At 70.7% G+C, this 42199-nt stretch carries 37 protein-coding genes and 1 pseudogene; 25 read left to right on the top strand and 13 right to left on the bottom strand.

The window, feature by feature from the left end; all coding sequences use genetic code 11:
- Window positions 1–125: 125 nt before the first annotated feature.
- Both ABZ321_RS54865 and ABZ321_RS54870 read left to right on the top strand, forming a co-directional pair.
- Window positions 126–1823 (top strand): ThuA domain-containing protein, encoded by a 1698-nt coding sequence (locus ABZ321_RS54865; protein ID WP_354904484.1) that lies wholly within the window; start codon window positions 126–128, stop codon window positions 1821–1823.
- A gap of 72 nt (window positions 1824–1895) precedes the next feature.
- Complete coding sequence (locus ABZ321_RS54870) at window positions 1896–4289, top strand: RICIN domain-containing protein (RefSeq protein WP_354904487.1); 2394 nt, start codon at window positions 1896–1898, stop codon at window positions 4287–4289.
- A 24-nt stretch (window positions 4290–4313) separates the two neighbouring features.
- Here the strand turns inward: ABZ321_RS54870 and ABZ321_RS54875 are convergent, their stop codons facing one another.
- Window positions 4314–5096 carry an FCD domain-containing protein gene (locus ABZ321_RS54875; protein WP_354904490.1) on the bottom strand — a complete coding sequence of 261 codons (783 nt, stop codon included), beginning with the start codon at window positions 5094–5096 and terminating at the stop codon, window positions 4314–4316.
- A 231-nt stretch (window positions 5097–5327) separates the two neighbouring features.
- Between ABZ321_RS54875 and ABZ321_RS54880 the strand changes: the two genes are divergently transcribed.
- The 5 genes from ABZ321_RS54880 to ABZ321_RS54900 all read left to right on the top strand — a co-directional run bounded on the left by ABZ321_RS54880 (window position 5328) and on the right by ABZ321_RS54900 (window position 10609).
- Window positions 5328–6629 carry an extracellular solute-binding protein gene (locus tag ABZ321_RS54880; RefSeq protein ID WP_354904492.1) on the top strand — a complete coding sequence of 434 codons (1302 nt, stop codon included), beginning with the start codon at window positions 5328–5330 and terminating at the stop codon, window positions 6627–6629.
- Window positions 6626–7540 (top strand): sugar ABC transporter permease, encoded by a 915-nt coding sequence (locus ABZ321_RS54885; RefSeq protein ID WP_344515520.1) that lies wholly within the window; start codon window positions 6626–6628, stop codon window positions 7538–7540. Before ABZ321_RS54880 ends, ABZ321_RS54885 begins: the two co-directional genes overlap by 4 nt.
- Window positions 7541–7544: 4 nt before the next feature.
- The gene (locus ABZ321_RS54890; protein ID WP_354904495.1) at window positions 7545–8480 is read left to right on the top strand and encodes a carbohydrate ABC transporter permease; all 936 of its coding nucleotides are present in this window, start codon (window positions 7545–7547) and stop codon (window positions 8478–8480) included.
- Window positions 8481–8508: 28 nt separating this feature from the next.
- Window positions 8509–9675, top strand: coding sequence for a mandelate racemase/muconate lactonizing enzyme family protein (locus tag ABZ321_RS54895; protein ID WP_354904498.1), 1167 nt, complete (start codon window positions 8509–8511; stop codon window positions 9673–9675).
- 163 nt (window positions 9676–9838) lie between these two features.
- A complete protein-coding gene (locus ABZ321_RS54900) occupies window positions 9839–10609 on the top strand; it encodes an FCD domain-containing protein (protein WP_354904500.1) in 771 nt (256 codons plus the stop codon).
- Window positions 10610–11078: 469 nt separating this feature from the next.
- Here the strand turns inward: ABZ321_RS54900 and ABZ321_RS54905 are convergent, their stop codons facing one another.
- Window positions 11079–12317, bottom strand: a complete 1239-nt coding sequence (locus tag ABZ321_RS54905; RefSeq protein WP_354904502.1) for an MFS transporter — start codon at window positions 12315–12317, stop codon at window positions 11079–11081.
- Window positions 12318–12437: 120 nt separating this feature from the next.
- On the opposite strand from ABZ321_RS54905, the gene ABZ321_RS54910 reads away from it, so the two are divergent.
- Window positions 12438–12584 carry a hypothetical protein gene (locus tag ABZ321_RS54910; RefSeq protein WP_354904504.1) on the top strand — a complete coding sequence of 49 codons (147 nt, stop codon included), beginning with the start codon at window positions 12438–12440 and terminating at the stop codon, window positions 12582–12584.
- A gap of 125 nt (window positions 12585–12709) precedes the next feature.
- Window positions 12710–13627, top strand: a complete 918-nt coding sequence (locus ABZ321_RS54915; RefSeq protein WP_354904507.1) for a carboxypeptidase-like regulatory domain-containing protein — start codon at window positions 12710–12712, stop codon at window positions 13625–13627.
- A 247-nt stretch (window positions 13628–13874) separates the two neighbouring features.
- Here ABZ321_RS54915 and ABZ321_RS54920 read toward each other — a convergent pair whose 3' ends face one another.
- Window positions 13875–14114 carry a hypothetical protein gene (locus ABZ321_RS54920; RefSeq protein ID WP_354904509.1) on the bottom strand — a complete coding sequence of 80 codons (240 nt, stop codon included), beginning with the start codon at window positions 14112–14114 and terminating at the stop codon, window positions 13875–13877.
- A gap of 5 nt (window positions 14115–14119) precedes the next feature.
- Between ABZ321_RS54920 and ABZ321_RS54925 the strand changes: the two genes are divergently transcribed.
- Both ABZ321_RS54925 and ABZ321_RS54930 read left to right on the top strand, forming a co-directional pair.
- On the top strand, window positions 14120–14461 hold the full coding sequence (locus tag ABZ321_RS54925) for a hypothetical protein (RefSeq protein WP_354904511.1): 342 nt from the start codon (window positions 14120–14122) through the stop codon (window positions 14459–14461).
- A gap of 161 nt (window positions 14462–14622) precedes the next feature.
- Window positions 14623–15243, top strand: coding sequence for a hypothetical protein (locus tag ABZ321_RS54930; protein WP_354904513.1), 621 nt, complete (start codon window positions 14623–14625; stop codon window positions 15241–15243).
- Between the two features lie 2 nt (window positions 15244–15245).
- Here ABZ321_RS54930 and ABZ321_RS54935 read toward each other — a convergent pair whose 3' ends face one another.
- Window positions 15246–16946 carry a helix-turn-helix domain-containing protein gene (locus ABZ321_RS54935; RefSeq protein WP_344515502.1) on the bottom strand — a complete coding sequence of 567 codons (1701 nt, stop codon included), beginning with the start codon at window positions 16944–16946 and terminating at the stop codon, window positions 15246–15248.
- Between the two features lie 346 nt (window positions 16947–17292).
- On the opposite strand from ABZ321_RS54935, the gene ABZ321_RS54940 reads away from it, so the two are divergent.
- The 4 genes from ABZ321_RS54940 (at window position 17293) to ABZ321_RS54955 (ending at window position 19837) form a co-directional block, all read left to right on the top strand.
- Window positions 17293–17742, top strand: a complete 450-nt coding sequence (locus ABZ321_RS54940; protein ID WP_344515500.1) for a hypothetical protein — start codon at window positions 17293–17295, stop codon at window positions 17740–17742.
- Window positions 17739–18326: a hypothetical protein gene (locus tag ABZ321_RS54945; protein WP_354904515.1), complete on the top strand. Its 588-nt coding sequence runs from the start codon at window positions 17739–17741 to the stop codon at window positions 18324–18326. Before ABZ321_RS54940 ends, ABZ321_RS54945 begins: the two co-directional genes overlap by 4 nt.
- The gene (locus ABZ321_RS54950) at window positions 18281–18886 is read left to right on the top strand and encodes a hypothetical protein (protein WP_354904517.1); all 606 of its coding nucleotides are present in this window, start codon (window positions 18281–18283) and stop codon (window positions 18884–18886) included. The genes ABZ321_RS54945 and ABZ321_RS54950 overlap by 46 nt, the downstream gene beginning before the upstream one ends.
- A 309-nt stretch (window positions 18887–19195) precedes the next feature.
- The gene (locus ABZ321_RS54955; RefSeq protein WP_327010634.1) at window positions 19196–19837 is read left to right on the top strand and encodes an NADPH-dependent F420 reductase; all 642 of its coding nucleotides are present in this window, start codon (window positions 19196–19198) and stop codon (window positions 19835–19837) included.
- Between the two features lie 60 nt (window positions 19838–19897).
- Here the strand turns inward: ABZ321_RS54955 and ABZ321_RS54960 are convergent, their stop codons facing one another.
- The 6 genes and pseudogenes from ABZ321_RS54960 to ABZ321_RS54985 all read right to left on the bottom strand — a co-directional run bounded on the left by ABZ321_RS54960 (window position 19898) and on the right by ABZ321_RS54985 (window position 25802).
- Window positions 19898–21859 carry a DUF4153 domain-containing protein gene (locus tag ABZ321_RS54960; RefSeq protein WP_354904519.1) on the bottom strand — a complete coding sequence of 654 codons (1962 nt, stop codon included), beginning with the start codon at window positions 21857–21859 and terminating at the stop codon, window positions 19898–19900.
- A gap of 250 nt (window positions 21860–22109) precedes the next feature.
- A complete protein-coding gene (locus tag ABZ321_RS54965; RefSeq protein ID WP_354904521.1) occupies window positions 22110–22799 on the bottom strand; it encodes a hypothetical protein in 690 nt (229 codons plus the stop codon).
- Between the two features lie 190 nt (window positions 22800–22989).
- Window positions 22990–23202, bottom strand: coding sequence for a hypothetical protein (locus tag ABZ321_RS54970; protein ID WP_354904523.1), 213 nt, complete (start codon window positions 23200–23202; stop codon window positions 22990–22992).
- A pseudogene (locus tag ABZ321_RS54975) lies at window positions 23123–23428 on the bottom strand (PhzF family phenazine biosynthesis protein); the annotation flags it as partial. The pseudogene ABZ321_RS54975 and the gene ABZ321_RS54970, both read right to left, overlap by 80 nt.
- A gap of 110 nt (window positions 23429–23538) precedes the next feature.
- Window positions 23539–24786 (bottom strand): guanitoxin biosynthesis pre-guanitoxin forming N-methyltransferase GntF, encoded by a 1248-nt coding sequence (gene gntF / locus ABZ321_RS54980; RefSeq protein ID WP_354904526.1) that lies wholly within the window; start codon window positions 24784–24786, stop codon window positions 23539–23541.
- On the bottom strand, window positions 24783–25802 hold the full coding sequence (locus tag ABZ321_RS54985) for an NAD-dependent epimerase/dehydratase family protein (protein ID WP_354904528.1): 1020 nt from the start codon (window positions 25800–25802) through the stop codon (window positions 24783–24785). Before ABZ321_RS54985 ends, gntF begins: the two co-directional genes overlap by 4 nt.
- A 144-nt stretch (window positions 25803–25946) precedes the next feature.
- On the opposite strand from ABZ321_RS54985, the gene ABZ321_RS54990 reads away from it, so the two are divergent.
- A complete protein-coding gene (locus ABZ321_RS54990) occupies window positions 25947–27929 on the top strand; it encodes an ATP-binding protein (RefSeq protein WP_354904553.1) in 1983 nt (660 codons plus the stop codon).
- A 307-nt stretch (window positions 27930–28236) separates the two neighbouring features.
- Here ABZ321_RS54990 and ABZ321_RS54995 read toward each other — a convergent pair whose 3' ends face one another.
- Window positions 28237–29490: an ROK family transcriptional regulator gene (locus ABZ321_RS54995; RefSeq protein ID WP_354904530.1), complete on the bottom strand. Its 1254-nt coding sequence runs from the start codon at window positions 29488–29490 to the stop codon at window positions 28237–28239.
- Window positions 29491–30186: 696 nt separating this feature from the next.
- Between ABZ321_RS54995 and ABZ321_RS55000 the strand changes: the two genes are divergently transcribed.
- From ABZ321_RS55000 to ABZ321_RS55010, 3 genes are all read left to right on the top strand, one after another.
- Window positions 30187–30612 (top strand): hypothetical protein, encoded by a 426-nt coding sequence (locus tag ABZ321_RS55000; RefSeq protein ID WP_344515482.1) that lies wholly within the window; start codon window positions 30187–30189, stop codon window positions 30610–30612.
- An 82-nt stretch (window positions 30613–30694) separates the two neighbouring features.
- The gene (locus ABZ321_RS55005; RefSeq protein WP_354904534.1) at window positions 30695–30967 is read left to right on the top strand and encodes a hypothetical protein; all 273 of its coding nucleotides are present in this window, start codon (window positions 30695–30697) and stop codon (window positions 30965–30967) included.
- A 245-nt stretch (window positions 30968–31212) separates the two neighbouring features.
- Window positions 31213–32046 (top strand): polysaccharide deacetylase family protein, encoded by an 834-nt coding sequence (locus ABZ321_RS55010; RefSeq protein ID WP_354904536.1) that lies wholly within the window; start codon window positions 31213–31215, stop codon window positions 32044–32046.
- A 56-nt stretch (window positions 32047–32102) separates the two neighbouring features.
- Here the strand turns inward: ABZ321_RS55010 and ABZ321_RS55015 are convergent, their stop codons facing one another.
- Window positions 32103–32363, bottom strand: coding sequence for a hypothetical protein (locus ABZ321_RS55015; protein WP_344515476.1), 261 nt, complete (start codon window positions 32361–32363; stop codon window positions 32103–32105).
- A 195-nt stretch (window positions 32364–32558) separates the two neighbouring features.
- Between ABZ321_RS55015 and ABZ321_RS55020 the strand changes: the two genes are divergently transcribed.
- The 6 genes from ABZ321_RS55020 to ABZ321_RS55045 all read left to right on the top strand — a co-directional run bounded on the left by ABZ321_RS55020 (window position 32559) and on the right by ABZ321_RS55045 (window position 41611).
- Entirely contained in the window at window positions 32559–33326 is a 768-nt protein-coding gene (locus ABZ321_RS55020; protein ID WP_344515474.1) for an IclR family transcriptional regulator, read from the top strand.
- Between the two features lie 610 nt (window positions 33327–33936).
- Window positions 33937–35256 (top strand): extracellular solute-binding protein, encoded by a 1320-nt coding sequence (locus tag ABZ321_RS55025; protein ID WP_344515472.1) that lies wholly within the window; start codon window positions 33937–33939, stop codon window positions 35254–35256.
- Entirely contained in the window at window positions 35253–37253 is a 2001-nt protein-coding gene (locus tag ABZ321_RS55030; RefSeq protein ID WP_354904540.1) for an ABC transporter permease subunit, read from the top strand. The genes ABZ321_RS55025 and ABZ321_RS55030 overlap by 4 nt, the downstream gene beginning before the upstream one ends.
- A gap of 161 nt (window positions 37254–37414) precedes the next feature.
- Entirely contained in the window at window positions 37415–38284 is an 870-nt protein-coding gene (locus tag ABZ321_RS55035) for a fumarylacetoacetate hydrolase family protein (RefSeq protein ID WP_354904542.1), read from the top strand.
- Entirely contained in the window at window positions 38281–39789 is a 1509-nt protein-coding gene (locus ABZ321_RS55040) for an aldehyde dehydrogenase (NADP(+)) (protein WP_354904545.1), read from the top strand. Before ABZ321_RS55035 ends, ABZ321_RS55040 begins: the two co-directional genes overlap by 4 nt.
- Window positions 39790–39895: 106 nt before the next feature.
- Window positions 39896–41611, top strand: a complete 1716-nt coding sequence (locus tag ABZ321_RS55045; RefSeq protein ID WP_354904547.1) for a dihydroxy-acid dehydratase — start codon at window positions 39896–39898, stop codon at window positions 41609–41611.
- A 111-nt stretch (window positions 41612–41722) separates the two neighbouring features.
- Here the strand turns inward: ABZ321_RS55045 and ABZ321_RS55050 are convergent.
- Window positions 41723–42199, bottom strand: a 477-nt coding sequence (locus ABZ321_RS55050) for a non-reducing end alpha-L-arabinofuranosidase family hydrolase (RefSeq protein ID WP_354904550.1), incomplete at its 5' end; no start/stop codon positions are given.

Genomic DNA, 42199 nt, shown 5'->3' on the forward strand with positions numbered 1-42199 from the left:
CGTCCCCCGCCAGTTCGCGCCGACCGGCGACACGGCCATGCTGCTCGAGCACTTCGGCCTCACCGCCGCGGAGATCCGGGCCGCCGCCGTCACCCCTGCCAGACCCCTGCCAGACCGGAGGAACCATGCGCAGACTTCTCGCCGGTGCGGGCGCCGCCATCGCCCTCGCCGCCGGCACTCTCACCGCGGCCGCTCCCGCCGCGGCCGCGGACGCCCCGTACGACGTCCTCGTGTTCTCCAAGACCGCCGGCTTCCGGCACGACTCGATCGGCACCGGCATCCAGGCCATCCGGGACCTGGGCGCGGCCAACAACTTCACGGTCACCGCCACCGAGGACGCCACCCGCTTCACCACCGCGAACCTCGCCCAGTACGAGGCCGTGGTGTTCCTCAGCACCACCGGCGACGTGCTCAACGACACCCAGCAGGCCGCGTTCGAGTCCTACATCCGCGGCGGCGGCGGATACGTCGGCATCCACTCCGCCGCCGACACCGAGTACAGCTGGACCTTCTACGGTCAGCTCGTCGGGGCGTACTTCGCCTCGCACCCGGCGATCCAGCAGGTGAACGTGAAGACCGAGAACCGGGCCCACCCGGCCACGGCGCACCTGGCGCAGACCTGGACCCGCACCGACGAGCTGTACAACTACCAGAGCAACCCGCGCTCCACGGCACGGGTGCTCTCGACGCTGGACGAGTCGTCGTACTCCGGCGGCACGATGGGCGCCGACCACCCGATCACCTGGTGCAAGACCATCGACAGCGGACGGTCGTTCTACACCGGGCTCGGGCACAGCCAGGCGTCCTACAGTGAGACCGCGCTGCGCGCGGAGCTGCTCGGCGGCATCCGCTACGCGGCGAAGCGGGCGAACGCCGACTGCCGGCCCGAGACCGGCTACACCACCCTGTACAACGGCTCCACGACCGGCTGGACCCAGTCGGGCCCCGGCGGTTTCACCAACACCGACGCCACCCTCACCTCGACCGGTGGGCTGGGGCTGCTGTGGTACAGCGCCAAGCAGTACACGTCGTACTCGCTGAAGGCGGACTGGCGGATGACCGGGGACAGCAACTCCGGGATCCAGGTGGGGTTCCCGAATCCCGGCAGCGACCCGAACATCGCCCAGAACCAGGGCTACGAGATCCAGATCGACGCGACCGACACCGACGACCGCACCACCGGCGCGATCTACGGGGTCAAGGCCGCCGACATCGCCGCCCGGGACGCGGCGCTCAACCCGCCGGGGGAGTGGAACACCTTCGAGGTGCTCGTCGAGGGCCAGCGGATCCGGGTGTACCTCAACGGCACGCTGATCAACGACTTCACCAACACCGATCCGAACCGCAACCTCGACGGCTACATCGGCATCCAGAACCACGGCAGCGGGGACACGGTCGCGTTCCGCAACATCCGGATCAAGGAGTCCGGCACCCAGCCGGCCGGCGTCGGCCCCGTCAAGGGCCTGGCGGGCAAGTGTCTGGACGTGCGGGGCGGCAGCTCGGCCAACGGCACGCAGATCCAGCTGTACACCTGCCAGGGCAACGCGGCGCAGACCTGGACCCGCTCCGGTCAGACGCTGCAGGCGCTCGGCAAGTGCCTGGACGTCAACGGCGGCGGCACCGCGAACGGCACGAAGGTGCAGCTGTGGACGTGCAACGGCGGCGGCAACCAGACATGGGCGGCGCAGTCGGACGGCACGCTGCGCAACCCGCAGTCCGGCAAGTGCCTGGACGTGTCGGGCAACAACTCCGCCGACGGCACGGTGGTGCACCTATGGACCTGCATCTCCGGTGCGGCGAACCAGAAGTGGACCCTGCCCTGACCTGACCGGCCCGACGTACGAAGGAGCGGCCGGACCCCCGGCCGCTCCCGCACATGCCTGAAGGAGCGCTCCGTGTCCTTGAACCCCTTCCACAGAGCCGCCGCGCTCACCAGAGCCTTCGCGGTGGTCCTCGTCGCCGGCGGCGTCGCGGTCCTCCCGCCGCCCTCCACCGCCGCCGTCATGCAGACGCTGTACGCCGCGCCGGCCGGCTCCGGCACCGCCTGCACCGCCGCCCAGCCCTGCTCGCTGTCGCAGGCGCAGACGTCCGTCAGGGCGAGCGCGCCGGCCATGACGGGCGACATCGTCGTGCAGCTCGCCGGCGGCACGTACTCCCTCGGCGCGCCGCTCACCTTCACCGCCGCCGACTCCGGCACCAACGGCCACACCGTCACCTGGCAGGCCGCCGCCGGGACCCGCCCGATCCTCTCCGGCGCGCGGAAGATCACCGGATGGACCGTGTCCGACACCGCCCGCAACATCTGGCGGGCCGACGTCGGCACCGGCTTCGACAGCCGCCAGCTCTACGTCGACGGCCGCATCGCCACCAGGGCCCGCACCCAGGTCAACCGCGCGGACTTCACCGCCTCGACGACCGGGCTCAGCTTCACCACCGGGGCGCTGTCCTACCTCAACAACCTCGCCGCCAAGAGCCGGGTCGAGCTGGAGTCGGTCGACTCGTTCACCGACCGGTACGTGCCCGTGCAGACGATCGCCAACAACACGCTCACCATGCAGCAGCCCGCGTGGAACAACAACACCTGGGGCTACGACACGATCACCAGGCCGTTCCGCGGCGGACCGATGTACCTGGTGAACGCCCGGGAGTTCCTGGACGCCGAGGGGGAGTGGTACCTCGACACGACCGCCGGTGCCCTCTATTACAAGCCGCTGTCCGGGCAGAGCATGGCCACCGCCGACGTCCAGCTGCCGCGGCTGGAGTCGCTGCTGCGCGTCGGCGGCACCTACGCGTCGCCGGCCCACCATCTGACCTTCTCCGGTCTGCAGTTCTCCGGCACCAGCTGGCTGCAGCCCAGCAGCGGCCAGGGCTACGCCGACCAGCAGACCGGCGCGTACATGTACGGCACCTGGAACCGTCCGGGCGACGCGCTCACCTCCTGCCAGTCGGGCTGCCAGCTCTTCGAGGCGACCCGCCCCGCGTGGCGGCAGATGCCCGCCGCGGTGCAGGTGTCCGCCGCGAACACGGTGTCCTTCACCGGCAACCGGTTCACCAACCTCGGCCAGGTCGGTCTCGGCATCGGCAACGACGCCAACGCGCACGCCACCGGCGTCGGGCTCGGCGCCCGCGACATCACGGTGACCGGCAACACGTTCGAGTACCTCTCGGCCGGCGCCGTCATCGCCGGCGGCGTCCAGGCCGACGCGCACCATCCCAGCGACAGCCGGATGACCAACAGCAACATCACCGTGAGCGACAACGTCGTGCACGACGTCGCGTCGGAGTACCGCAGCCACGTCGGGCTGCTCATGACGTACACCGCCGGCTCGACGATGGCGCACAACGAGCTGTACAACCTGCCCTACTCCGGGATCGCCCTGGGCTACGGGTGGGGCGCCAACGACGCGGGCGGTAGCCAGGACTACACGGACCGGGGACTGTACAACTACCAGCCCCGGTACACCACGCCCACCGTCGCGGCGAACAACCGGGTCACGGCCAACTTCGTGCACGACGTGGTCCAGCAGATGACGGACGCCGGCGCGTTCTACCACCTGTCGGCGAGCCCCGGCACGACGGTCAACGAGAACTACTTCCGCAACAGCAACGGCTGGCTCGGCCTGTACTTCGACGAGGGCTCGCGCTACGTCTCCGCGGCGAACAACGTCTTCGACAACACCGGTACCTGGGCGTACACCCAGGAGTGGGCGAACAACAACACCGGCAACCTGACGTTGACCGGCAACTGGACCACGAACAACGGCAGCAACGTCAAGACCGGGACCCGGGGCAACACCAACAGCGGCACGGTCGTGGTGAGCGGCGGCAACTGGCCGAGCGGGGCACGGGCGGTCATGGCCGCCGCCGGTGTTCAGGGCACCCAGCAGCCGGCGGACACCTTCGCGCTGCGTGGCACGGCGTCCGGCCGGTGTCTGGACATCGCCGGAGCGTCGCAGGCCAACGGCGCCCTCGCGCAGATCTGGGACTGCCACGGCGGCACGAACCAGCGGCTCACGCTGACCGCGGCGGGCGAGCTGCGGCTGTACAACGGCGGCAAGTGCCTCGACGTGCTGGGCCGCGGCACCGCGAACGGTACCGCCGTGGAGATCTGGGACTGCAACGGCCAGACCAACCAGCAGTTCCGGCTCAACGGCGACGGCAGCGTCACGGCGGTCGGGGCGAACAAGTGCCTGGACGTCAGCGCCGCGGGCACCGCGAACGGTACGAAGGTCCAGATCTGGGACTGTCTCGGCGCCACCAACCAGCAGTGGAGCCGGGTCACGTCGTAGCTGCGCGGCCGCGGGCCGGGTGGTTCACCGCTGCAGCCGCAGCGCGCCGCCCGGCCCGTCACGGCGGGCCAGCCAGGCGTCGGTGATGTGCGCGAACATCGCCGCCGCGGCGCCGCCCGGGTCGTGCGCGGCGATGCACTCGTACACGCGCCGATGGCCCAGGTTCGACGCCACGCACAGGGCCCGCTCGGTGCGCCCCACGTACCGCGCGGTGTGGATGACCTGACTCTGCAGCGCCTTCACCACCCCGCGGGCGATGCGGTTGCCGGATGCGTGCATGACGATGTCGTGGAAGGCGCGGTCGTGCTCCTCGTACGTGACGTGGTCGTCGACGAGCTCGTCCATGCGGTCCACGAGCGAGCGGAGCCGGTCGACGGAGTCCTGGTCGGCGCGCCGGGCGGCGACGCCGGCCATGTCGGACTCCAGCAGCCGCCGGGTGACGACGACGTCGTCGAGGACGCCGAGCGTGTCGTCCCCGGCGATGCTCGCGGCGAGCACGAGCTCGTCGAGCATGTTCCACGCGCCGGGCGGTGTGACGATGGTGCCGCTGCCCTGGCGGACCTGTACGAGCCCCTTCTCCTGCAGCAGCTTCACCGCCTCCCGGACCACGGTGCGGCTCACCGAGAACATCTCGCACAGCGCTGGCTCGGGCGGCAGCGGCGTGCCCGGCGGGTGCAGTCCGCGCACGATCCGACTCACCAGTTCGGCGGTGATGGCCCGGGCCAGGTTCGCCGGCCGCCGCTTCCAGGCCGGCGACGGCGCGGCCGTCTGCGTTCCCGTCAGTGTTCCCGTCCGTGTTCCCGTCATCGCGCCTCCCGACCTCCGTGGCGCGCTGGACGCGACGCCGCCCAAGCATACGGAACTGATGACGTCAGACGTAATACGAATATGTTACAGGCGCTTGCAGACGTCATACGTATGTCCTATGTTGTGGGCGCGATGCATCGGTGCTCCTCACAGTCTTCGACAACAAGGGACACGAACATGGTCGGAAAGGCACAGCACGGACACCCCCGGCGGTGGGTCGGTGCGGCAGCGTTGGCCCTCACCCTCACCGTTTCCGGCTGCGGCAGCGACAGCGGCACCACCACCGGCTCCTACGGATTCCCCCAGGCCGCACAGGACGACAAGGCGAAGATCACGGTGTGGGTCGACGCCGACCGGTCCTCGGCGGTCGACGCCTTCAAGAAGGCCAACCCCGACGTGCAGCTGGAAGCCGTCACCTACGACGGGTCGGCGAACGGGTCCAACTCGTTCCGCACCAAGATGCAGCTGTTCGACCGCGCCGGCAGCGGCTGGCCCGACGTGGTCTTCTCCACCCAGAACAACGACGCGGCCTGGGCCAGCCAGCGCAGCAACGGCAAGCAGGCCTTCGCCGCCGTGCTCGACCAGGGCCTCGTGGCCAAGGAGACCCTGGACCGGTTCACCGCCGGCGCGCTCAACCCGTGCACCGTCGAGGGCAAGGTGTACTGCCTGCGCAACGACCTCGCCCAGGTGGTGCTCTGGCACAACAAGGCGCTGCTGGACCAGTTCGGCTACACCCTGCCGGCCACCTGGGAGGACTACCAGGCCCTCGGCGAGAAGGTGGCCCGCGAACACCCCGGCTACATCGTGGGCGCCGCCGGTGACGCGTTCACCCCCGAGATCTACCTCTGGAGCAGCAAGTGTCAGGCCAACGGCATCACCGGTCCGAAGACGGTGACCGTCAACACCGGCACCACGGAGTGCAAGCGCGCCGCCTCGATGCTCGACACCCTCATCAAGAACGGCACGGTGCCCACCGTCAGCGTGTTCTCGCCCGAGTTCGTCAAGACCTACGCGGACAAGGTGCTGCTGATGCCCGGCCCCGCCTGGTACGCCGGCGCCATCTTCAACAACCCACAGTCGCTCAACGTCCCGAAGGGCCGGCTCGGCGTGGCCGCGCCACTGGCGTGGAAAGGTGAGGAGGTGGCGACCGGCAACGTCGGCGGCGGCACCTGGTTCATCAGCAGCCACTCCAAGAACCTCAAGGCCGCCCGGAAGTTCGCCGAGTTCGTCACCACGGCCGACGAGTACCAGGTGAACGTCGCTCCGGGGTACCCCGCGTACGCGCCCGCCGCCGACAAGTGGATCAAGAAGCAGGAGTCGAGCGGGTACTACGCCACCGACCTGCAGGCGATGGTCAAGGCGGGGCCGCAGATCTGGGGCGGATGGGGCTCCGGCATCTTCAGCCAGGAGGCCATCTGGGCCAAGACCGTCACCCCCGCGATCGTCAGCGGCAAGAGCCTGGTCGGACTGCTCCCCGAATGGCAGACCGCGATCAAGAACCAGGCCCAGGTCGACGGCTACACCGTCACGTGACGACCGCATCCGAGGCCGCCCGCCGACCGGGCGGGCGGCCCCGCCTCACGGAGCACCGCAGCGCGGTCAGCTACGCCTTCGTCGCGCTCTACGCCGTGCTCGCGGTCGCCTTCGGTATCCTGCCGGCCGGCTACGCCCTCTACCTCGCGTTCACCGACGGCGGCGGCGCCTTCGCCGGCATCACCAACTTCACCAAGGTCGTCGGGGACTTCCGGTTCCTGCCCGCCGTCGGGCACGTCGCCTGGTACCTGACGATCTGGCTGGTCTCGCTGGTGGTCCTGGTGACGTTCCTGGCGATCGTGGTGCACGCCGTCGGCGCCCGCTGGCTGAGTCGCACCCTGCGGCTGGTGTTCTACCTGCCGGGTGCGGTCGCCGGCGCCTCCAGCGTGCTGCTGTGGCTGTTCGTGCTCGACCCGACCGCCAGCCCGGTCGGGGGGCTGCTGCGGCTGTTCGGGTTCGACAGCTTCAACCAGGTCATCGCGCCCGCGCACCTGCCACCCATCTTCGCCGTCATCGCGTTCTGGACCGGCGCCGGCGGCTGGATCGTCATCATGTACGGCGCGCTCAACAACATCAGCGCCGAGGTGATCGAGGCGGCGCGCATCGACGGCGCCGGGCCGGTGCAGATCGCCTGGCGCATCCAGCTGCCGCTGCTGCGCAAGTGGATCTCGTACATGGGCATCATGTCGCTCGCCGCCGGCACGCAGCTGTTCGTCGAGCCGCAGCTGCTGTCGCAGGCCAGCAACGCGGTCGTGCCCAACGACTACTCGCTCAACCAGCTCGCCTACCTGTACGCCTTCCAGCAGAACGACTTCAACGCCGCGGCCGCCATCTCGCTGCTGCTGCTCGTCTTCGCCCTCGCGCTGTCGGCCGTCTTCGTGACGCGCGGCGGGCTGTTCGAAAGGGACTGAGCCGATGTCGACAGTGCTCACCCGGCGCCCGCAGCAGGTGCCGGCCGGACCGTCCAAGGGCCACCGCGCCGGCGCCGGCGGCACCGCGGGCCGCGCGCTCGTCGCGGTCGTGCTCACCGTCTTCGTGCTGTTCTTCGCCATCCCGATCGTCTGGCTGCTGCTGGCCACCACGAAGTCGGCGCACGAACTGCTCGTCGGCAGCCCGTTCCTGCCCGGGACGCCGGGCGACCTGGCCGCCAACTGGCGGCAGCTGTTCGACTTCCAGGACGGTGCGGTGACCGCGTGGGTCGGCAACTCCGCGCTGTACGCGGTGGGCGCCCTGGCGATCACGCTCGTCGCGAGCATCCCGGCCGGCTACGCCATGGCGATGACGGACTTCCGGTTCCGCCGGTCGCTGCTGGTGCTGACGCTGATCGTCATGCTCATCCCGAACACCGCTCTGGTGCTGCCGATCTTCCTCGAGCTCAACGTGGTGGGGCTGATCGGCAGCCCGCTGTCGGTGATCCTGCCCATGTCGTTCTTCCCGTTCGGGGTGTACCTCGCCTACATCTACTTCTCCACCAGCGTCCCGCGGGACCTGCTCGCCGCGGCCCGCATCGACGGATGCTCGGAGTTCGAGGTGTTCACCAAGGTCGCGCTGCCGCTGGCGACGCCGATCGTCGCCCTGGTCGCCTTCTTCAGCTTCGTGCAGAGCTGGAACAACTTCTTCCTGCCCTTCGTGATGCTGCCGTCCAGCGACGGCTACCCGGTCCAGGTCGGCCTGACGTCGCTGCTCGCCTCGACACCCGCGTTCAACCCCAGCTCCGCCGGCGCCCAGTCGGTGCAGCTGCCGACGCTCGCCCTGGCGACCGTCGTGTCCGTGCTGCCGGTGCTGATCGTCTTCGTGTCCGCCCAGCGGTTCCTGGTCGCGGGCATGACGGCGGGCGGCACCAAAGAGTGAAACCGAACCACGCCGAGAAGGAGCACGTGTGAAAGTCACCGGATACCGCAGCCTGACGACGAAGCACGACTGGGGGCGGCTGATCGGCGATGCCAACGGGGTGATGTCGGAGCCGCGTACCGACGTGCATGTGCTGATCCTGGAGACCGACGCCGGGCTGGAGGGCGTCGGGCTCGGCCAGCACGGTGACATCGGCCGGGTCTTCGGCGCCGTGGAAGGCGAGGACCCGCGGGCCGTCTCGGCCCTGTACGACCGGATGCTGAACTGGGTGTTCAAGACCGGGCACGCGGGTGCCACGTTCGGTGCCGTGGGCGCGATCGACATGGCGCTGTGGGACCTCAAGGCGAAGGCCGCCGGCGAGCCGTTGTGGCGCACGCTGGGCGCGCTGGACCGGTTCGTGCCCGGCTACGCCTCCGGGCTGGACATCGCCCTGGACGACGACGCCCTGATGCGCCTCTACGAGGGGTTCGCCGACCGCGGGTTCAGCGCCGCCAAGCTCAAGGGCGGCCACGACGTGCAGGGGGACCTGCGCCGGCTGGAGGGGCTGCACGAGGTGCTGCGGCGCAACTCGGCGCAGCCGGCCCTCATGTTCGACGCGAACGAGTCATGGAACCGCGCGCAGGCGGTGCGGTTCGTGACGGCCCTGGAACGCGGCGTCGACCTCACCTGGGTCGAGGAGCCCGTGCGCCGCTGGGACGCCGCCGGGCTCGCCGCGGTCCGCCGCGGCATCCGGGCCGCCGTGGCCACCGGGGAGAACCTGACGGGGCTGGAGCAGTACCGGCCGCTGCTGGACGCCGACGCCGTCGACATCGTCCAGGTCGGCAACGTCTGGGGGATCACCCACTTCCTGCGGGTGGCCGCCCTCGCGCACGGGCACGACCTGCCGGTCAGCGCGGTCGCCTACCACGCCAACCCGACGGCGCACGCCGCCGCGGCCGTGCCCAACCACCTGGCCTTCGAGGTGCAGGACGTCTCCTCACCGATCGGCCTCACCGTCGACCAGCAGTACGAGGACGGCGGCATCGTGCTCGGCGACGAGCCCGGCCTGGGCATCCTCGTCGACGAGGCGAGCATCGTCGACCTGCAGGTCACGAGCCCGCCGGTCGTGGTCGACGGACCGCACGTCCGGCCGTCCCGCGCCGGGCTGCAGCTGACCCCGGAGGCCGGCCGCGAGGCCGACCGGGTGGGCCGGTGAACGCACCGCCGCAGACCGATCGGACGCTACGTGACGTGCCCATCACCGACCGCTCGGTTTCGGGCACGCGGAAACGGCGAGCGGGACGTCACATCTGCCCGCGTCGCTCGGTAGACTCTGGCCGACCCGCAGCACGTGACCGCGGTGGGTCGGCGGAGGGCACATGACAACATCACAGCAATCGACCGTGGACGGTTCACCACCTCCCGGATGGGTTCGAGGGCCCGCCAGCCTCGCGAAGGCGCTCACCGCCGAACTGGTGGAGCGCATCGTCGGCGGGACCTATGGGCCGGGCAGCGCGCTGCCTCCGGAGCCTGTGCTGTGCGAGACGTACTCCGTCAGCCGGACCGTGGTGCGCGAGAGTGTGAAGCTCCTGCAGGAGAAGCGGCTGGTCCAGGTCCGGCAGGGCAGCGGCACGGTCGTCAACCCGCCGGCGATGTGGGACCTGCTGGACGAGCTGGTGCTCGCCGCCTCGATCGCCGTGGACGAGGATCTGGCGGTCCTCGACGACGTGGTGGTGACCCGCCGGCTCCTGGAGTCCGACATGGCGAACGTCGCCGCCCGGCTGGCCGACGCGCAGGCCCTGCAGCGGATGCTCGCGTGCGTGGAGCACATGGACAAGACCGTCGATGACGCCGACACGTTCCACGAGCACGACGCCGCCTTCCACGACGTCATCATGCAGACGTCGGGGAACCGCATCGGCCGGGCCGTGGTGCGGTCGCTGCAGCACCAGGTCTCCAACATCGACCGCTACGTGGGCAGGACGGACCGCCCGCTGCGGGAGGAGGCCAACCGCGGCCACCGGCGCATCTACGAACGCATCGCCGCGCGGGACGCGGCGGGCGCGGCGGAGGCGATGTTCGCGCACATCACGGACGCGTGGCTGGTCCGGCGCGGCGAAGGCGCGGATCCCGGCCGGCTGCACCGGTAGCGGCACCTCGACGGCGGCCGTTGCCGTGCCGCGATCCTCCAGCCCGGCGTCGCCCGCCGGGTCGCGGGTGACGGTGGCGGGCCGGCCCATCGGCCGGGCGGCACGGTCCGCGCCAGCTCGGTGCCTGATCATCATCGACGCTCTTCCGTCAGTGCTGTCGGCCGGCCGCGTGGCCGTCGCGATGATGCGGCGGCAACGAGCGGGCGGATTTCTGAGGGCGCGGGCCACGCGTTTCCAATGTGCGTGAAAGGCAGAACCGAGTCAAGGGATCGCTGGTCTCCCGTTTCCACATGCATTGTTCATCGGCGCATGCAGACTCTTTCACCATCCCACGGATAACGAGAATTGCGTGCGTATCTGTCCCTTCAAACTTGCATCGCCGAAAGTGTTTTCAGGAATATGCCCCGTCGTCGCGCCGGCCGGGACGGCGCTGCGGCCGGCGAGGATCGTCTCGGTGTGGATGGCGGGGTCATCGCGCCGCTCCCGCGCCACGAAGGGTGCGTGCGCGTCCGGCCAGCACGCCGGCGACGAGTTTGGCGGCGGTGAAGAAGAACAGCAGGGCGAACGGCCAGCGCCAGCCGCCGGTGCCGTCGTGCAGCAGACCGACCAGGAGCGGGCCGGTGGTCGCCAGGAGGTACCCGACGCACTGCGCCATCGCGGACAGGCTGATCGACTCGGCGGAGCTGCCGGCGCGGGCCATGGTGAAGTAGAGCGCGAGCCCCATCACGCCGCCCTGTCCCAGCCCGAGCAGCCCGGTCCACAGCGCGGCGGTGCTGAGCGGAGCCGCGACCGCACCGGCGAGTCCCACCGCACAGATCGTCACTCCGGCGACCACCAGGACCCGCTGATCGGCTCGCCGCTGCGCGAGCATCGGCGTGATCAGCGCGGTCACCAGGCCGCCGATGCTGAGCATCGACACGAGCAGGCCGGCCTGTCCCGGGGTCGCGCCCCGGTCGCGGAAGAAGCTCGGCAGCCAGGACAGGGTGCTGTAGTAGATGAGGCTCTGCAGTCCCATGAACGCCGCGACCTGCCAGGCGAGCGCCGACCGGTAGACGGCCGGTGCTTTCCCCGCGTCTCCCGGCGCGGTCCCGGCGGGCCGGGACCACTGCGGCAGCCACACGAGCAGGGCCGCCACCGCCGGCAGGCACCAGACGCCGAGCGTCACGAGCCACGAGCCGCCGGACGCCTCGAACAGCGGCACACTGGCGGCGGATCCGACCATGGCGCCGATGTACAGCGCGAACAGGTACAGCCCGAGCAGCAGCCCGGTCCGCCGCGGCTGGCGTCGCCTGATCATGCTGGTCAGCAGGACGCTCATGACGGCGATGGCACCGGCGGACATGGCGGTCGCGGCGAACAGCGCGATGCCGGGGAAGGCTGCCCGCGCGGCCAGCGCACCGGCCAGCACGAGCAGTGCCACGGCGAGCGTGCGCTCCTCGCCGTAGCGTCGCCCGAACGACGCGGCGACCGGCGCGAACACGCCGAACGCCAGGACGGGGATGGTGGCGACGACGGTGACGGCCGTCAGCGACAGGTGTAGATGGGTCTGCATCTCGGGGAAGATCGGCGGCAGGCTGGTGACAGCGGGACGCAGGTTGCAGGCCAGCAGCACCACACCGCAGCTGAGCAGCAGCAGATCCCGCCGGTCCGCGGCACGGTCACGGGCAGCTGCCTCTTGCTGCGGTTCGCGGATCCGACACGGTTTCATCGATGCATTGTTCCAGTGCGTGACGGACCCGCAACGCGATTCACCCAGTCACATCTTGTATCAGGCGCGGCCGGGAGGTGGGCCCCGCGAAGAATTCGACGTGCCTCTATGCCGGGCGGCATGTCGAATGCAGGGGCCGCGGGCGTCACCGTCCTGCTGTGGGCACTCGGCTGCGCGTCGCTCTACCTCGTCGTCCGGGCAGCGGTCCGCGCCGGCATCGAGGACGCCTGGAAGCGACGCGCACAACGCGAGAACACGAAGCCGTAGACACCCGCTGCCGCTGCCGCCGAGCGAGCGCTCCGGGCGCGTCGCCAGCGTGCGGAATTCGGGGCAGCTGGATGGCCGGCGGGGGCATATGCTGCCGCGGCAACCCGGATCGCATAAGGAGAACTGTGAGCAGCGCTCATCCCCTCAGGCGGCTTCTGCTGTCCACGGCCGCCCTTGTCGCCGGTGGCATCGCGTCGGTCGCCCTCGTCGCGCCCAGCCCTGCCATGGCGGCGTCCCTGCCCGACCTGCGGGTCACCATCGCTGTCGCCCCGGTCAAGGCGACCTACGCCGTCGGTGACGCCATCACCACCACGTTCACCGTCGTGAACGCCGGCACGGCCACCGCCAAGAACGCTCGTATCGAAGGCGGTAACGAGGAAGGCGTCGACCGCAAGACCGATGAGCCGAGCGACCAGTTCGACCTCGCGCCGGGCGAGAGCCGCTCCATCGCCTGGGCCGGCACGATCGACCAGGCCGCGGCCGTGGAAGGCTCCGCACACGGTGGCTGGTCGTTCACCAACGACGCGGGTGAGGCCAACCCCGCCGACAACATGGGCACGTTCCGCGTCGACGTGCCCGGCTCCACGGGCGTGCTGAGCGGCAAGGTCTACGTCGACGTGAAGGGCGACCACGACAGCACCCAGCCCGGGCTCGCCGGCGTCACCCTCACCGTCACCGACTCCAAGGGCAGGACCGCCGGCACGGTCAAGACGGGCACCGACGGCGCGTTCACCATGACGCTGCCGGCCGGCGTCTACGTGCTGAGCGTCGCCGGCTGGCAGGTAGAAGGCGAGAACTCCGCGAACGCCAAGGTCCTCGGCGGCCAGACGGCCGACCTCGCCCTTCCCCTGCTCCCCGGCGGCAACCAGCCCGAGCCCAGCCGCACCGCCACCCCGGCGCCGTCCAGCTCAGCTCCGGGGCTCCCGGTGACCGGCAGCAAGACCGGACCCACGCTCCTCGTCGGCGCCGCCGTGATCGCCATCGGCGCCGTCGCGTTCTTCGTGGGCCGCCGCCGGCGCCGCCGGTTCGTCCTCCCCGACTGAAGTTCCTGAGGTGCACCCGCCGACCGGCGCCACGTTCGGGCCGGTCGGCGAGTCGTGGATCACGTTCGGGGGCCGGCCCGGGCCGCGACAGAGTCGGTGCCGATGCAACCGCGTACCGAACTCGTCGCCACGTTCGCCCTGGCGGCATTGGCCTTCATCGTCGTCACCGGCGAGACCACCCCGATCGGGCTGATCAGCGACATCGCCGCGGGCGTCGGCACCAGCGAGAGCCGGGTCGGACTGACGATCAGCTGGTACGCCCTGGTCGCGGGCGGCACCGCGGTCCCGCTGACGCGGCCAGCGCGGCGGCGAACTCGCGGAGCAGGTCGTGCATCGCATACCGGCCCGGGCGCACGGTGCTGAGCAGGTTCGCATCGGTCAGCCGGACCAGCAGGGGCGCCACCTCCGCCGCCGGCAGGCGACTGGCGGCGGCGCCGACCTCGCCGTCGAGCTCGGCCGCCGGCAGCAGGCCGAGCAGCCGGAACACCTGCGGTGACGTTGTTGCCGATGATCGGTAGGTGCGTCGAGATCGTCGGTGGAGAGCTGGGAGCGCAGCACGGCAACTGGCTCGAGAGTGCGGACGACCGCCGGCTGGTCATCACCGACGTCGCACGGCGGTGGCATCAGCTGGACGACGAGGCGAAGGCACGCTTCGGCCTGGACTGGAAAGCATCGGTGGCCGGGTTCACCACTGCGTATGTGGACGATGTCGAGGGAGAAGAGGCTGGTCAAGACGAGTATGAGCAGCGGCAGTATGAGATCACCATGGCGTTGATCTGGCATCGGCACGCCGCGCGGCTCAGGGCCGACGACACGGTACCGGGGTGCTCCTGATCCAGCGTGCAATCCGCCACGGGTTCCGGGCGTCTGGCGCCGACGGTTCGCCAACAGGGCTGATTCGAACCAGGCGGCGTCGGGCCGAGCGGTCATGCCGGTCGCATCGAGAACAATCGGTGTCGCTGGGTGTGACCACCAGGTCACACGGTCAAGATTCGATGCGTAAAGTGGAGCTGGTCGCGGCGCTGCTGCGGGTGGCGCTGGCGGCCGCCGCGCAGGCTGCGGGCTCGCGGGCTGCTGTGGTGCGGGTCGTGACCGCCGGTTCGTGGGGCCCGCGCCGGCGGGCCGCGCTGCGCACCGCGCTGCAACGGGCCGGGGCGGGCGACGCGGAGCTGGTGGCCGCGCCGGTCGCGGTGGGCTGGCACCTGCTCGCCGGTGGTGCCGAGCTGGCGGAGCAGGCGTTCGTGGTGTGCGACCTGGGCGCCGGGCACACCGCGACGGTGCTGGCCAGGACGGGTGGCGGGTTCGACGTCCTCGCCAGTGTCGACGCCGCGGACGGTGGTGGTGACGCGCTGGACGCGGCGGTCGCGGAGTTCCTGGCGCCGTCCGGCGGGGCGGCGGAGCTGCCGGTGCCGTCCAGGCTGGCGAAGGAGGCGCTGTCGGTGACCCAGACGGTGCTGGTGCCGGGCCCGTCGGGGGAGCAGATCGTGTTTGGGTTGCCGCAGCTGCGGCAGGCGGCCGCCGGGGTGGTGGACGCGGCCGTCGCCGCGGCGGTGCAGGCGGTCGAGGCCGCTGACGTCAGGTCGCCGCGGCGCAGGGTGCCGGAGGTCTGGGAGTAATGTCACAGGTCGCTGTAGCGGATCATGACGGGGGTTTCGGTCAGGGTGAGCTCGGCGCCGCCAGCCAGGGGCTCCGTCGTGCCGTCGAGTCGGAGCAGCGCCTCCGCCGTGGCCTCGGCGTGCAGGCGTACCGAGCCGGTGTGGGTCCAGCGGATGACGGCGCGCCGGTTGCCGGCCGGGGTCGGCACGACGAACTCGCACTGCCACGCGTGCTGGGGCAGGCCGGCGGGCTGGCCGTGGCCGCAGGAGCGGATCTGCGCGCCGGCGAGCCAGCGCTGCAACTGCTGCACGGCGAGGGCGGCCTCGGTCGGCTCGCCCTCGTCGGCCTGCAGCACGATGGGGATCTTCGTGCCGCCCCAGTTGTAGAAGTACATGCGGTGCAGGTTCGTGGTGCGGGCGAGCAGCCCGACGAGGTAGAAGCGGACGGCGTAGTCGCGGGCGCGGGCCCGGTCGAGCTGGCCCTCCAGCGGGATGGCGTAGGTCGTGCCCGTGTTCCACAGCGGCGGGTGCACGCCGGCCTCGTGGAAGAGCCGGTCGATCTGCGTGGTCAGCTCCAGCATCGTCTCCGGCGGGTCCTCCGGCGAGCGCTGGTGCAGCTTGACGGCGGCGGCATCGCAGTACTCGTAGCCACCGAGCCGGGCGAACTCCCGCAGCACCTGCTGGCCCTCGGCGCTCCACAGGTTGCCCATGCCCGGGCAGACCACGGTGGCGGCGGGATCGGTGGCGCGGATGATCGCGTTGCCCCGGCGGGTCATCTCGACCAGGGTTTCGACGCTGCCGGTGTACATCCGGGCGTCGTTGGCGAGCACCCACAGCTCGTAGGCGGCGATGCGGCCCTTGTACCGGCCGACCAGCGCGCTGACGTAGGCGTCCCACACCGCCAGGTCGTCCGGCGGCGACGACTTCGCGTTGTCCGGGTAGACCGACCGCTTGCCGTTGGGCGCCGCCCAGGCCGGCGTGCCGCCCATCGTGTAGAGCACCGGCAGCCTGGCGGCGGCGGCCCCTTCGACGAGCCGGTCCAGGATCGTCCAGTCGAACCGGTCCCTCGCCGGGTTCACCCGCGACCAGCCCGTCTCGCTGTCCCACAGGCGCACCGCGCCGGTGGTGAACCCCGGCATGTGCCCGGTCGCGCTGTTGATCGTCACCCCGAAGTACTCCGGCGGGACCGGTCGCGCGGGCAGCGTCCAGCTCGGGCCGCTGATCCACTGCGGGGTCGCGCTCGGCGGCGCGGTCTGCGGCCGGTCTTCCCTGCCCCGCCACCACACCGCCGCGACCGCACCCGCCAGCACCAGCAGCACCGCGGCCAGCCCGGCGTACAGGGCGAGGCGCCGCGGCACCGGTGCAACGGCGGCCTTCGACGAGGCGGCGGGTCCTGCGGTGGCGGCGGGTTCTGAGCCGGCGGCCGGGTCTGAGCCGGCGGCCGGGTCTGCGGTGGCGGCCGGGTCTGCGGTGGCGGCCGGGTCTTGTCGCGGGGCCGCGGCCCACAGCGGATAGAGCCGGTCGAGCTCGTCACGGTCCGCCCCGCACGCCGTGGCGATCCGCTCCACCGTGCCGAAGTCCTGCGGCACCGCCGCCCCGGCGACGAACCGGTGCACCGTCGACTTGCTCAGGTTCGTCTTCTGCCCGATGCGGGCATAGCTGAGCCCGCTGCGGTCCTTCAGCGCGGTCAGCAGCGCGGCAAGCTCGCCGGGACGGTGCGGCATCGCCGTCATCTCTCCAGGTGTCGGGGCGGGCTGCATCCTATCGGCCGTCCCAAGACCGCAACATCCCCGCAGGTCAGCCCGTTTCCGCCGTCCCGCCGTCCCAGATCGGTCCCGGCATCTGGCGCCCGTACCGCGGCGTTGACAGACTGCCAGCGCGGTGGCCCGGACCGTTGGGGGAGCGGCGGTCCGGGCCGCCGGCGACGGTGACCGGATGCGAAACGGGGGCATCCGGTCACCGTCCGTCTCGAGCGCGGCATCGACGGGTTTGCACGCGAAATGCACGGGTGCTGAAACCGGAGGCGGCCACGCCGGCGGCGCAAGCTGCGTCGGCGCCTTCGTCGGCACGGTGACCACCGGTACGAGTGGGGGCTTCACCGGGACGGTGCCGGCGCGGGCCGGAGACCGGGTGTGCGCCGTCGCGCACAACACGGGCCCGATCGTCGGGAGCGCCGACATCGGCTGCATCGCGCTCGCCGTCGCGGTCGACCCGGTCGGCGCGGTCGACCAGTTCGACCGGTCCGGGACCGACCTGGTCCTGAAGGGCTGGGCGGTCGACGGCGACACGGCCGGCGCGCTGGATCTGCACGTGTACCAGGACGGCGCCTTCACCGGTTCGGCCCGGGCCGACGGTCCGCTGGCCGTGCCGCCGGCCGGGTACCCGGAGTACGGCACCGCACACGGGTACACGATCCGGATCCCGGAGCGGGGGACGGGGCGCACACGATCTGCGTCTACGCCCTCAACGTCGGCGCGGGCAGCGTCAACACGCAGCTGGGGTGCCGGCAGTACACCGTGAAGCACGAGCCGTTCGGCGCGCTGGACGGCGTGACGCGGACCGGCGACAAGCTGCGCGTGTGGGGCTGGTCGGTCGACCCGGACGAGCCGTGGACCCCGACCGACGTGCACCTCTACGACAGCGGCGTGTACGTCGGTGCCTTCACCGCGAACGGGAACCGGCCCGACCTGCCCGCCGAGTACGGCGCGGCGCACGGCTACGACCTGACCCTGCCGGCGAACATGGCGACGGGCGACCACTCGTTCTGCGCGTACGCGATCAACCGCTCGTACGGCAGCACCAACACCCTGCTCGGGTGCCGGCCCTACAACGTGCCGGCGCCGGTCGTCGCCCCGACGATCCTGGCGTTTCAGGACTGGGACCTGACCTCCAAGGCGGTCGACCTGGAGTGGACGGACAACTCGGGCAGCGAGACCGGCTACCGCGTCGACCGGTCGGTTGCCGGCGGGGCGTGGCAGGAGGTCTGGCGCGGCCACCCCAACGCGTGGACCTGGACGGACCAGGCGGTCACACCCAACACGCGGACTGCTACCGGGTCGTGGCGTTCAACGACCTCAGCGAGGCGCCGGCCGAGGTCTGCGTGACGACGAAGTCTCCCGAGCTGCTCCGCCCGGCCGGCCTGACGGTGCTCAGCCGGACCGACACCAGCCTCACGATCCGGTGGACCGACAACGCCGACGGTGAGGACAACTACCGGTTCACGTGGGGGCTCGCCACCGACGCCACCGTGACCCACGTCGCCACCGTGGCGGCGCACCCGGGCGTCGGCGGCGAGATGACCTACACGGCGGCCGGCGGGGACCAGGTGCTCGACCGCCTCGCCGTAGGTGAACGTGACGCCCCAGGGGGCGCGCCCGGCGCGACGGATCAGGACGGTCGACAGGTACTCCGGCAGCAGGAGCAGCAGCCCGCCGACGGTCGCCAGGGCGCCGCCGACCGGGCCCAGGAGGCGGTCGACGACCGGCAGCAGCCGTACCAGCGCCCGGAACGCGATCGCCACCAGCAGGAGCAGGAGCCTGCTCCTGCTCGAACTTCGCCTTCCACTGCAGCTCCTCGCGGCGCATGCGCTCCTCGCGCCGGACCTGCGCCTCGCGTTCGAAGTCCTGTTCCAGGCGCGTGCTCTCCAGGTCGAACTGATTCTTGAGCCGGGGAGCGTTCGAGCTCCAGGGACTCCTTCATCTTGGCGAGCTCGTCGTCGTAGCGCTGCTGCGTGGTGTCGCGGATGTGCTGCGCGTCTAGGATCTGGGTCTGCCCGTCGCTAAATATGGCTCGCCAGGCAGCTAAGACGTACCCATCGAAGTTGCCGACGATTCAAGCCTCTCGGGGTCGGCTGGCGGGCGCTCCGCAGAGATCCGCCCCGACGACAAGGCCGGCGAACGCGGGTTCGCGTGATCAATTTCTCCGGTCGGATTATCGGGGAATACTCGCGGAGGCCGTCCTGGTTGGGCCGACCGTGACAACTTTCGGAATCATCGGGGCAGGCAACATCGGCAGCCAGGTCGCGCGGGCGGTGATCGCGCTCGGGCACGACGTGGTGATCGCGAACTCGCGGGGGCCGGAGACGCTGTCGGCGCTCGTCGAGGATCTCGGCCCGGCCGCCCGGGCGGCGACCGCGCAGGAGGCTGGAGCAGCCGGCGACGTCGTGGTCGTCACGGTGCCGTTCGGAAAGTTCCGGGACGTCCCGGTCGAGCCGCTCGCCGGCAAGATCGTGCTGGACACCAACAACTACTACTGGGAGCGCGACGGCAGGTTCGCCGAGCTCGACCGGGGCGAGGCGACCACGTCAGGGTTGCTGCAGGAGCACCTTCCCAAGTCGAAGGTGGTCAAGGCCTTCAACCACATCGGCGCCGCCGACATCACGACCGACGGTTCCCCGTCCGGCACGCCGGGCCGGCGCGCCCTGGTGGTGTCCTCGGACCATCCCGACGCGGCCGACTTCGCCAGGGACCTCTACGACCGGATCGGCTTCGACACGGTCGACGTCAGCCCGCTGAGCGAGTCGTGGCGCGTCGAGCGCGACCGGCCGGCGTATGTCGTCAAGCAGACGAAGGCCGAGCTGGAGGCGAACCTCGCGAAGGCGACCCGCACGGTCTGAACGCAGCCGAACGGCCCGGACCGGGCCGCCGCCGTGCTGGGGCGGCCCGGGGGCGGCGCGTCAGCGTGTCTTCGGCAGGTCGAACTGGTCGGCCCGCTGGCAGTCGCTCGAGCCTCCGATGCCGGACGAGCCCACGCGTTTCAGGGCGTCGCGGGCGTTTTCGCGGCCGAGGTTCCAGCCGTACCACGGGTCCGGCTCGGCCAGGTCGTCGACGATCCAGCTCAGCACGCAGCGACGGACCGAGTCCGGGAGGGTTGACAGGGCCGGGGTGGCGTCGGAGGACAGGGCGCGCAGGTACCAGGCGTCGATCTTGTCGGTCTCCTGGTAGCGCGCGATGTTGCGGCGGGCCGCGTAGTCCTCCGGGTTGAGCACGGCGAGGGTGAGCAGCATGATGACCGCAAGACCGACGGTCGCCGACGGGATCCAGGTGCCGCGCCAGCGGATGCCGGCCGCCATGATCATGATGAAGACGGTGCCGAGGAGCAGTTCGAACGCCATCACGAAGATGCGCTCGCCGGTGAAGCTGTAGACCTTCTGGTAGGTGTACATGCGGGACAGTGCCGACACCACGATCACGATGCTCAGCGACGAGAGCAGGCCGAGCAGCGTGCGCAGCAGGATGCGGTCGACCCGGTCCTCGCGGCTGGCCCAGCGGGTCACGCCGCCCAGCACGGCGATCGTCAGCACGGTGACGGTCGCCAGCTGCCAGAAGCCGCTGCGGGCGTATTCGGCGTAGCTGAGGCCGGCGGTCTGCAGCACGTGGTGCTGGCCGCCGAACAGGACGGTGGCCTGCACGACGACGAATCCGCTGTACAGCAGGACCAGCGCCCCGATCGGCAGCCCCCACTCCAGGCGGCGCAGCCGCGCGGTGCCCGGCTTGTCGATGGTGGACAGGTCCGGCGGTGCGGCGACGGTGTAGACGGCCGCGACGGCGATCAGCGCGCACAGGATGAACAGGAACACGCGGCCGACGCTGACCGTCGGCACGACGTCGGAGAGTACCTGCGAGAACGCGGCGTCGGCGGAGGAGAGCAGCGCGCCGAAGACCAGCACGAACAGGACGGTGATGATGACCGACCAGGCGACGCGCTGGGTGTGGCGGGGCTTGCCGTGCCGGTCGCCGGTGGCGCTGAGGTGCTTGGCCACCCACGGGATGCCGCGCAAGGCCGCGAACGGCGCCGCCACGAGGCTGAACAGTATGGAGCGGACGCGTTGGCCGCCGACGATGGCCAGGGCGGCGCAGCCGAGCGCTCCCAGCACACAGAACGTGACGAGCCACCAGGCGTTGCGGAACGCCAGCACCGACAGCAGGACGACCGCGGAGCCGGCCCAGACAGCCCGCATCGCACGGTCGGCCTTCGGCAGCGCTGCGGCGGCCGGCCAGATGCCGGCGATGACGGCGGCGACGAGCGCGAACCCGCCGAGGAACCAGCCGATGCCGACCCGCGTGCCGGGCAGGACGATCGCGGCGACGAGTCCGCCGGCGAGCACGGCGACCGGTACGCGCCAGCCGCTCGCGGGCTCCGGCCCGGGCCAACGTGCTTCCAGGAACCCGGGCGGCAGCGGTCGCGGCGGCCCCATGACCCGCGGAACAGTCTGATAGGGCCGGAACGTGGGCACCGCAGGATGCGGCGGGAAGGGCGCGCCAGACGGCGGCGCGAAGGGCCGTGTTCCCGACTGGTGCTGCACCAGCGGCGGTGCGACAGCCTCCTCCTCCGCCTCCTCGTCCTCTTGTTCCTCGTCCTCTTCGAGTTCGTCGTCCGGCAGCTCCTCAACAGGCGCGTCGGCTGTGGCCACAACGGGCGTGACCGGCTCGGGCTCAACGGGCGCGGCCGTTGTGCCCTCGACAGGCTTGACCGCCGCGCCCGGGACCAGCGGCACGAACGCGGCGAATCCCGGGGTTCCCGCGGGAATCGTCACCGGAATCGCCCATGTCGTCTGCCCCTCGGCGGTGCCGGGCCAGGCGACCGGCTGCGGCCGTCCATCGCCGCCGGGCATGACCAGCAGATACGGTACGGCCACGGGCGGTTGGACGGTTGGATCGATTTCGTCGGGTACGGCATCGGTCATTGGGTAGCTCCACGTGTCGGTGGACAGTTGCCGGACCACGCCCGTGCTCACCGTCCGTCGCCGTCCCGCCGATGAGCCCAGATCGGCGGGTTGTCACGAATAGTGACGGCGCGTAACACGGCAGTGCGGAGATGGCGGGGCGTGGCGCCAACTGGCGCTTTGGTCCGGACCGGATTTTCCCTGCATGGCCCGGCGGCAGGGATCATGGCACGGCGGCGCGGCCGCGGACCAGCCCGTGGCGCACACCTGGGACGGTGGGACGTTGCGCCACCGCCCACCTGCGAAAAACGCGGCTTCCCGGGACGAGGCGCCGGGCAGTCCAGTGCGGAGAACCGGCGGTGTGCGCCAGCAGCCCGCCGATGCTCCGCTGTGAGGCGGGCAGGGTGAGGCGCTGGAAGAACTGCCACATCAGGGTGTTGGCGCCGATCTCCTGGGTGGTGGTGCCGTTGCCGGGGAAGGCGGCCGGGGTGCCGGGCCCGGTGTGGCCGCCGTCACCGATCGTGTACAGAACGGTGTCGGCGGCGCAGTTCGGGTAGCTGGTCCTTGTCACGTGGGTGGTGACGGAGACGGCGGCCGGGCCCGAGGTGCAGCGGTTGATCGCCGCCCAGCGGGCCTGGGCGCCCGGGATCGGGTAGCGCCAGACGTCGCCGCCGCCCTGGTAGGGGTTGGTGGCGTCCTGCTGGCCGCGGAAGGTGATGACCGGGACCGGACGGGCCGGGGCGCACGACGACGGGTCGGGCTGGGCGGGGTTCCGCGGGTCGGGGGGCCGGCGCGCAGGCCGGCGACCGGGGCGATGGCGGCGACCTGGTGCGGCCGGGCGCAGGCGGCGGCCGACGTCATCCGGCCGCCGCCGGAGTACCAGGTGCCGTAGACGCGGGTCGGGACGGCGCACAGCGCGGAGGTCGCGGTGGTGAGAACTGCCTCCAGGAAGCCGACGTCGTCGCGGGCGCCCGCCGGTGGGGTGCCGACGCCGGCACGTTCGCGAGCATCGGTGCGGGCCGCCCGGGCGGCGGAGTGCACGGCATCGGCTTACCAGCCCACACCACTGGCGGCGACGACTGCTACATCGGCCCAACCGTCGATCAGGTGCCGACCGAGGGCGGAACCTGGCGCGGCGGCACGATGTGCCGAACAAGGGACGGCGAGTGGAGGTGGATCCCGATCATGGTTACGTCGTGCTGCCATCGGTCGAGATTGAGGGCGGTCTCATGGACCTCAAGGTGGTCGGCCGGCGGGAACGGCTGACCGTGATCCGCAAGGGTCCGCCGCCCCGCGACGACGTGCGACTCGCTCACCGCGGGTCTGTAACTCGAGCTGGCCGGTGGCGCGGGTGCCGCGGTGCAGCAGGAGGGCCTGCACCGCGATGGTGCCGTGGCCGCAGCCGGCCAGCTCGCGGTCCGCGGTGAAGAAGCGGACGTTGGGCAGCTCCCCGGCACCGGAGACGAACGCGCCGTGGGAGGTGCCGGCGCGGCGGACCAGGACCCGTCGGTCAGCGTCGCCGAGGGCCGGGTCGTCATCGAAGACCGCGGTGGGGCCTGCTGCCCCGGCCCTGCAGCGTGCATGCGGCGACGATGGTCATTGCCACGCATGCGACGTCACGCCACCCGTGGGGCCGTGCGGGGCTGGCGGGCTCATGGGGTCGTCGCCATGCGGCGGGCGCGGCACAGCACGATCGCCGAGTAGCCGTGGGCGGTGTCCTGGCCGGTCCGGTGGACCTCGATGGTGCCGTCGAGCGGGGCGAACTCGGGCTGGAGCACCTCGTGGATGTCGTGTTCGTCGATGTCGGCGCCGGGGAAGGTGTGGCCCGCCACGGTGTAGCCGCGGCAGCGGCGCAGGGCCGCGGTGACGAACAGGCCACCGGGCTCTACCAGGCCGGTGATGTGGCGCATGAACAACCGCCACGTGGTCCGGTCGGCTGTGGCAGAGTCCGCGCAGTACGGGCTGATCACGGTGGCGTACGTGCGGCCGAGCGGGCGGGGATGGCGGGCATCGACCCGTACCAGCGATGTGATCTTGCTTCTCGTCAGGTCTTCACGTGCGGCGAGCTCCTCGTCGGACGGATCGGCGATGCCCTCGCACTGCAGGGTGTAGCGGACGAACGGGCGCCAGTCGTGGGCGCCGGGCTCGCGGTCGAGCCAGCGCTGGATCTCGGTGAGGTTGGCCGGGAGGTAGTCGCCGAGGTGGATCTCCGAGGCGATCTCGGCCGCGGCGAACACGTGGTGGAGGGTGGGCCCGGTGCCGAAGAACAGCACGGGGCGGTCGCGTTCGGCGTGGCGGACCGCGGCGACCAGGAAAGCGATGGTGGCGACCTCGTCCGGCTCGACGGTGCGGTAGTAGCCGGTCAGGTAGTGTGCCGGCACCCAGTCGGTGTCGAAGGACGCGTACCGGCGACAGCCGAGGAAGGCGCGGGTAAGCCGGGCCAGGCCGTACTCGTACGCCCCGGCGGCGAGGTTCGCGCCCGCCAGGAAGACCACGGCGTCGTGGGTGCCGACGGTGTCGCTGAGCGCGGCGGTGCCGAACGCACCCGCGTAGTACGGCACCTCCGCCGCGACCTGCGTGCCGGCGTAGCCGATCGCCGCCGCCAGCCGCGGCGCGCGGGCGCTGGTCGTGACGCGTCGGGTGAGGTCGTGAGCGGCCTTGGAGATGACGTTGGTACTGGTGCCGGTGCGCGCCAGCAACGACCAGTTCGCCACCAGGTTGGTGCGCAGTCCGAGCCCCCAGGCCACATAGCTGCCCGCGAGCAGCGCCACCGCCCAGGGCGGGGCGACGTCGTCGAGCAGACCCGACGCGACCAGGGCGACGCCGGCTGCGGCCGCCCAGACGTCCAGCGCGTAGTTCGACACCACGGTCGCGGCGATGCTGGCAGTCCATCCGCTCATCGGGACACCGAGACGCCGGCCTCGCGGTCCGTGAGCCGTCCCGTGCGGTGCAGCCAGCGGATCGTGTCGCCGTACGTCTCGATCAGCGAGCGCGGTTTGATGCCGAGCTCCTCGCGGGCGCGGGAGTCGTCGCAGCGGGTTGCCGCACGGATGAGAACCACCCCTTCATGGTCGGCCGGGAGGTGGAACGGGGTGATGCGCTGGAGGGCGGACATGCTCCAGGTCAGCGGCAGCATGGCGGCGGACGGGACGACGAGGCACGGCAGGCGGCGGCCGGTCAGCGCCCGCAGGGCGGCGTACATGGTCTCGCCGTCGGCGAAGTGGCCCGGGACCAGGTAGCGGCGCGGTTCGGATCGGGTCGTGAAGACGGCGGCGTGCACGGCGGCGACGTCGCGGACATCGACGACCTGCAGGCCGCCGCTGGGCCATACCGGGTATCGCCCGCGCAGCATGTCCCGCAGCCGGCGGGCCTGGTCGCCGAAGTGCGGGTCGTCCGGGCCGAGGACCGCGCCCGGCTGCACGATCACCACCGGTGCGCCCGCGTTCTGCAGCTCGCGGGCGACGGCCTCGGACCTGACCTTCGACTGGATGTACGTCCCCGGTGTGCTCGACAGTGGAGCGTCCGGGCTGACGGTGGCTCCCCGCCGTAGCAGCGCGACGATGCTGGAGACGTGCACGACCGGGTCGCAGCCGGCCTCGACGGCGCCTCGGAGCACCGTCTGCGCAGCGGCGAGGTTGGTCCGCGCGATCGCCGGTCGGGCGCGGGCGTCCAGGTCGTACACGGCGGCGGCGTGCAGGACCGCGTCGCAGCCCTGCAGCGCGCGGGCGACGGTGCCGGGGTCGGTGACGTCGCCGACGATGTGCTCCACGACCGTGTGCACGCCGAGCGGTTCCAGGGCCGGGGTGATGCGGGCGGGCGAGCGGACGAGGAGCCGGACGTCGTGGCCCGCGGCGATGAGCGCCGCCACGCTGTGCGAGCCGACGAAGCCGGTCCCTCCGGTGACAAGGATCTTCATGTCGTCGGCCCCTTCTTCGATGATGGCGACGTCGAGGCGAGGATGGAGCCGGGTGGTGTTCACTTTCCAGGTCAGATAGTTGTTATTCGCTGTCCAATCCGAACCGCGGCGGTGGAGAGTTCAGGTGGAGGTGACGACGTGTCGATGTCTCTCGGCGAGGTGCTCGAGTCCGCCCGGCGGCAGCGGTTCGTAGGACGCCGGGCCGAGCTCGCGGCGTTCGACGTCGCCGTCGGCGGGCGCTCGGCGCGGCGGGTGCTGTTCGTGCACGGCCAGGGCGGCATCGGCAAGACCACGCTGCTGGCGGAGCTGGGCGCCCGGGCGCGTGCGGCGGGCCGGACCGTGGTCCACGTCGACGGGCGGGACCTCGACCCCTCCCCGGACGGGCTGCTGTCGGCCATCGGACGGCCCCTGGCCGCCGCCGCGGTCCTGCTCGTGGACGGCTACGAGCAGCTCGCCCCGATCGACGGGTGGTTGCGTGAGCAGTTCATACCGGGTCTGAGCGCCGACACTGTGGTCGTCCTGGCCGGCCGGGAGCCGCCGGCCGCGCCTTGGCGCTCCGATGCCGGGTGGCGAGCGCTGATGACGGTGTACCGTCTGGAGCCCGTCGGTCCCGACGAGGCCGCGCAGCTGCTGGTGCACGCCGGTGTTGAGGCGTCCGTGCTGCCCCACCTGACCGCGCTTGGCGCGGGGCATCCGCTGACCCTGGCGCTGCTGGCCGATCTGGCGACCCGCGGGCAGGTGCCCGACACCCTCGCCGACGCGCCGGATCTGATCTCCACCCTGTTGCAGTCGTTCGTGGGCGAGGTTCCGACCCAGCCCCAGCTGATCGGCTTGGCCACCTGCGCGATCGCCTGGTCGACCACCGAGGACCTGCTCGCCCGGACGGTCGGCGCCGACGCCCCCGCGGTGTGGCAGTGGCTGGCCCGGCTGCCGTTCGTCACCAGCAGCCCCAGCGGGCTGTCGGTCCACGACCTGGCCCGTGACGTGCTCAACGCCGAGTTCCAGCGTCGCCTGCCCGAGCAGTACCGCACTTATCAGCGCCTCGTCTTCGACCACGCGGTCGCCGCCCTGCGCACCGCGAGCGGCCGGTACGGGCAACCCGAGGCGCACCACCTCTTCTTCATCCACCGCCACGGCCCGTTCGGCGAAGTGATCGCGGCGCTGCGGACGCAGGGGTCGGCGGCAGTGGTACCGGCCCGGCCCGACGAGCACGACCAGGTATGCGCCACCATCGAACGGTTCGAGGGACCGGTCAGCGCCGGCCTCGCCCGCGCCTGGCTGTCCGAGCAGCCCGAGCGACTGTCCGTGGTCCGCACCGGCGATCGCGTCGCCGGCTTCGCCCACCACGTGCTGTGCCCCAGCGGCTCCCCGCTCGAGGACCGCGACCCGGTCGTGCGCGCCGTGCTGGACCACGTCGCGCGGGAGAGCCCGATCCGCCCGGGCGAGCACGTGCTGATCAACCGCTTCGCCGCCGGGATCCGTGACCACCAGCACGACCCGTACATGGTGGTGGCCGGCCCGGTGTCCAGCATCATCGAGTGGCTCACCCGCCCACTGGCCTGGTCATTCGTGGTCGTGGTCGACGAGGCGTTCTGGGCGCCGAAGTTTGACTACATCGCTTTCGCACCCATGGTCCGCATCGAGGTCGGCGGCCTGCCCCACGTCGCCTTCGGCATCGACTGGCGCCGCCTGCCGGTAGGGGCGTGGCTGGACCTCATGTACGAACGCGGCCACACGGGCGGCACGGGTCGTGCACCGGCTGCCCTGCTGCGGCCGCCGCCATTGTCCCGCGCCCGCTTCGACGCCTCCGTCCGGACTGCCCTGCAGTCCCTGCACCGTCCCGAGCAGCTCGCGGTCAATCCGCTGCTCGGCACAGCCCTGGCCACGGACGCCACCCAACTGCGCGCCACGATCGAGGATGCCGTCGGCCGGGTCGGCGACCTCCCGAAGGGCCAGCAGCTCCAGGCCGTGCTGCACCGCACCTACGTCCGGCCGGCGCCGACGCAGGAGGCGGCGGCCGAGGTGCTCGGCCTGCCGCTGAGCACGTATCGCCGGTATCTGGCGAAGGCCGTCGATCACCTGACCGACATCCTGTGGACGATCGAGATCGGCGGGCGCACCGGGTAGGGCCGTCGTCGAGCTGGTTGGGATCCGTCCGTGCCGGCTGGTCGAGATCTTGAGAGGCGCTGCCCAGGTTTGAGCCCGGGATGCGCGGCGGGTTCCCGGCTTCTGACTTTGCCTGGAGGGGACCGTCCTCCCGGCGATCGACTTCAGGCGGGCATGTCAGGAGTCCGGACACGCCCAGGCGGCACTGACCCGCCGACGCTTCCCGCTGCAAGCGCGGGGGCGTGTCCCGACGACGTGCCCGAGGCGTTGCCACACGCCTTCGGGTTGGAGCTGGTCCGTCCCCAGGGGCAGTCAAGGGCGGCAGGCATTAGGTCCCTTCGGTGGTTGCCCGAAGCAGTTGACTGTCGCGTGTGCCCGTGCGGGCCGGCGTTGCGGCCGTAACGAAGGTGAGCAGGTGCTGCGGGTTGGCCAGTAGTGGGACAAAGCCGAGTTCGGCGGCGCCGACAAGGGTCGCGTCGTCGCCCAGACCCGAGGTGCGCAGTCGTACCCGCTCGCGGGCCACCGGCAGAACGTTGATCGCGATCCGGGCACGCACCTGCGCCGACGCCGCTGGGTAGACGTCGCGCAGCATCCCACCGAAGATCACTATGGCCGGGTTGAACAAGTTGATGAGATTGGCCACGCCGATGCCGAGCCAGTCCCCGATGCGCCGCACCGATTCCAGCGCGGCCGGATCGCCCCGGTCGGCGTCATCGACCACGGCCCGTACGGCGTCGCGGCCGAACTGCGTGGCGGGCCTGCCTGCGGTGTCGAGCAGGGCTCGTTCGCCCACCTCAGCCTCGAAACAACCTCGCGAGCCGCAACCACACGCCCGCCCGTCGTACGGGTTGATCACCATGTGGCCCACCTCGCAGCCGTAGCCGCCATCTCCATCGAGCAACTTGCCCCCGACGATGATCCCGCCCCCCACGCCCACATCGCCGTGCAGATAGATCAGGTTCTGCAGGCCGATGCCGACACCGCGCTGCTGTTCGGCCAGGGCGCCCAGGTGTGCCTCGTTACCCACAGCCACCGGTAGGCCCAGTCCGAGCCGCCGGGAGAGTTCGGCGCCGAATGCCTGGTCCACCCAACCCAGGTCAGGGCCGAAGCGCACCATGCCGTCATCGGGCCGGATCATGCCGCAGTACGATGCGCCGATCCCGACGCAGGCCGAACTGGCCGGCGCTGAGCGGTGCAACCGACGGCCGAAGCGGGCCAACACGTCCACGACCCAGTCAAGATCAGCACCGGCTCGTGGTCGTACCGCCTCGAGCCGGTCGAGTACGGTCCCGCCCAGATCCACCCTGGCCGCAGTCACTCGGTCCACGGCGACATCGAAGGCCAGCACGTGTACCCGGTTGGGCTCGGGGCGCACCACCAACGACGGGCGCCCACGCCGTCCGGCGCCGGCCGGCGTCTCCTCTCGGACCAAGCCGATAGAGATCAGCTCGGCCGTCAGCGCCATAATGGTGCTGCGGTTCAAGCCCATCCTCTCGGCCAACGCTGCACGGGAGACCGCGCCGTCCAGATGGACGTGCCGCAACAGGATGCCGAGGTTGGGCGATGGATCCTGCAGAACCACGCACACCTCCGACATCGGCTCGGATGTGCCAACAGTCGAGCCCGGAAACAGGACCGGCGGGCGCCGCAGTCCAAGGCCATAGCGTACCGAGCACCCCACCCCGCGTTTGCGCTCGGCCAATGCGCCCATCTCGGTGTTGCCTCCAGCAACACCGCATGCCGTAACCCATCCGAAGATCGAGTTCGGTGCCAAAGCTTGGTCGACCAAGCGTGCATTCGGCCGAACCGCACCACCCCGTCATCTGGGCCGGACCATGCTCGACACGAATTCGGAGGCGCCTTTTCGATCGCTTGCAGGGGGTAGCGTCATTCGAGCCGGGATATGTGAGGTTTCGGTGGCTGCGCGACGGGCCTGGTGGGGTCCCGGGCGGGGTCCTGTCAGCAGCCGCGCCACGTGCGTAGTTCACGGATGAGGGGTGTCGATGACCGGCCAGAGTGTTAGCCGTCTCGGTGTCGCTGGCGCCGTCCTCGTGTTCACGATGGGGACGCTTGTGCCCGGGAGCGCGTCCGCGGATCCGGGCGCTCCAGTGGCGCCAGGGTCGCCGATCGATCCAGCGTCGGCGGTGCCGAAAACCATCGTGCTCGACGTTGAGGCCGGGAAGGTGGTGTCGGTGGAGCCCGGCCTACCAGCCGGGGTCGCCGAAGTGCCGATCGGTTTTATCGACAGTGCCGACTGGCACAGGTAAGGCCTGCATGCATGGCTGACCTTCCCGCAACGCAAGGTGTCCCGGTCGTGCGCGCAGACTTCAGCGACGACAGCACCTGGCGGCGACTCATGAAGGAGATCGCCGCCCCAACGGAGGAGGGCTTCGGCGCTGACGTCGAGTTCGTCGAGGACCGGACGCTCGCAGGCATGGATGCCGTGGCGATCGCGGCCGGTTACCGTCGTGCCTACCCGCATCAGTACCGGCACCCGATCCTGTTCGTGGTCGACGCTGTTGCCGTCTCAGCGCCGGACCACCCGCTCCTGGTCATCAACCTCAATGCCAGGGACAGCTCGGGACCGTTCAGAACCCTGCCACGGCAGGTGCAGTCGATCGAGAACAACCTGTCGATCGCAAACATGGACTACTTCGAGTTCGCGCGGTCCACCGGTCCAGACGGCGTCTTCCGAGGCTTCTGAACACCTTGCCGACCCGCCTGCTCAATACAGGGGGCACCTCGACTGGACGGTGCTGGTCTGCTGCGGATGGGGCGCCCCCACCGTGCTGACCTGGCACGGCATGCTGTTCGTCGGGCAGGGCATCCTGGTCGAGGCGGGCACGGTCGCGATCGACCCGGCGTTGCGGAGCATCAGCCGCTGGTACCTCGGCCTCTGGGGCCCCTGGTTCGTGCTGGGCGGCCTGGCCTTCGGCGCGGCGGCGCGGGCGCACGTCCTGGCGTCGCCCGATCGGCGCCGCGAGCGCGCGGCCGGCATCGTCGGCGCCGCAGGCGGGCTCGGCCTCTCCGTGATCGCCCTCGCCGCGGGCATCGGATAGGGCTTTCGCGGCCGTCAGCCGGGGCAGGGGTCGTGCAGGCGGCGCCACTCGGCCGGTGCGTCGCCGTAGCGGGCGCGGAAGCGCCGGCGTCACCACCGAGGTCCTCCTGGCCGCGGCCGCGCGTGACGACGGCAGAGGTTTCCGGCCGCGCCGACCGGAATCTCGGCAACCGAAGAGCTCCGGCATCCGTCTGTTCTGTAGCATCGTCGAGCCCTGACGGGTCCGGACCGAGTTGGAGTGCCTCCGTGCCGTTGCGCCGCATCGCCGTGCTCGGGTTGACCATCCTGATACTGACCTTGACGCTCGGTGGCAGCCGCGGCAACAGCGGCCCGCCCGCGCCTGCTGTGGCCGCGCCGGTCGCGGCGGTGCCGGTGGTCGCCGAGCACCGGGAGCCGACGGTCCAACCGAGCGTGCCGAGCCCCATGGCCTCGCCGTCCGCGTCGTCGCCGGTCATCGCGACGGGCGACGGTCCGGCTGGGACGGTGCGCAAGACGGGGTCGGATGCGGTCGCGCTGACCTTCGACGACGGCCCGTGGGACGATACCCCCGCCGTGTTGGACCTGCTGGCCCAGCACCGCGTCAAGGCGACGTTCTGCATGGTCGGCCGGCAGGTCGCTGCGCGCGCGGAGATGGTCCGGCGGATGGTCGCCGAGGGGCACACCCTGTGCAACCACTCGTGGAGCCACGACGAGATGCTGCGCACCCGTACGCCCGATCAGATCAGATCCGACATGCAACGCACCAACGACGCGATCCGGGCGGTCGCACCCGGCGCGGTGATCGGCTACTTCCGCGCCCCCGGCGGCAACTGGTCGCCCGGCATCGTGAGCATCGCGGCCGGCCTGGGCATGACGTCGATCTCGTGGACCGTCGACCCGCGGGACTGGAGCGGCCCTGGGGTCCAGTCGATCGTGAACACCGTGCTGACGAAAACTCGTCCCGGTGGGATCGTGCTCCTGCACGACGGCGCGGGGCCGCAGACGGTCGCCGCGCTGCGAACGATCCTGCCCGACCTGGCGGGCCGGTTCACCCTGATCGCCCTCCCGGCGCCGACCAGCGTGGCCCAAACCTTGCGATAGGAAACCGCCGGGGCAACTCAGCCGGTCCTGACGGCGGCCTGGCCGCACCCGGCCCGTCAGCGGTGCGACGGGCGGGCAAGGGTGTCGCCCTGGGGTGCGACGGTGACCAGGCCCGCCGGGGTCAGGAACACGAGCCGGTCCGTCGTCGGCCGCAGCACCGCCCGGGCGTCGGCGACGTGCCAGTTCGGGTGTTCGCACGGGCCGGGCACGCACAGGGAGAGCCCGTCGCCGTCGGCGACCACGAAGGACGAGCCGCCACCCGGGACGCCGAAGGGACGGCGCGGTGCGGGGTCGCGAGCGAGGACGGCGTTGATCACGACCGGAACGGCAAGACATGGTCGCCTCGGCGGTATCCTCCACGAGTGCCGACAGGCGCCTGACCTGCACGGAGGAGATTTTCGGCAAGGGCGAGATCCGGCTGGGCCGGTTGGCGTACCGCACCAGCGCTATCCTGTCGCGATACCGCCGTGTCCAGATATCGAACATGGTTCGGTATCTCGAAAGGACTGTGCATGCCTCGCGTGGTACCGGCGGTCATCCGCGCCCTCGACATCCTCGAACTCTTCCTGGACCAGCCCCGGCTGTCGGCCCGCGAGATCGCCGAACGGCTCGGCCTGCCTCGGACCACCGTCCACGAGTTGCTCGTCACGCTGGTCGCCCGCTCGTATCTGATCTCGGTGCCCGGCCAACCGGTCCAGTTCCGGCTTGGCATGCCACTGTTCCAACTTGGTGCCGCGTTCGCCGGCCAGCTCGACCTGGTCCGCGAGGCGCAGGATGTGGCGCAGGACGTCGCTGCGGCCTGTGACGAGGCTGTGCACGTCGCTGTGCTCAGCGGCGCGGATGTGATCTACCTGGTGAAGGTCGACAGCACGCACCCGGTCCGGATGGTGTCCGCGGTCGGCCGGCGGCTGCCCGCGCACTGCACGGCCGTCGGCAAGATGCTGCTGTCGAGCCTCGACCCGAGCGACCTTGACGCGCTCCTGCCGCCCGGCGGCCTGTCCGCCATGACGCCGGACAGCATCACCGACCCGGACCGGTTCCGTGCCGAGCTCGATCGCATCCGCGCCGAGGGCGTGGCGGTCGACGACGGCGAGTCCGACAGCGCGGTCCGCTGTGTCGGAGCGCCGGTCCGCGACCACACCGGCAAGACGGTCGCGGCGATGAGTGTCTCCGCGCCGATCATCCGCTGGACGCCCACGGCGCACGCGGAGTGGACGCGGCTGGTCTGCGAGGGTGCCGTCGCGTTGTCGACCCGGCTGGGATACCGCGCACCGCGCTGACGCGCCCGTTCGGCGCACGATGTGGCCGACTGTCCATCGGCCTCATTGACACCTCTCACTCGGTCCTCTACCGTCGCGTCCTATCGAGATATCGAACTCTGTTCGAAATATCGAACACCGCCTTGAAATGTGCTCACGAGAACACGCCGCAGTGGATCGCGCCGTTCTGTGTGGACTGACGATCCTCGCCTACGGAAGGGAGTTCAGTATCACCTGATTCGAGCACCGGGTGTCCGCGGATCCCCGTTCTCTGGTTGGTCACAAACGTCAATGTCGTGCGCCTTTTTCCAGGTACCGAAGTCATTCAGATGTAACTGTTCAATGTGGGTATTGACCCGCCGCGATCAGCGGCCGTAGCGTGCGGCACGCGCGGAACAGTTCGGAAATCGATCGAAAGTATCAGACCGTTCCAGGCGGTGGAATTGGCACATCGCCGTCCCCGTACCGCTGAGCCTTCGGATCATTTGATGGCTTGCGACAAAGGAGGTAAATGGTCATGGAGAACAACCCGTCATGGTCCCGGCGCGGCTTCCTGGGAATGGGTTTGGGCGTGCTCGGCGCGGCTGGTCTGGCCGCATGTGGGGACAGTCCCTCGAAGTCCGCTCCGAAGGTGCAGCCGGAGGTTCCGCAGGAACTGCTCGACGCCGCGGCGTCGTTGAAGGGCTCCTTGATGGGGGTGCTGTCGCAGAAGCTGTACTCGACGGCGGCGAACGCGGCGCTCGACAGCTCGATCAAGACGTTCGCCGACGCCACCGGGACGAAGATCGAGAACAGTCTGGTCCAGGCCGACGCCGGTGATGTGGTTGCCAAGATCGACGCCGAGGTGAAGGGTGGTGTGGCGCGCGACCTGGCGTTCATGACCGACTCGCGGTTCGTGGCGCAGTTCCACGCGCTGGGCGACCTGGAGGATGTGACGGACGTCGTCAAGGCGCTCACGGCCAAGTACGGCGAGCCCACCGCGGAGTCCAAGAACTTCTGCGTCTTCGACGGCAAGTGGTTCGCCATCCCGTACCACTTCATCGGCATCGGGTCTTTCCTGCGCAAGGACTGGATGCAGGAGAAGGGCATCACTCCCAAGGAGATCTACACCTGGGAGGAACTGCGGGACCTGTGCCTGTCCATCTCCGATCCGGGCAAGCGCCGGTACGGCTGGGGCATGACCGTGAACCGGTCCGGTGACGCCAACGGCATGATCGAGGCACTGATCAACGCCTACGGCGGGTCGATCGTCGACAACGACGGCAAGAAGGTCATCTTCGACTCGCCCGAGACGGTGCAGGCGGTGAGCTTCCTGGGCGACATCTACACCAACCCCAAGTACAAGCCGATGCTGCCGCCGGGCGTGGCCGCCTGGACCGACTCCAGCAACAACGAGAACTGGCTCGCCGGGATCCTCGGCTACACCCGCAACCAGTTCAGCGTCTACGCGGACTCCAAGACCAAGAAGAATCCCGTCTACGACAACACGCACGTCTTCGCCGACTGCATCGGACCCGCGACGGACAAGCCCCTGCTGCTCGGCCAGTCCCAGGGCTTCGTCATCTTCAAGGGCGCCAAGAACGCGGCGCTCGCCAAGCTCCTGGCGCAGTACTTGGTCAGCGCGAAGGCGCTGCTCGGCGTGGCGAAGGAGGCGCCCGGCCTGGCATTGCCCGCCTGGGAGAAGGTGTGGGATTCCGACCCGTTCTTCACCAGCGGCGACCCCGCGTTCCCCGTCCTACGCAAGATCACCCAGCTGTCGCTGCCGCTGAAGACGAAGAACGGCCTGGCCTTCCCGCAGAAGGCCAACGCCGGTCAGCAGGCCGCCACCGCCGCGTACGTCCTCACCGACATGATGCAGCAGGTCGTCCAGGGCACGGCGCCCGACAAGGCCGTGACCGCCGCCCACGCCAAGATGGTGCAGATCTTCAACCAGCAGGGGCTGCCCCAGTGACATCGGTGCGGACCCCACCGCCCCCGGCGACGAAGACATCCCCGTCGCCGGGGCGCGGCTCCCTCACGACGACCCAGCGGCGGCTGGGTCGCGACTGGCGGCTGGCGGCGCTGTTCCTGGCGCCGATGGCCCTGCTGGTCGGCGGGCTCGTGCTCGTGCCGATCGGCCGTTCCGTCGTCACCAGCACGACGGAGCGGCACGGGCAGGACAGCGTGTTCGTCGGCCTGGGCAACTACATCGCCCTCGCCGGCGACGAGCAGTTCCGCACGGGCGTGCTGAACTCGTTCGTGTTCACCGCGTACGCCGAGGTGTTCAAGGTGGTGCTGGGTCTGTCCGCGGCACTCCTGTTGCACCATCGGCGGCGTGGCCGGGCCGTGCTGGCCGGGCTGCTCCTGCTGCCGTGGGTGGTGCCGACGGTGGTGACGGCGTTCAGCTGGCGCGCACTGCTCGACCCGATCTTCGGCAGCGTCAACACGCTGCTCACCGACTCGGGCATCGGCCCCCTGCTGGCCGCCGCGCACCTGGTCGACGAGTGGCCCGCGGGCTGGCTGTCCGACCCGTCGCTTGCCATGCCGTCGGTCATCCTCGTCAACGTGTGGAAGGGCGTGCCGTTCTTCACCGTCACGTTCCTCGCCGGGTTGAAGGCCATCCCCGCGGACCTCTACGAGGCGGCGACCATCGACGGCGCGTCATCGCTGCAGCGGTTCATCCACGTGACCCTGCCCGGCCTGCGCCACGTCATCACCGTGACGGTGACCCTGTCGTCGATCTGGACGTTCAACAACTTCGACCTCATCTGGCTGCTGACACAGGGTGGCCCGGGCGATGCGACCGCGCCGTATGTGCTCGTCGCCTACTCCAAGGCGATCCTGCAGCTGCAGTACGGCGCGGGAGCGGCAGTCACGCTCGTGATGCTGCCGGTCATCGGCGTGCTGGTGTTCGTCCTGGTCCGGTTGATGCGCCGCAACGACGCCGGCGCGCCCTCCCGACCGCCCGGGCCGGTGCGCAAGGCAATGCCATGGGCCATGGCCGTGACGGTCGCCGGTCTGCTGGCCTGGGCATCACCCCAGATCTTCTGGAAGGCCGCGGTGGTCCTCGCGGTGATCCTGCTGGTCGCCGCGGTCGTGGGCCGGGTGGTCACGGCGTTGCAAACCTGGGGGCACCGCCGGGCGTCGTCCCTGGTCTCGCGCCTGGGTTCTGGTGTCGCGCTGGCCGGGCTGCTCGTCTTCGTGCTCGGCCCGCTGTACTGGATCGCCGTCACGGCCTTCAAGTCCGAGGACCAGATCGTCATGCACAACAGCGACCTCTGGCCGACGCCGTGGACCCTGCAACAGTTCGGTGACCTGTTCACCAACCAGCCCTTCGGCCGCTGGTACCTCAACACCGTGCTGGTGTCCCTGACGTCCACCGTGGCGGCACTGCTCTGCGCCGCCCTGGCCGGCTACGCACTGGCCCGGCTGCGGTTCCGCGGGGCGCAGAGCTTCACGGTCACGGTCCTGCTCACCTACGTGATGCCGGGAGCGCTGCTGTTCATCCCGCTCTACCAGCTGCTCATCGGCGTGCGGCTCAACGACTCGCTTTGGTCGCTGGTGCTGACCTACCCGACCTTCACGCTGCCGTTCGCCACCTGGCTGCTGACCGGCTACTTCTCCTCGATTCCCACCGAGCTCGAGGAGGCCGCGCTGGTCGACGGCTGCACCCGCCTCCAAGCGTTCCGCCGGGTGATGCTGCCGCTGGCAAAACCGGGCCTACTGGCAGTCGGACTGTTCACCCTCACCAATGCCTGGAACGAGTTCCTCTTCGCCTTCGTGTTCCTCACCAAGGACGAATACAAGACGCTCCCCGTCGGAATGCAGGCGATGATCACCGGAGACGTCGTCCCGCAAGGACAGCTCGCCGCCGCGTCGCTGCTCGTCAGCATCCCCGTGGTACTGATGTACGCCTTCGGGCAACGCTTCCTGACCGAGGGCCTCACCGCGGGCGCGGTGAAGGGCTGACACCCGCCCGGCCCCGGAGAAGGCAGCCCAGTGGACCCCGGCGGTCCGGGCAGCCCGGCCGACAACGCCGGTAGCGGGCTCCGCAGCCACGGTCTCGGCATTGATTTCCGCCCGGACTGCCTGCTGACGAATTGCACGTATGACTTCAGAGAGTGCAGGCCTTGAACATCGTCAGGTACGAGTTGAACGGCGACGTCCACGTCGGACTTCATACTGATGGCGCGGTCGTCGAGGTCGAGGGCGTCTCGGCGCTGGCGCAGTTGTGGCATCTGCCGGCCACGCAGTTGCGGGCGCGGTTGTCCCGGCCCGTGTCGGGTCCTGTGGTGCCGCTGTCCGGGGTGCGGCTGCTGGCCCCGGTCGACGCGTCGACCGAGGTGTGGGCCTGTGGTGTCACCTATCGGGAGTCGCGGGAGGCCCGTATCGAGGACAGTGAGCGGGCCGCGGATGTGTATTCGCTGGTGTACGACGCGCAGCGACCGGAGTTGTTCTTCAAGTCGGTGCCGTGGCGGGTTCGCGGTCCTGGTGCGCCGATCGGTATCCGGGCTGACTCCGAGGTCGATGTTCCGGAGCCGGAGCTTGCTGTCGTGATCAATCGGTTCGGTGAGATCGTTGGTTACACGGTCTGCAACGACGTGTCGTCGCGCAGTATCGAGGGCGCGAATCCGTTGTATCTGCCGCAGGCGAAGACCTACTACGGGTCGTGTGCCCTCGGTCCGTGGATCACGCCTGCCTGGGATGTCAGCGATCCGTATGCACTCGCGATCGACCTTTCGATCGAACGGGACGGTTGCGAGCACTGGCGGGGACGTACCAGCACGTCGTTGCTGCACCGGCGGTTGGATGAGTTGGTCGGTTACATCATGCGTGGTGATGTTCATCCTGACGGTGCAGTGCTGTCCACCGGAACGGGTCTTGTGCCGCCGGCGCCGTTCACCCTGGCCGATGGCGACACGGTGCGGATCACCATCGACGCGATCGGTACTCTGACCAACCCGGTCCGGCGCGGAATCCCTCAGGCGGAGGCATCGTGATCGCCAGCATCGACCCGAGCACCGGCGCCACCACCGAGGTGTTCGACGTCCCCGCCGAGGACCTCGACCGGCTGGGCGAGCGCGCCCGCGCCGCACACCGCGAACTCGAAGGGGCCGGGCGCTCCGGCCGGGCGGCGATGCTGCGGGCCATGGCGGCGGCGGTCGAGGAACGCCGCACGGCGCTGGTGGCGGTGGCCGACCGCGAGACGGGCCTGGGCCGGCAGCGGCTGAACGCGGAGCTGACCCGCACGGAGTACCAACTCGAGTTCTTCGCCGACGTGCTCGACGACGGCGCGTACCTCGAGGCGGCCATCGACCACGCCGGTTCGACCCGGATGGGTCAGCGCCCGGATCTGCGCCGGATACTTGTCCCGCTGGGGCCGGTGGCGGTCTTCGGCGCCGCCAACTTCCCGTTCGCCTTCTCCGTTCCGGGTGGCGACACTGCCTCCGCGCTGGCCGCCGGCTGCCCCGTGATCGCGAAGGTCCACCCGGCCCACCCCGCCACCTCGCTGCTGTCCCGCGACGCGCTGCTGGCCGGCGCCCGGGCCGCGGGCCTGAGCACCGATGTGGTGTCGCTCGTGTACCGCGACGAGACCGCGGCGCGGCTCGTGCGGCACCCGGACATCACCGCGGTCGGCTTCACCGGCTCGCTGCGCGTCGGCCGGCTGCTCGCCGACCTCGCCGCCGCCCGGCCGGCGCCGATCCCCTTCTACGGCGAGCTCGGCGCGGTCAACACCTTCGTGGTCGGCCGCGCCGCCGCACGCGACCGCGGCGCGCAGATCGGCGACGGGCTCGCGGCCTCCTTCATGCTCGGCGTCGGGCAGTTCTGCACAAAGCCGGGGATCGCGGTCGTTCCGTCCGGTTCGGCCGGATCTGCGCTGACGCAGGCGCTCGTCGACCGGGTCGCCGCGGCGGGCGCCGGCATCATGCTGAGCGAGCGCATCGCCGACGCGTACGCCGACGGGGCCGAGTCCCTGCTCGCCGCCGCCGGCGTCGAGGTGCTCGCCCGGGGCGGCGACGGGCCGGCCGAGGGCTTCCGGGGCTCGCCGCTGCTGCTGCGGGCCCGGCCGGACGCGCTTGAGGGCCCGCTGCTGGAAGAGTGCTTCGGGCCGGAGCTGATCGTCGTCGAGTACGACACCGACGACGACGCACTCACCACGCTGCGCCGTTTCGGGCCCGCGCTCACCGCGACCATCCACGCCGATGACGAGGACCGGCGGCTGGCCTCCCGGCTGTTGGACCACGCACACCGCACGGCCGGGCGCGTGGTGTGGAACGGCTACCCGACGGGTGTGGCGGTCGCCTGGGCGATGCACCACGGCGGTCCCTACCCCGCCACCACCAACGCCCTGCACACCAGTGTCGGCGCGAGCGCGATCCGCCGCTGGCTGCGCCCTGTCTGCTTTCAGGACGTCCCCCAGGAACTGCTGCCGGACGAGCTGCGCGACGTCCCCGAGCACGGCCGCACCCCGCGCCGCGTCAGCGGAACGCTGGATCGCGGATGACCGCCGCGCCCTGTCACCCGGCAGACGATGGGAGTCTGCACCTTGCCATGTCCGATGTGGACGATGGTCTGATGCAATATTTCGTGGAATGTTGAGAGGAAGGCGCATGCAGCCACGTCGCAGCGCGCAGTGGTACGCGGGCAACGACCGCAACAGCTACATCCACCGGGCTTGGATGCGTCGAGGCCTGCCGGCCGACGCGTTCGACGGCCGGCCGCACATCGCGATCGCCAACACCGCCTCCGACCTGACCCCGTGCAACGCCCACCTCGACGAGGTCGCCCGCAGCGTCAGCGACGGCATCTACGAGGCCGGCGGCATCGCGTTGAACCTGCCGGTGGTGTCGCTGGGGGAGACGCAGGTGCGCCCGACGGCGATGCTGTGGCGCAACATGGCCGCGATGGCGACGGAGGAGATGCTGCGGGCCAACCCGATCGACGGCGTGGTCCTGCTCGGCGGCTGCGACAAGACCATCCCGTCCCTGCTGATGGCCGCCGCGTCGGTGGACCTGCCCGCCGTTGTGATGCCCGGCGGCCCGATGCTGACCGGGACCTTCCGCGGCGTCCCGCTGGGCTGCGGCACCGGTGTCTGGCAGCTGAGCGAGGAGGTCCGCGCCGGCACCCTGAGCGCCGCCGAGTTCGTTCGCTCGGAATCCTCGATGATCCGCAGCAAGGGTCACTGCAACACCATGGGCACCGCCTCCACCATGGGCCTGCTGGCCGAGGTGCTCGGCATGACCCGGCCCGGCGTGGCCGGCATTCCCGCGCCCGACAGCCGCCTGCTGGAGGCCGCCCACGCCACCGGTGTGCTCGTCGTGGAGATGATCGAAGCCGGTCGGCGGCCCAGCACCGTGCTGTCCCGGGGCTCGTTCCTCAACGCGATCGTGGCCCTCGCCGCCCTCGGCGGCTCCACCAACGCGGTGGTCCACCTGCTGGCCATCGCCGGCCGGCTCGGCGTCGAGCTCACGCAGGACGACTTCGACCGTACCGGCTCGCACGTGCCGCTCCTTGTGGACCTCCAACCGGCCGGCCGCTTTCTGATGGAGGACCTGTACCGGGCCGGGGGCCTGCACGCGGTCCTCAATGAGGTCCGCGACCTGCTCGACCCGGCCGCGCTCACCGTCACGGGGCGGCCGCTGGTGGAGCACCTCGACACCGCGCGGGTCTACGACCGCGAGGTCATCCGCCCGCGGGAACAGCCGCTGCAGCCGGCCGCCGGGATCGCGGTCCTGTACGGCAACCTCGCGCCGGACGGTGCCGTCATCAAGCCCGCCGCCGCCTCACCGGAACTGCTCTCGCACCGCGGTCCGGCGGTCGTCTTCGACTCGATCGAGGATCTGCACGCCCGCCTCGACGATCCGGACCTCGGCGTCACCGCCGACTCGGTGCTGATCCTGCGCGGCTGCGGCCCGAAGGGCTACCCCGGCATGCCGGAGGTCGCCAACCTGCCGCTGCCGGCCAAGCTGCTCGCCGAGGGCGTCCGGGACATGGTCCGCATCTGCGACGGCCGGATGAGCGGCACTGCGTACGGAACCGTCGTCCTGCACGTCACGCCGGAGGCCGCCGTCGGCGGTCCGCTGGCCAAGGTCCGCACCGGCGACATGATCATTCTCGACGTCGCGGGCCGGCGCCTCGACGTCGACATCCCCGACGCCGAGCTCGCCGCCCGAGAGCCCGCCGCCGCCGCCGTGAACGCCTTCGCCCGCCCACGGCGCGGCTGGGAGCGCCTCTACGTGGACACCGTCGGCCAGGCCAACGTCGGCGCCGACCTCGACTTCCTGCTCGGCTCCAGCGGCGATGAGGTCTCCCGCGAATCCCACTGACGAGGAACCCCGGTGAACATCCCCCACACCGCCGCCATCGCCGGCGACACGTGCATCATCAAGCGGACCTGGTGATGCACGTGCGCCGGCCGCATACAGAGGGCCTTGCTGTCAGCGCTGCAGCGTCAGCACGCCCGGCCGCCACGGCAGCAGGTTGTAGTCGCCGCCCGCGCTGGGGTTCTTGCCCTGGTACAGGAACTGCAGGTTGCACGGGTCGATCGTCTTGGTCTGGTCGGGGTTGGTGCGGACCAGGTCACCGTGGCTGATGTCGTTGGTCCACGTCGCGCCGCTGTTCGCCTTGCCGGCGAAGGGGTTGCTCTCGCTGGCGGCCTGCGGGGTCCACGACCCGCTCAGGCTGCTGGACGTGAACGACCGGAAGTAGCGGCCCTGACTGCCGATCGCCTCGACGATCATCAGGTACTGGTTCTGGCCCTGCACCTTGTAGACCTCGACCGCCTCGAACAGGTTGTTCGTCGAGTCGCTCATGATCGTGGTGTAGCTGGAGCCGAAGTTGCCCGGGAAGTTCCCGATCGGCATGCTGGCCCGGTAGATCTTGCCGTTGTCACCGGCGAAGAACAGGTACATGTT

It is taken from the genome of Dactylosporangium sp. NPDC006015 (assembly GCF_040614215.1).
GTDB classification, from domain to species: Bacteria; Actinomycetota; Actinomycetes; order Mycobacteriales; family Micromonosporaceae; genus Dactylosporangium; species Dactylosporangium maewongense.

Excerpts from the sequence above, each read along its gene's own strand:
- ABZ321_RS54865 (WP_354904484.1), top strand. The coding sequence starts at position 126 with ATGCGCAGACTTCTCGCCGGTGCGGGCGCCGCCATCGCCCTCGCCGCC.
- ABZ321_RS54875 (WP_354904490.1), bottom strand. The coding sequence starts at position 5,096 with ATGACGGGAACACGGACGGGAACACTGACGGGAACGCAGACGGCCGCG.
- ABZ321_RS54890 (WP_354904495.1), top strand. The coding sequence starts at position 7,545 with ATGTCGACAGTGCTCACCCGGCGCCCGCAGCAGGTGCCGGCCGGACCG.
- ABZ321_RS54900 (WP_354904500.1), top strand. The coding sequence starts at position 9,839 with ATGACAACATCACAGCAATCGACCGTGGACGGTTCACCACCTCCCGGA.
- ABZ321_RS54905 (WP_354904502.1), bottom strand. The coding sequence starts at position 12,317 with ATGAAACCGTGTCGGATCCGCGAACCGCAGCAAGAGGCAGCTGCCCGT.
- ABZ321_RS54910 (WP_354904504.1), top strand. The coding sequence starts at position 12,438 with ATGTCGAATGCAGGGGCCGCGGGCGTCACCGTCCTGCTGTGGGCACTC.
- ABZ321_RS54930 (WP_354904513.1), top strand. The coding sequence starts at position 14,623 with ATGCGTAAAGTGGAGCTGGTCGCGGCGCTGCTGCGGGTGGCGCTGGCG.
- ABZ321_RS54935 (WP_344515502.1), bottom strand. The coding sequence starts at position 16,946 with ATGCCGCACCGTCCCGGCGAGCTTGCCGCGCTGCTGACCGCGCTGAAG.
- gntF (WP_354904526.1), bottom strand. The coding sequence starts at position 24,786 with ATGAGCGGATGGACTGCCAGCATCGCCGCGACCGTGGTGTCGAACTAC.
- ABZ321_RS54985 (WP_354904528.1), bottom strand. The coding sequence starts at position 25,802 with ATGAAGATCCTTGTCACCGGAGGGACCGGCTTCGTCGGCTCGCACAGC.
- ABZ321_RS54990 (WP_354904553.1), top strand. The coding sequence starts at position 25,947 with ATGTCTCTCGGCGAGGTGCTCGAGTCCGCCCGGCGGCAGCGGTTCGTA.
- ABZ321_RS55000 (WP_344515482.1), top strand. The coding sequence starts at position 30,187 with ATGGCTGACCTTCCCGCAACGCAAGGTGTCCCGGTCGTGCGCGCAGAC.
- ABZ321_RS55020 (WP_344515474.1), top strand. The coding sequence starts at position 32,559 with ATGCCTCGCGTGGTACCGGCGGTCATCCGCGCCCTCGACATCCTCGAA.
- ABZ321_RS55045 (WP_354904547.1), top strand. The coding sequence starts at position 39,896 with ATGCAGCCACGTCGCAGCGCGCAGTGGTACGCGGGCAACGACCGCAAC.